We start from the raw sequence: 56,383 nt of genomic DNA, 5'->3' as shown, positions 1-56,383 counted from the left end.
GACTGACAAGACGCCCTGGTGGCTGTTGCTGCTGCGAATGCTGGCGGTGGCGGCGGCGATCATCGGCTTTGCCGGTCCCGTCCTGAATCCGCAGGTCGAACAAGAGGGCGAGGGGCCGCTTCTGGTGCTGATCGACGGCACCTGGGCGGGCGCACGCGACTGGAACCGCAGCATGGCGCGGGTGGCCGAAACGCTGGACGAGGCGACGCGCGGCGCGCGGCCTGTGGCGGTGGTGAATGCCGCGAACCTGCCCGAAGACGGCGCGCTGGCGTTTCAGGCCGCCAACAGCTGGCAATCGCGCCTGCCGGGGATCCGGCCGCAGCCCTGGGCGCCCGATGCCGACGGGCTGGCGGCCTGGGCCGACGGGCTGGCGGGGCGGTTCGATACCCTGTGGCTGTCGGACGGGGTGGATCACCCCGGGCGGGCCAATACGCTGGATGCGCTGCGCGCGCGCGGGGCGGTGCGTGTCTATGAAAGCCCGCGCCCGGTCTATGCGCTGCGCCCGGTGCAGTTTCAGGATGGCCAGATCCAGGCCACCGTCCTGCGTGCCCGGGCCGGGCGCGCGGCGGCCGTGACCGTGGCGGCGATCGGCCCCGATCCCAACGGGATCGAGCGTGATCTGGCACGGGTCGAGGTCGAATTTGACGCCGCCGCGACCGAGGGCACGGTCGATATCGTCCTGCCGCCCGAGCTGCGCAACCGCATCACCCGCTTTGCCGTTGCCGGACAGAACAGCGCCGGTGCCGTGGCCCTGACCGATGACAGCCTGAAACGGCGCGAGGTCGCGCTGATCGCCGGTCGTGACGGGCGCGAGGGGCTGGAGCTGCTGTCGCCGCTGCACTACCTGCGTCAGGCGCTGGTGCCGACCGCCGATCTGATCGACGGCGATCTTCAGGCGGTGGTCCAGGCCAACCCCGATGTGATCGTGCTGGCCGATGTCGCCACGCTCAGCCAGACGGAATCCGACGCGCTGCAGGATTGGTTGGATGGCGGCGGGCTGCTGCTGCGCTTTGCCGGGCCACGGCTGGCGGCCAGCGATGTCAGCCGCGATGCCGAAGACCCGCTGATGCCGGTGCGGTTGCGTGCGGGCGGCCGCAATGTCGGCGGCGCGATGAGCTGGGGCGAGCCCAAGACCCTGCGCCCGTTCGACGAAACCTCGCCCTTTTTCGGGCTGGATATCCCCGCCGATGTGGCGGTGTCGGCCCAGGTGATGGCCCAGCCCGGCCCGGAACTGGCCGAACGGGTGATTGCCGCGCTCAGTGACGGCACGCCGCTGGTCACGCGCAAGCGCGCGGGTCAGGGGCAGGTGGTGCTGTTCCATGTGACCGCCAATGCCGAATGGTCCACCCTGCCGCTGTCGGGGCTGTTCGTGCAGATGCTGGAGCGGCTGGCGGTGTCGACCCGCCCCGCCGAGCCGGTGGCCGAGGATCTGACCGGCACCACATGGCAGGTCGAGGCGGTGCTGGACGGGTTCGGCGATTTGCAGGATGCGGGCACGCTGCCCGGCGTGGCGGGTGAAACGCTGGTGACCGGCGCGGTCGGCCCCGACCGGCGCCCGGGGCTTTACGCGGGCGAGGATCGGCGCATCGCGGTCAACGTGATCGGCGCCGAACAGGCGCTGGCGCCCGCGACCTGGCCCGCCGATGTCCCGGTCGAGGGGCTGGCGGTGGTCCGCGAAACGCCGCTGAAGGGGGCGCTGCTGGCCGCCGCGCTGATCCTGTTGGCGGTGGATATCCTGGCCTCGCTCTGGCTCACCGGGCGGTTGCGCGGGCAACGCGCCGCCGCGATGGCCCTCGCCGCCGCGATGCTGGTGCCGCCGCAAACGGGCCGCGCGCAATCGGACGACGCGCTGGCGATCCAGGCCACGTCCGAGGTCGTTCTGGCCCATGTCATTACCGGCGACGACCGGGTGGACCGCATTGCCCAGGCGGGGATGCGCGGGCTGTCGGAAAAGCTGTTCCAGCGCACATCCATCGAACCGGCAGAGCCGATCGCGGTGGATCTGGAAACCGCCGAGCTGTCGTTCTTTCCCTTCCTTTACTGGCCCGTCACACAGGATCAGCCGCTGCCGTCCGCCACCGCCTATGCGCGGCTCAACCGCTATCTGCGGTCGGGCGGCATGATCCTGTTCGACACGCGCGACGCTGACATTGCGCAGTTCGGGGGCAATTCGCCCAATGGCCGCCGCCTGCAACAGATCGCGGCGCCGCTGGATATCCCGCCGCTGGAGCCGATCCCCGAGGATCACGTGCTGACCCGCACCTTCTATCTGCTACAGGATTTCCCGGGCCGCCATCCCAGCCGCGATGTCTGGGTCGAGGCCGCGCCCGCCGATGCCGAACAGGCCGAGGGGATGCCGTTTCGCAACCTCAATGACGGGGTGACGCCGGTGGTGATCGGCGGCAACGATTGGGCCGCCGCCTGGGCCACCGATACCAGCGGGATGCAGATGTTCCCGGTCGGGCGGGGCTATGCCGGCGAGCGCCAGCGCGAGATCGCCTATCGCTTCGGCATCAACCTGATGATGCATGTGCTGACCGGCAACTACAAATCCGACCAGGTGCATGTGCCCGCCCTGCTGGAAAGGTTGGGGCAATGAGCAACGCGGTCGTCTTCGATCCGATCCTGTCGCTGGTGGTTCTGGCGGTGCTGGCGGGGCTGCTGCTGGCGGTGATCGGCTTTGCGCTGTGGCGCGGGCTGTCGGGTTGGTCGCTGCGGGCGCTGGCCGGGCTGGTGCTGCTGGCGGCGCTGGCCAACCCGTCGCTGCAACGCGAGGACCGTACGCCGCTCAGCGATATCGTGGTCGTGGTGGTTGATGACAGCGCCAGCCAGCGCCTGTCGGACCGCACGGATCAGACCGCCGCCGCGCTGGAACGGGTCGAGGCGCAGATCGCCGCGATGGACAATACCGATCTGCGCGTGGTGCGCGTCGGCGATGCCGAGGGCGACGGCGGCACCCTGTTGATGGGCGCGCTGACCGAGGCCCTGGCCGAGGTGCCAGAGGCCCGGCTGGCCGGTGTCATCCTGCTGAGCGACGGGCAATTGCACGATATCGGCCGCGCGCCCACGCCACCCGCGCCGGTGCATCTGCTGATGTCGGGGCGCGCGCGGGATTGGGACCGGCGGCTGGTGGTGAAAAACGCCCCCGCCTTTGCCATCCTGGGCGAGGAGCTGACCCTGACCCTGCGGATCGAGGATCAGGGCGCCGTGCCCGCCGATCAGCCGGGCAGCGCCGAACTGGCGATTTCCATTGATGGCGAGGAGCCCACTGTCGTCACCGTGCCCGTGGGCCGTGACATCGCGCTGCCGGTGAACCTGCCTCATGGCGGGATGAACGTGCTGCATTTTGCGCTGCCATTGGCCGAGGGCGAGCTGACCGACCGCAATAACGAGGCCGTGGTGCAGATCAACGGCGTGCGCGACCGGCTGCGGGTGCTGCTGGTATCGGGCGAGCCGCATCCGGGCGAACGGACATGGCGCAACCTGTTGAAATCCGACAGCTCCGTTGATCTGGTGCATTTCACGATCCTGAGGCCGCCCGAGAAACAGGATGGTGTGCCGGTAACCGAACTGTCGCTGATCGCCTTTCCGACGCGTGAGTTGTTCCTTGAGAAGATCGAGGAATTCGACCTGATCATCTTCGACCGCTACAAGCGGCGCGGGATCCTGCCGCTGACCTATCTGGACAATGTGCGCGACTATGTCGAACAGGGCGGCGCGGTGCTGATCGCGGCGGGGCCGGATTTCGCCACGGCCAACAGTCTCTATCGCTCGCCCCTGGCCGATATCCTGCCCGCCGAGCCCACAGCGCGGGTGATCGAGGATGGGTTCAAGCCCCAGGTCAGCGAGCTGGGCCACCGCCACCCGGTGACCGACGGGCTGGACCGGGCCAGCGACGCGGGCGCGGATTGGGGCCGCTGGTTCCGGCTGATCGACATGACGGCCTCGCGCGGGCAGACGGTGATGACCGGCCCCGACGAGCGGCCGCTTCTGGTGCTGGACCGGGTGGGCGAGGGGCGCGTGGCGCTGCTGGGATCCGACCATGCCTGGCTCTGGAGCCGCGGTTTCGAAGGCGGCGGCCCGCAGCTGGAGCTGCTGCGGCGGCTGGCCCATTGGATGATGAAGGAACCCGAGCTGGAGGAGGAAGCCCTGACCGCCAGCGCCGAGGGTCAGGTTCTGACGGTGACGCGCCGGTCGCTGGAGGACACCCCGCGCGAGGTCGAGATCACCGGCCCCGATGGCACGGTCGTGACGGTCCCGCTGGAAGAGGTCTCGCCCGGGCGGTTCAGCGCGGTCTGGGGCGCGCCGGAGATCGGGCTGTATCGCCTGACCGATGGCGAGCTGGACGCGGTCGTGGCGCTGGGCCCCAGCGCCCCGCGCGAGTTCGAACGAACCATCGCCGACAGCGCCCTGTTGCAACCGGTGATCGACGCGGGCAATGGCGGCGTCCACCGGATCGAGGACACGTCCCCCGGCATCCGCCGCGTGCGCGCGGGCCGTGTGGCCAGCGGGCGCGGCTGGATCGGGATCACCCCGCGCGAGGCTTATGTGACCGCGGATGTGTCGATCATCCCGCTGGCACCGCCCTGGTTGTTCCTGCTGTTGGCGTCGACATTGCTGGTCGGGGCCTGGTTGCGGGAAGGTCGGCGATAAGAATCGCTTCTTACGGGAATTGCTGGCAATGCCTGGTTAATTCTGCGGCTTCGTCGAAAACTTGCCCGAAAGGATAGGTCTCAACCTGTACTTGTGGGCAGGTTGTTTGTGTTGCAACGAAAATTTAAACCTATGGATGTAACGAGTAGCGTTTTGACAAGTGTTCCGGCAGGGCCCCGTTGGCCAAGCAAACGGCGCGCCGATGTCGGGCTGATATCGCGCAGACAGGCAGTGTTCGCCTGATGCGCGGCACAGCGAAACAGGTATAGAGTGGGTAACGGTTTGAGCGTCCGGGATCAGTTCCCGGACGATTCCGTTTCCAGCTTCAACGTGAAAATCTCCTCGCCCCAGCCATCGACATTGCACCGCGCGCGGATCCGCAGTTCCTGCACGTCGGGCGGGATCTGTACCCCCGAAAGCGACCGGGTAAAGGGCTGTTCGTTTTCATGCGGATGCGCCAGTTCGCGCACGCCCAGGCTGTTCCCGTTGGGGGCGAGCACCTCCCACGCGTCGGCATAGTGATCCCACCCGGTATCCGGGTGGGCAAGGGTCACGAAAATGCTCCAGCCATTCGCGGTCTTGCGGGCTGCGGCATCGATGATACGGGGCGGGTCGGCCTGAATGGGGCCGCTGAATGCGCCGATCAAAAGGGTTGAAATAAAGGCTTTCTTAATCATGCCCCCAGCATCGCACAGGGGGCGGTGTCACGCACTCAAATTCTTGTGTGGTGTCAGCAGGGCGCGGCGGGAATTGGACGAGAATTCGCGCCGCCACAGTATGGCCAGCGTCGCAAGCGTCGAGACCAGAAGCGGCACCGCCCCCAGCAGCCAGGCCAGCCCCGCCAGCGCGAAATAAAGCGACCGCATGCCACGATTGAAGCTGCGCGAGGCGGTGTTCAGCAGGTTGGCGGCCTGGGCCGCGATCTCGGGCGCGCGGGGATCGGTGGCATCGTTGGGCACGGCGGCCATGATGACCGCGGAATAGCCGAACAGCCGGTGCGACCAGACGAATTTCAGGAACGCATTGGCCACGAACAGCAGGATGATGATCAGCTTCATCTCCCACACCACGGCGGGGGCGGTGTCCAGCGTCAGGTCCCGTGCCAGCCCCAGCAGCCGTTCGGTATTCCCCAAAAGCGCCAGCCCGCCGCCGATCGAGATCATCGAGGCCGAGGCGAAGAAGGTCGTGCCCTGCCGCAGCGTCGACAGGATGCTGGCATCGAAGATGCGCGGCGAACGTGTCACCAGCTCGACCATCCACATCCGGCGATATTGCTGCATCAGCACCGACACAGACGCCCGCCCGGTCGGCGCGCTGTCGATCATGAAGCCCATGCCCAGCCAGCCCGCGATCCAGAGGCCGATGGCGGCATAGTCGAGCGGGCCGAACAGGCCGATATGATCGCCGAGTGTCATAGGTCGACCCTAGCGCCGGTGGAATCTCCTTGCCAGTCGGAAAAATTGGTAATATTTTTTAACCAATGAAGCCAGTCCGGAGGGGCGCCCATGGACATGCCAACACCCGATGCGCGCATTCTGGCGCGCAAGGCCCAGATCGTGGCGCGGCTGCGCCAGGTTTTGCCGGACGATGCGGTGATCGACAACCCGTTCGAAACCCGCGCCTATGAATGCGATGCCCTGACCGCCTATCGCTGCCCGCCGCTTTGCGCGGTGTTGCCCGCCTCGACCGACGAGGTCGCGGCGGTGCTGAAGATCTGTCACGACGAGGGCGTGCCGGTGGTGCCGCGCGGATCGGGCACGTCGCTGGCGGGTGGGGCGCTGCCGACGGCGGATGCGGTCATTCTGGGCGTGGCGCGCATGGCCGATGTGCTGGAGGTCGATTACGACAACCGGTTCATCCGGGTGCAGACGGGCCGCACGAACCTAAGCGTCTCCGGCGCGGTCGAGGAAGACGGGTTCTTCTATGCGCCCGATCCGTCCTCGCAACTGGCCTGTGCCATTGCGGGCAATATCGCGATGAATTCCGGCGGGGCGCATTGCCTGAAATACGGGGTGACCACCAACAACCTGCTGGGGGGCACGATGGTGATGATGGATGGCACGGTCGTCGAGATCGGCGGCGCGCATCTGGATGCCGGTGGCTATGACCTGTTGGGGCTGATCTGCGGGTCCGAGGGGCAGCTGGGCGTGGTGACCGAGGCCACGCTGCGCATCCTGCCCAAGCCCGAAGGCGCGCGGCCGGTGCTGATCGGCTTCGACGATGTGGTGGTGGCCGGGCAATGCGTGTCGGATATCATCAAGGCGGGCGTGTTGCCCGTGGCCATCGAATTCATGGACCGCCCCTGCATCCGCGCGACCGAGGCGTTTGCCGGTGCGGGCTATCCCGATTGCGAAGCGCTGCTGATTGTCGAGGTCGAAGGCTCGGACGCCGAGATCGACGAGCAGCTGGGCACGATCCTGCAGATTGCGCGGCGGCACGATCCGGTGGAGCTGCGCCAGAGCGGCTCGGCCGAGGAAAGCGCGCGGATCTGGCTGGGGCGGAAATCGGCTTTTGGCGCGATGGGGCAGATCAACGATTACATGTGCCTGGATGGTACGATCCCGGTTTCGGCGCTGCCGCTGGTGTTGCAGCGGATCGGCGAGATGTCGAAAGACTATGGGTTGGATGTGGGCAACGTGTTTCATGCGGGCGACGGCAACATGCATCCGCTGATCCTGTTCGATGCCAACAAGTCGGGCGATCTTGAGCTGTGCGAACGGTTCGGCGCCGATATCCTGAAGCTGTGTGTCGAGGTGGGCGGTTGCCTGACCGGTGAACACGGGGTGGGCGTGGAAAAGCGCGATCTGATGGCGGTGCAATATGCGCCCGAGGATCTGGAGATCCAGATGGCGGTGAAGGATGTGTTCGACCCGCGCTGGCTGCTGAACCCGGCCAAGGTCTTTCCGCTGGCGTCGTCGGAAAAGCGGCGCGCGGCCTGAAGGGGGCTGTCTGCCCCCCTCTGGCCCGTGCCGGGCCATTCACCCCCGAGAGTATTGGATGGAACAATGAAGACACCCCAGACAGAGGCGGAGCTGGCCGAGGCGGTGGCGGGCGCGGATGGCCCGTTGCGGATCATCGGCGGCGGGACGCGGCCCATCGGGGCGCCGGTGGCGGGCACGGTGTTGAGCACGGGCGGATTGAGCGGCATCACGCTTTACGAGCCGGGCGCGCTGACACTGGTGGCACAGGCGGGCACGCCGGTGGCCGAGATCGAGGCCGCGCTGGAGACCGAGGGGCAGAGGTTGGCCTTTGAGCCGATGGATCACCGCGGATTGCTGGGCACCGATGGCGTGCCGACCATTGGCGGGGTGGTTGCGGGCAATGTGTCGGGGCCGCGCCGGATCGCCGTGGGGGCGGCGCGGGATTTTTGCCTGGGGGTGCGGTTTGTCGATGGCGCGGGCCGGGTTTTGAAGAATGGCGGCCGGGTGATGAAGAACGTGACCGGCTATGACCTGGTGAAGCTGATGGCGGGGTCCTGGGGCACGCTGGGCGTGCTGAGCGAGGTGTCGCTGAAGGTGCTGCCGCGCCCGGAGGCCGTGGCCTGTCTGACATTGGCGGGATTGGATGAGGCGGCGGCGGTCGCGGCGATGAGTCAAGCGCTGCGTTCGCCGTTCGAGGTATCGGGCGCGGCCCATGCGCCGCAGGGCCCCGAGGGGCATCCGGTCACCATGCTGCGGGTCGAGGGGTTCGCGGGTTCGGTCCGCTATCGCGTGGCGCAGTTGCGGGATCTGCTGGCCTATACCGGGGCCGAGATTACGGTCGAGGACGACCCGGACAGGGTCGCGGCGGCCTGGGGCTGGGTGCGCGATGTGGCCCCGATGCAGGGCGGTGGCGGCGATGTCTGGCGGTTCTCGGTCAAGCCATCGGATGCGCCGGGTCTGGTCGCGGGGCTGCGCGCCGCGCATGGGGATCTGAAGGTTCTGTATGACTGGGGCGGCGGGCTGGTCTGGGTTGCGGGCCCGGCGGGTGCCGATTTGCGGCCCGAGGGGCTGCAGGGGCATGCGACGCTGATCCGCGCCGATGACGCGACCCGCCAGAGCATCGCGCCGTTCCAGCCTGAACCGCCCGCGCTGGCGACGCTGAGCGCGGGGCTGCGGCACACATTCGATCCGCGCAATATTCTCAATCCGGGGCTGATGGGCTGATGCAGACGAATTTCACCGAAGACCAGTTGCGCGACCCCGGCACGGCCCGGGCGAACGAGATCCTGCGCGCCTGTGTGCATTGCGGGTTCTGCACCGCGACCTGTCCGACCTATCAGGTGTTGGGGGATGAGTTGGACAGCCCGCGCGGGCGGATTTACCTGATCAAGGATATGCTGGAAAGCGGGCGCCCGGCGGATGAGAAGACGGTCAAGCATATTGACCGCTGCCTGTCCTGTCTGGCCTGCATGAGCACCTGTCCCTCGGGCGTGCATTACATGCATCTGGTCGATCACGCGCGCGAACATATCGAACAGACCTATAAGCGCCCTTTCAGCGACCGGGCGTTGCGCTGGTTGCTGGCGCGCATCCTGCCGCATCCGACGCGGTTCCGGCTGGCGCTGCTGGGGGCGAAGATCGGGCGGCCTTTCGCGTTCCTGATGCCCGATGCGCGGCTGCGCGCGATGCTGGACATGGCGCCCAAGACCATTCCGCCGGTCAGCCGCAATGACGACCCGCAGGTGTTTGCGGCGACAGGTCCGCGCAAGATGCGGGTGGCGCTGATGACGGGCTGTGCGCAGCGGGCGCTGAACACCGATATCAACGATGCCACGATCCGGCTGCTGCGGCGGCTGGGGTGCGAGGTGGTGATTGCGCGCGGGCAGGGGTGCTGTGGCGCGTTGACCCATCACATGGGCAAGACCGGCGAAAGCCATGCAACGGCGGCCCGCAACATCCGCGCCTGGACGGCGGAACTGGCGGGCGACGGGCTGGATGCGGTGGTGATCAACACCAGCGGCTGCGGCACCACGGTCAAGGATTACGGCCACATGTTCCGCAATGACCCGCTGGCGGCCGAGGCCGCGGCGGTCAGCGCGATTGCGATGGATGTGTCCGAGGTTCTGATGAAGCTGGACATGCCCGAAGGGGCAGACAAGGGGCTGCGCGTGGCCTATCACGCGGCATGTTCGCTGCAGCACGGCCAGCAGATCAAGAGCTTTCCTAAGGAGCTGCTGAAACGCGCGGGGTTCGAAGTGGTCGAACCCGCCGACAGCCATCTGTGTTGCGGCAGCGCGGGGACCTATAACCTGATGCAGCCCGAGATCTCGGGGCAGCTCAAGGCGCGCAAGGTCCGCACGCTGGAGGCCAAGTCGCCCGATGTGATCGCGGCGGGGAATATCGGCTGCATGATGCAGATCGGCTCTGGCACCGGCATCCCGGTTGTGCATACGGTAGAGCTGCTGGACTGGGCCACCGGCGGGCCACGGCCGCGGGCGTTGGACGAAACGCAGCCATAATCCTGCCGCAACCGGCTGCTAGGCCGGGGTCGAGTGATGGAGGGTAGGTTGCGTAAGCTATTGTTGGGTCTGATCCTGGGGGGCATGTGTCTGGGTGCCGCCACACAGGCGCAGGATGCCGAAACCCCGCTGCGGGCCTTGGTGACCGGTGACGATGGCAAGGGGTGGGAGGCCGTGGGCCGTCTGAACCTGGGCCAGACCGGGTTTTGCACCGGCGCGCTGATCGCCCCGAACCTGGTGCTGACCGCCGCCCATTGCGTTTACGACAAGCAAAGCGGCGCGCAGATCGCGCCCGAGACGATGCGGTTCCTGGCCGGCTGGCGCAATGGCCGGGCCGTGGCCTATCGCGGTGTGCGGCGCGGGGTGGTGCACCCCGATTACCAGTTCCGCGATGGCGACAAGATGAACCGCGTGGCCAATGACGTGGCCCTGCTGGAGCTGGACCGGCCGATCCGGCTGCCCGGCGTGCAGCCCTATGCCACCGCATCGAACCCGCGCAAGGGCGACCGGGTGGGCGTCGTGTCCTATGCCCATGACCGGTCCGAGGCGCCGTCGATCCAGGAAGTGTGCCGGGTGATGGCGCGCCGGGCGCAGGTGCTGGTGCTGTCCTGCGATGTGGATTTCGGCTCGTCCGGGGCGCCGGTCTTTGCGTTTCAGGATGGCACGCCGCAGATCGTTTCGGTCGTGTCCTCGATGGCCGAGGCCGATGACCAGAAGATCTCGCTGGCGGCCAGTGTCGACCGCACGCTGGGCACGTTGCAGGACCGGCTGAACAGCGGCGAGGGGGTGTTCACCACCCAGCGCCGCGTATCGTCGGGCTTTGGCCAGGGCGGCGCGCGCAATGGCGGCACCGCCAAGTTCGTGCGGCCCTGAGTGCGATGATCCGATCCCTGTGCCTTGCCCTGGCCGTGATGGTGGCCCCGGCGGCCCGCGCCGATACGGCGCTGGACCGTCTGACGCTGCGCTCGGAACGTCTGGGGTGGGAGGCCGTGGGCCGTCTGGATGTGGGCAGCGTGGGGTTCTGTACCGGCGTGCTGGTGGCGCCCGATCTGGTGCTGACCGCCGCGCATTGCCTTTATAACAACAGCACCGGCGCGCGCCGCGATCCGACGCAGATGATGTTCCGCGCCGCGCTGCGCGACGGGCAGGCGGTGGCCCAGGTCAGGGTGCGCCGGGCGGTGGTGCTGCCCGGCTATGACCCGCTGGATGTCGATCAATTGACCCAGTTGCAGAACGATGCCGCGCTGTTGCAGCTGACGCAGTCGATCCCGGCGGGACATGCCGCGCCCTTCACCGTGGGCCGGGCCGTCGATGCGGGTGACCGGGTCAGCGTTGTGTCCTATGCCCGGGGCCGGTCCGAGGCGCCATCCTGGCAGCGTGAATGCCGGGTGTCGGGGCGCGGGCAGGGGGCGATTGCCTTTACCTGCGATGTCAGTTTCGGTTCGTCCGGGGCGCCGGTGTTCGAAACCTCGAAAGGCCGCCCGCGGATCGTGTCCATCGTGTCGCGGGGCGCGCGCAGCAGCCGGGGCATCGTGGCCTATGGCATGGAAATCGCCGGACCGCTGCGCAAATTGAAGGCCGCGATGATCGCGGGCGACGGCGTGTTTCCCAAGGAAACCGTGACCTCGCGCCGCGTGACAGTGCAACAGGGCGCGCCGAAATCGGCGGGCGGGGCGCGGTTCGTCCGGCCCTGAGGGGGCTTGAAACGCCCGGTGTGACTTCCCAGATTTGTGATGTTCCGGTGCCTGTTCAGGGCCGGAAAACAGCAACGACCGGGCGCGTCCGATGGCGGAGCGTCCGCAGACAACATCGCTCGATGGAGGATGATGATGAGAAGTTTCGATCTTGCACCGCTTTACCGTGCCACTGTCGGTTTCGACCGGGTGGCCGATCTGATGGACCGGGTTCTGTCCAGCGACGTGACCCAGCCCAGCTATCCCCCGTATAACATCGAAAAGACCTCGGATGACAGCTATCGGATCTCGATCGCCGTGGCCGGCTTTGCCGCGGACGAGCTGTCGGTCGACGTGAAGGAAAACGCGCTGATCGTCGCGGCCCGCAAACCGGCCGAGGATGACGCGCGCACCTATCTGCACCGGGGCATCGCCACCCGCGCGTTCGAGCGCCGGTTCCACCTGGCCGATCACGTGCGCGTCACCGGCGCGACCCATGCCGATGGGATGCTGCATATCGACCTGGTGCGCGAAGTGCCCGAGGCGCTGAAGCCGCGCCGGATCGAGATCGCGCGTGGCGACGAGGTCGAGGGCAAGGTCCTGGAGGCCTGATCGCTTCGGCACGTGCTGCCAAATTGCGGCGCGGAGCCTGACGGCCCCGCGCCATTTCTTTTCGTGATGCCTCTTCCGGGTGACCCGGAAGAGGGGCGCAGGCGGCCCCGTCAGGGCCTTTGGACGGTCAGGCTTTCGGCCAGGCGCATCAGGGTCAGCGCCTCGGCCCGGTAGCCGAAGGGATCGGTGCCGCGGGTTTCGCCCGCCAGTGCAATCGCATCGGCATAGGTCCAGCCGCCTGCCAGTTTCTCCCCCCGCAGCAGTCGCCCGAACCCGGCGATGGCCGCCGCAAACCGCGCGTCGTCGCTGGCGTCGGTGGGGTGCGCCGGGATCGGGGTTTCGATCAGTTGGCTTTCGGCCGCGCCGGGCTGTTTGTAGCGCAGGCGCAGGAAGCCCAGTTCGTTTTCGAACGCGGCGGGCGTGTCGCTGGCGGTGCCATAGCGCAGCGCGTCGGTCAGTTCGGCGGGCGATCCGGTGGGCGTGACCTCGTAAATCGCGGTGACGCTGTGACCGGTGCCGATCTCGCCCGCGTCGACGCGGTCATTGTTGAAATCCTCGCGCCGCAGCGCACGGGTTTCATAGCCCAGCAGCCGGTATTCCGAGACCGTGGCGGGGTTGAATTCGACCTGGATCTTGACGTCATCGGCAATCGGGAACAGCGCGCCCGACAGTTGATCGACCAGAACCTTGCGTGCTTCGGCCAGGGTGTCGATATAGGCCGCCATGCCGTTGCCGTTCTGCGCCAGCGCCTGCATCGTGGCGTCGTCCAGATTGCCGCGCCCGAAGCCCAGTACCGACAGGTAGGTGCCGCTGTCACGCTTGTCGGCGATGAAATCCGTCAGCGCATCGGGGTCCGACAGGCCCACATTGAAATCGCCATCGGTCGCCAGCAGGACGCGGCTGACCTCGTCCTCCTCAGCCATCGCGGCGGCGGTGGCATAGGCCTGTTGCAGCCCGGCCTGCCCGGCGGTCGACCCGCCCGCATCCAGCCGGTCGAGAGCGGCCAGGATCGTGTCGCGTTCGCTGGCCGACGTGGGCGCCAGCACCTGCCCGGCGCTGCCGGCATAGGTCACCATTGCCACCTGATCTTCCGGGCGCAGTTCCGACAGCATCAGCCGCAGCGACTGTTTCAACAGCGGCAGCTTGTTGGGCGCGTTCATCGACCCTGACGTGTCGATCAGGAACACCAGGTTCAGCGGCGGGCGATCCGTTGTCGCGGGCAGGCGCCCCTGCAGCGCGATATGCACCAGTTGGGTGTCCGCGTTCCAGGGCGTCTCAAACGTGCTGACCGTGGGGCGGAAGGGCGCGCCATCCGCATCCGGCGCCGGATAGTCATAGGGGAAATAGTTCACCATCTCCTCGATCCGCACGGCGTCTTTGGGCGGCAGCGCGCCGGTCATCAGCGATTGCCGCACGATGCCATAGGAGGCCGTGTCGACATCGATCGAGAAGGTGGAAACCGGCTCATCGGCCGTGATCTTCAGCGGGTTCGGTTCGGCCTGGGGGAAGGCTTCGGTGTCCATGGTATCGGGGCGGAGCACCGGATCGGCGGGCAGGATGCGCGGCGGCGCCTCGCGCGTGGCGGCGCGGGATTTGGCCAGGCTTTGCGCCGCGCCGCCCACGAAGGCCTCGGGCGCGGGGGCCGCGAGGGTGGGAGCGGCATCAAGCGCTATCTCGGGCTCCACCACGGGCTCAATCAGCATCTCATCGCGCTCGGCCGCATCGTCCACGCGCGCCTCGGGCTGTGTGGTAATCTGGGGTGGCTGGGTCAGGTTGCCGGTGGGCAGAACGATCAGCAGCGCGGCACCGGCGGTCACCAGACCGGTGGTCAGGGCCAGCCCGGTGCGGGTGGTCAGTTTGTCGAACATTGCGGACACTCCTTTCAGAACCGTGTTGGTCTGACGTGTGTCGGCGGGGCGTTCTTGGTGGCTGTCGAAATTATCCAGCGCCGCGCGCAGATGGGCGGCTTTCTTGCCCGGGTCGGCGGGCGGGGTCGCCTGCAATGCCTTGGCCAGGCGGTTCAGATCGTCGTCGCTCATGCTTGGCTCTCCTGTTGGTGGAGCGCGCGCAGGCGCTTTTTCACTTCGGACATGCGCCAGGCCACTGTGCCTTCGGACAGGTCCAGCACTTGGGCGGCGTCCTTTTGGCTCAGCCCCTCGCCCAATGTCAGCGCCACGGTATCGCGCAGGTCGTCGGGCAGGGCGCGCATGACCTGGGCCAGCCAGTCCAGCGCGGCGGCGTCCTCGGCATTGGCGGCCTGGCGGTTGAGTTCCCAATCCGCCCAGCCCGCGGCGGCCCGCGCGTGGGTGGCGGCGCGGCGGCGGCGGTCATGGGCGGCGTTGACCGCCACGCGATAAAGCCATGTGGTGAACCGTGCCTCGGCCCGGTAGCCGCCCAGCTTGTGGGGCAGGGCCAGGCAGATGTCCTGGGTCAGATCCTCGGCCTCGGCCCGGTGACCGGTCAGGCGCATGGCAAAGGCGAACAGCCGGTCGTAGTGCCGGTCGAGCAGGCTGGCAAAGGCCTGTCGGTCGCCCCGTGCCGCCGCGAGGGCCAGGGATTCATCAGCGGTATTCATGCGCATAGTGTTTGGTTGGACGCGGCGCGCGGGTCAATCCTTGGCGCGTGGCTGAAAATTTCTGCAACTTTTCGCAGTGCTGTAGACACTGACATCATTTGTATATACACAGTATATTTCATTGCTGGCGTATCTATATGCGTTTCAGCGTCCAATACGGAGAAGACCATGGCGAAGAAAAGCAAAATCAAAGACCTGAAAAAAGAAGTCAAAGTCCGCAAGGCGAAAGTCGCCAAGCAAGAGGCGAAGCTGAAAGCCGCCAAGAAGGCGCTGAAGAAGGCCGCGTAAGCCGCTTTTGGCACTGAAAAGGGGCTGGTCGAAACCAGCCCCTTTCTTTTCCGCCGATCGGCGAATGATCAGTCGACCTGGCCGATCGAGAAGAACATCGTTTCGCCCGAATGATCGTCGACCCCGTCATTGTCGGTGCTGACCCAGGCGGTGCCATCGGCGGCAATCGCCAGACCTTCGACCTTGTCCAGAACATAGCCGCCGGTCGCGGTCAGATCGGGGATCAGGTCGCGGACCTCTTCCTTGCGGACCACGGGCAACTCGCCGCCCAGCGGGGCGGGGGTCATCTCGGCCAGCGGGATGCGATAGATCTTTTTCGTCACCGCGCGGTGGTCGTGCTGATTGTCGCGTTCGACCACATAGGCGTGATCGCCGTGAATGGTGATCTCCGACAGGCCGACCCAGCCGGTTTGCGGTTCCGCCTTTTCATAGCGCACCGCGCCCCAGTCGCCGGTTTCGATGTCACAGGCGACCAGCTTCACGGTGTTCGTCGGATCGTCCGCCCATTCGCGCTGTACCGCCATCCACAGGGTGTTGCCGTGCTTGGCGATCCCTTCGAACCCGAAGCGCTTTTCAACCGCCATCAGCTCCGGCGGCAGGCCGATTTCCCGGGTGATCGCGCCCTTGGCGTTCACATGATAAAGCGCATGCGGCACGACGCGGTCGGTGCGGCCTTCGGACGCGACCCAGAACCCGCCTTCGCCATCCAGCGTGATGCCTTCCAGGTCGAGCTTCTGCGCGGGTCGTCCGGCGCGGGTAATGCGGATCACATCGGTGATGCGGGCGGGCGTCTGGGTGGTGTCGATCTTGAAGATCGAGGGCTGGAAGCCGTAAAAGCTGTCATTCACGGCCCAGACGGTGCCGTCCTGATCCGCGACCATGCCCGAGATCGCGCCCCAGCCGGTCAACTCGTCCATGCCCGCGCTGGTCAGCATCGGGTAAGCGGCAGGTGCCTCCTGATACTCATAGATCATCACATGCGCCCGCGCGCCGCCGTCTTCGATCAGGTCGGATTCGTTGGCCGAGACCAGCAGGTTGCGGTCGGGGATGGTGACATAGCCTTCGGGGCCCACGCCCGAGGGCAGAAGTTGTTTCAGCACTGGATTGGTCGGGTCGGTCGCGTCATAGACGCCGACGATGCTGGCGCGTTCGGCGCCGACAAAGATCATCGGCGTGCCGCCGAACGTGGCCGCAGTCACCGATTCCGGCTCGACGCCCTTCGCGTCCGAGCGTTTGTCGGGATAGTGTCCGATCTGCACGATGGCATGTTCAAAGCTGGTGCCGCTGTCATAGACGACCGTGCCGTCCTTGGAGAAGATCGTCCACCCGCGCGAGCCGCCTTCGTAATCGCCCTCGTTCGCAGTGGCGAAATGGGTGTCGTCCAGCCATTTGACCGCATCGGGTTCGCGTTTGCGGCCCTGTTGGCTTTCGGTGAAGACCAGCGCGCCGCGTTCGTCGGTGGCGTCGATCCCGTCCAGATCGACGGTGCCAGCGGGGAAATGGTTCACGATGCTGCCGTCGCGGCCCACCACGACGATGTGGTTGTTTTCCTGCAAGGTGACGACGGTTTCGCCCAGGGCGTTGATGTCGACATATTCTGGCTCGGGGTCTTCGCCCGCAATCTCGGCCAGGCCGGTCAGGTCGACGACCGTCAGGCTGGCGCAATCCAGATTGCCACCCTTCACGTCCACCAACACCAGATTGCCGGCGGGCAGCTGCGGGATGACGCCGTCATTCAGGTCCTCGTCACGCTCGTTCTCGATCGCGACCGAGATAAAGCTGCCATCGGGCGCCTTGGCCACGCTGTCGGGCTGACCGCCCAGATCACAGGCCGCAAGCTCGGTCCCGTTGGCGGTATTGATCGCCTTCAGCACGCCCGACGGCGCGGTGAAGCTTTCGGATGTATTCACGCCGACAAAGGCGGTGGTGCCGATGACGGCCACGCTGGTCGGCTCGCCCCCCAGCGCGATATTGCCCTTGGGCGCTGGGTTGGCGGGGTCGGTGATGTCGATCATGCCCAGCACCTTCAGCGGGCTGTCGGTATAGACCAGCGTCATGCCATCGGCGGTGACATCAATGATCTCGGGGCTGGTTTCGCGCTTTGTGTCCGCGCCCTGGTCCATGTTCTTGACCACCGGGAAAGAGGCGATGCGGTTGAAGTTCATCTCGGCAGCGGCGGCACCTGCGGTCAGTGCAATGACCAAGGTGAGGCCCAGAAGGCGCGATGTCATGGAAGGTCCCCCAGTTCAGGATAATGTGCCTGAACCGATTGGCCAAAACCGGTGACGGTTGCGTAACGTGCGCATGTCGGTTTTGTAAAAAGCCACGCCGGGGCGGCTCACCGCAACGTGATGGCGGACCGGGGCACCCGGGACTTTGGTCGTCTGGCCCCTGCGCGGGCCATGCCCTAGGCTGAACCTGTTTCAAGGGAGAAGGCGATGACGGAAAATTCGGAAAAGGTCGTGGTGACCGACGCGGCGCTGGCCCTGCTGGCCGAGCTGCGCGCCGAACATGGCGATGTGGTGTTCAAGATCTCGGCCGGGTGCTGTGACGGGTCGGGGCCGATGTGCTTTCGCGCGGCGGATGCCTTTATCGGGGTAAACGACATCCAGTTGGGCGATGCCGATGGCGCGGGGATCTGGGCCGCGCCTTCGGTCGCGGGGCTGTGGGAGAATTCGCAGATGATCCTGGATGCGGGCCCCGGCAGCGGCGCGGGGTTCAGCCTGGACGCCGGACGGTCCACCCATTTCCTGACCCGGGCCCGGATCTTGTCAGCCGGGGGCTGAGGCGGGAGCAATTGTATCTGCCTCGACGGACGCGAGATGTCGCATTTGCCTTGGGTGGATATATTCCTCATAGTCTGGATGTTTGATTTCCGGATATCAGTTGAGCCGTGTCGAAGCGCAGCAAGAACCACCATTATGTGCCTAAAGTTCTGCAAAAGCAGTTCTGGGCGCATGATGAACATGTCTGGTATTCCGAAAAAGATGAAAGCGGGCAGTACTGCGCGCCTTATCTGAAGCACGTAGATAAAACATTCTTCATTAAAAATTATTACACGGTGCTCGATGGGGATGAGTTGTCAGATGTCGTCGAGAAAAAATTTTACGGTAGTATCGACAACTATCTTGGGGAAATTTTCCCTCAGATCATGGGAATTTTTGAAGCAGGCTCCGTGCCGGAGTTTGAGGGTGAGGCGCTCCCCTCTCTGATAAACGTCATTGTGGAGATGATAAAACGCACGCCTGAATTCACAAGAAGATACGAGGATCTCGCCATAGGTCGCGAAGTTGCCCTCGATGTGCTCAACCAAGATGAGAGCGACGAACGAAAGCAGGCAATGTTGGCTTTGCTTCAGAATGAATCGAAGCTGAAAGAGCTTGGGCGCACTGTTAGAGTAAGGGCGACAATCGATATTTCCGATCGTATGGCATCGATTCTTGATGGCTTTTCTTTACGTTGGGCGATAAGCGAAACAAATCACTCTTACCTTCTTTCCAGCCGTATAGGCTATCAAATCGGAAATGGCGGTCCCAACGGGCTTCAAAACCATAATGCTGAAATATGGATGCCTGTTTCTCCAAAGCATGCGTTGGTTCTGTTGAGGGATCCGGCGAACCGAATCCCGCCAAAGCATGTGGTCTCGCCCATGCAGATGCGAAAAATAAACGAGTACGCAGCGCGAAATAGCAATCAAATCGCCTCACACAGTCAGAGATTGATTGAATCGATCGTGCGGAAAAGGGCGGTGCTGCGCTAGCCCGCCTCAATTCCCGCGCATGATCCTTGCTCAGACACTCATGCAGATATATTTCATCTCCAGGTAATCCTCGATCCCGTGGCGGCTGCCCTCGCGGCCCAGGCCCGATTGCTTGACCCCGCCAAAGGGCGCGACCTCGGTCGAGATGATGCCGGTGTTCACGCCGACGATGCCGTATTCCAGCGCCTCGGCCACCTTATAGACGCGGCTCAGGTCGCGGGCATAGAAATAGGACGCCAGCCCGAAGATCGTGTCATTGGCCATGGCGATCACCTCGTCCTCGTCCTTGAACCGGAAAAGCGGCGCGCAGGGGCCAAAGGTTTCCTCGCTCGCGACCTGCATGTCCTGGGTGACGCCGGTCAGCACGGTGGGTTCGAAATACGTGCCCGACAGTTTCTTGCCGCCGGTGGCGATCTGTGCGCCCTTGGCGGTGGCGTCGTCCAGATGCTCCTGCACCTTGGCCACGGCGGCGTCGGTGATCAGCGGGCCCAGATCGGTGCCATCCTCCAGCCCGTCGCCGACCTTCAGCGCCTTGACCGCGGCGGCCAGCTTTTCGGCAAAGGCGTCATAGACACCGTCCTGCACATAGATCCGGTTGGCGCAGACACAGGTCTGGCCGTTGTTGCGGAACTTGCAGGCGATGGCGCCTTCGACCGCGGCATCCAGATCGGCATCGTCAAAGACAATGAAGGGCGCGTTGCCGCCCAGTTCCATGCTGCATTTCATCACCTGATCGGCGGCCTGCCGCAACAGGATCCGGCCCACATTGGTCGAGCCGGTAAAGCTCAGCTTGCGCACGGTCTCGTTCTCGCAGAACTCCTTGCCGATGTCCGAGGCCTTGGTCGAGGTCACGACCGAAAACAGCCCCGCCGGCAGGCCCGCGCGTTCGGCCAGCACCGCCAGTGCCAGCGCCGACAGCGGGGTCAGCTCGGCGGGCCGGGCGACAAAGCCGCAGCCGGCGGCCAGCGCGGGGCCGCATTTGCGGGTGATCATCGCGTTGGGGAAATTCCATGGTGTGATCGACGCGGCCACCCCAATGGGCTGACGGATCACGGTCAGGCGCTTGTCGGGCTGGTGGCCGGGGATGGTCTCGCCATAGATGCGCTTGGCCTCTTCGGCGAACCATTCGATGAAGGACGCGCCATAGGCGATCTCGCCCCGCGCCTCGGCCAGGGGCTTGCCCATCTCGGCGGTCAGGATCTGCGCCAGATCCTCCTGGTTGGCCATCATCAGATCGTACCAGCGGCGCAGGGTGTTCGCGCGCTCCTTGGCGGTGCGGGCGGCCCAGTCGCGGCGCACGGTGTCGGCGGCGGCAATGGCGCGGGCTGTTTCGGCCCGGCCCAGGTCGGGCAGGGTGGCGATCACATCGCCCCGCGCGGGGTTGATCACGTCGAAGGTCGCGCCGTCATCGGCCGCGATCCAGTCGCCGGCGACATAGGCCTTGTCGGCCAACAGGCTGGGGTCGGACAGGCGGGTGCGCAGGTCGGTGGCGGGCATGGGCGGGATCCTTCGGAATTGCTGTACCCCCGATGCAAACCACGCCTGCCCGGGCATGTCCAGTCACAGGATCAGCCAAACCGCGATTGCCAGCAGGGAAGGACATCGCCCGTCGCCGAACGCGCCAGATAGACCCCGCGCGCAATCGCCCGCGCCAGGCAACAGGCCGCCGCATGCCCCAGCGTCAGCGCCGCCGCCGGATCGGCCAGCGGCACGGTCGCGGTCGCGGCGGCAAAGACCAGATCGCCGTCATGCGGGGTGTGGGCGGGCACGATGGCGCGGGCCATGCCGTCATGCGCGGCGGTGGCCAGGCGCTGCGCCTGCGCCTGGCTCAGCGCGGCATTGGTGGCGACGATGGCGATGGTGGTGTTTTCGCCCGCCGCGCCCTTCACCGCCGGAATGACCCCGCCATCGCGCCGCGCCGATGGGCCCAGCCCGCCGAACTCATCGCCCAGCTCGAACGGCGCGGCCCAGAATTCCGGCCCGTCGCCCGCAATGACCGATCCCAGCGCATTCACCGCCACCAGCGCCCCCACAACCAGCCCGCCGGGCAACCGGACCGAGGCCGAGCCGAGCCCGCCTTTCAGCGTCGCCGTCGTCGCCCCGCAGCCCGCCCCCACGCTGCCCAGGTCGAACACCGGCCCCGCCGCCTCCAGCGCCGCGCGCCCCAACCCGGCATAGGGGTTGCGATCCCACCCCTTGTCGCCGCCATTCAGCAGATCGAACAGGATCGCCCCCGGCACGATCGGCACCCGCTGATCGCCCACCGCGAATCCGCGCCCCATCGCCCGCAGCCCATCCGTCACCCCCGAACAGGCATCCAGCCCAAAGGCCGAACCGCCCGACAGCACCAGCGCGTCGACCTGTTGCACCAGCTTGTCGGGCGCCAGCAGGTCGGTTTCCCGCGTGCCCGGCGCGCCGCCCATCACATGCACGGCAGCGGTCAAGGGCGCATCGGCGGTCAAAACCGTCACCCCGGATTTCAGCGCTTCGTCCTGCGCATTGCCCACCAGAATTCCCGGCACATCCGTGATCAGGTTTCGCTCGCCCGGCTGCATGTGTCCCATCCCTGCTTCTTCTTGGTCCAAATACTCAAAAACGGGCCGCAGGCCCGCCCGCCCTCAGATACAGCGCCCGCCATCGACCTCCAGCGCGACGCCGGTGATCATGGCGGCCTCGTCCGAGCACAGGAACAGCGCCGCATTGGCCAGATCCTCGGGCGTCGAAAACCGCCCCAGCGGGATCGTGGCCAGGAACTTGGCGCGTATCTCGGGCGTGTCCTCGCCCATGAAGCTTTTCAAAAGCGGCGTTTCCCCCGCCACCGGGTTCAGCGCATTGACCCGCACGCCATGCGGCGCCAGTTCAACGGCCATCGCGCGGGTTGCGGTGATCATCCAGCCCTTGGACGCGTTGTACCAGTTCAGGTTCGGGCGCGGGCTGACCCCGGCGGTCGAGGCGACGTTCAGGATCGCCCCGCTGCCGCGTTCCTTCATCCCCGGCACGAAATGCCGCGCGGTCAGATAGACCGATTTGGCGTTCACCGCCAGAACGCGGTCGAATTCGGCCTCGGTCACCTCTTCCATCGGCTGCGGCAGATGGGTGATCCCGGCGTTGTTGATCAGGATATCGGGCGTGCCGAAAAGCGTCGCGGCGGTCCGCGCCATCTCTGCCACGCTGTCATTGTCGGCCACATCCACGGCGCAGGCGGTGCCGCCGATTTCCGCCGCTATCGCCTGTGCGGCATCTGGGTTGATATCGGCCACCAGAACCTGCGCGCCCTCGGCCGCGAAGCGCCGCGCGATGCCCGCGCCAAAGCCCGACCCGGCGCCGGTGATGATGGCTGTCTTGCCCTTTAGTCGCATGATGCCCCCCTTGTCCTGCGGGTACCTTAGACCGCGCAGACAGGGCGGACCAGCGCCTTAGTCCTGCATGAAATAGATCATCGCAAGCTGCGCATCGGGCCCCTGCACATCCAGGACCGAGGCCAGGAACAGCTGCGACACGGTGCAGATGCTGCGATTGCTGGCGCGCGCCGGGTCCTGCCAGGCGCGATAAAGCGTGTCGCGGTTTTTCTGCGCGTTCAGGCGCAGGTCGAACCGGTCGAAGATCTTGTTCTCGACCCGCGTCACCTCGGCCCGGCTCAGCGCGCGGGGGCGGCTGTGGCTCAACCCGGTGACCGCGGCGGCATATTGCACATCGTAATAGGCCCTCAGCGCCGCCGGATCCAGCCGCGCCAGAACGCCGTCGGTCTTTTCGCTGGCGCGTTCAGGGTGCAGCGTGCCCTTGACCAGCTTGCCGCAATCGGTCTGCGACAGGGATCTCAGGATCGCGGCATCGGTGCGCAGCAGGGTGCGCATCTGGGTCGTGCTCAGATGGCTGAAGCCGCGGTTCATCAACAGATCGACCGGGTCTTCCAGCGGCTGCCCGACGGGGCCGCCATCGCGTACAAGACCCAGGTAATAGTCGGTGACAAAGCCCACGATGGCCTGATTGCCATAGATCCGCTTCAGGTTCGCCAGCACGATCTCATAGCGTTCGCCGGTGAACCCGTTCTTGCGGATATTGGCGCGCAGCACCGGGTCCAGCGGGATGCGCTGAATGCTCTGGATGATTTCCTCGCGCGATTCCTGCGCCCCGGCGATGGGGGCGGCGATCAGAAACAGCAGGGCAATCAGGATGGCGCGCACGGGTGCTTTCCCAGGGTCGATGAAGGGGGTCTTGCCCCCAATCACGCATAGTTTGCGGTGCTGCACCAGCGAAATCCCCCCGGTCGCGGGGTTTTGAACAGGCCCCGTGGCTTTCGCACCCTATCCGTGCAGGGCCGCGACCGTTTTCAGCCGCGAGAAGCCGTAAAGCGCCTCGAACCCCTTTTCGCGGCCATGGCCGGATTTGCCGACCCCGCCAAAGGGCAGCTCGACCCCGCCAGCGGCGCCGTAATTGTTGATAAAGACCTGACCGGCCTCCAACGCCCGGGCCAGCCGCATCTGCCGCGCGCCGTCGCGGGTCCAGACCCCGGTCACCAGCCCGTAATCGGTGCCGTTTGCAATGGCGATGGCCTCGGCCTCGTCCCGGAACGGGATGACCACCTGCATGGGGCCAAAGATCTCTTCCTGCGCCAGCCGGTCGTCGGGCGCGATTCCGGTCAGCAGGGTGGGCCGCACATAGCAGCCACCGGGCGGCAGGCCGTCGGCCAATTGCCCCTGCGCCGCGATCTGGCCGGGCGCGGCCAGCCCCAGATAGCTTTCGACGATTTCCTTCTGCCGGGCCGAGATCAGCGGCCCCAGATCCAGATCGTGCAGCGCGGGCCCGACATGCAGGGTTTCATACCGCGCCGCCATCATGTCGACCACGCGGTCATGGATGGGCTGTTCGACCAGAATGCGTGACGCCGCCGAACAGGTCTGCCCGGCATTCTGTATGCCTGCATTGACCAGAAACGGCAGGGCGGCGTCCAGATCGGCATCGGCAAAGACCAGCTGCGGGGATTTCCCGCCCAGTTCCAGCGTCACGGGCGCCACGTTCTGCGCCGCCGCGGCCTGTACCAGCCCGCCCGTGCCGACCGAGCCGGTGAAGGACAGGTGATCGACGCCCGGATGCGCCGACAGGGCCGCACCGGCCTCGGCCCCCAGCCCCGGCACCACGTTCAGCGCCCCGGCGGGCAGCCCGGCCTGCGCGGCCAGATCGGCGAAGGCCAGCGCGGTCAAGCACGCCTCCTCCGCCGGTTTCAAGACACAGGCGTTGCCCATCGCCAGCGCGGCGCCGACGGACCGGCCGATGATCTGCATCGGGTAGTTCCAAGGCACGATATGGCCCGTCACCCCATGCGGTTCGCGCAAGGTATAAACGGTGTATCCGGCCTGATAGGGGATGGTGTCGCCCATCACCTTGTCCGCCGCCCCGCCATAGAATTCGCAGTAGCGCGCCAGCGCGATCGCATCGTTGCGCGCCTGGGTCAGGGGTTTGCCGACATCCAATGCCTCGATCCGGGCCAGCGCGTCCGCATGTTCCAGAACCAGCTGTCCGATCCGGGTCAGGACGCGGCCCCGTTCGGTCGCGGTCATCGTGCCCCAATCGCCCGCCCGCGCATCCCGCGCGGCTTTGACTGCGGCGTCGATATCGGCGGCGTTGCCGCGCGCGATGCGGCACAGATCGGCCCCGGTCGACGGGTCGGTGACGGTCAGATAGGCGCCCGATTTCGGCACCCGCCAGACCCCGCCGGTAAAGACATGTTCGGGCTCAAACCACAGGTCTTTCATCGCCATCCTCCCTTTGCTGCCACTGTGGCGGGATTCGCGGCGCGGCGTCCAGAAGCCCGCGCGTATAGGGGTGCTCGGGCTGCGCCAGAACCCGGTCGGTCGGCCCCTGTTCCACGATCCGGCCCGCCCGCATCACCAGCACCCGGTCGGTGATCGCGCGCACCACGTTCAGATCGTGGCTGATGAACAGATATGACAGCCCCAGCCGCCCGCGCAGATCGGCCAGCAGATCCAGGATCTGCGCCCGCACCCGCACATCCAGCGCCGACACGGCCTCGTCCAGCACGATCAGTTCGGGCCGGGTGATCAGCGCGCGGGCGATGGCGATGCGCTGGCGCTGGCCGCCGGAAAATTCATGGATGTATTTGCCCGCATCATCGGGGGACAGATCGACGGCGCGCAGCGCCTCGGCCACCCGCGCATCGGCATCGGCGGGCCGCACGGTCAGGTGAAAGGGTTCGGCCACCAGCCGCGCGACCCTGTGGCGGGGATTGAAGCTGGCATAGGGGTCCTGGAACACCACCTGCATCTTGCGGCGCATGTCGGGCGGCATGGGCTGGCCCGCCTCGACCGCCTGACCGTCCAGCAGGATCTCGCCCCCCTGAAGCGCCTCCAGCCCCAGAATGGCGCGGGTCAGGGTGGATTTGCCGCAGCCGCTTTCGCCGACCAGCCCCAGGCTTTCGCCCCGGTGCAGTTGAAAGCTGACCCCATCGACGGCCCGCACCGGTTCGGCCCGACCCCAAAGGCCCCGCCGCGCACCGGGATAGGTGCGGACAGCCCCGCGCACCGCCAGCATCGGGGCTGGGTGGGGGGTGCTGCCGCCCTCGGGCTGATGGTCCGAGGCGTCGAAAAGCGCTTGGGTATAAGGGTGCTGGCGGGTGCGGAATACCTGTTCGGTCGGCCCCTGTTCGACGATCTCGCCCCGGCGCATCACCGCCAGATCGTCGGCCATATCCGCCACTACCGCCAGATCGTGGGTGATCAGCAGCAGCGCCATGCCCTCATCCGCGACCAGCCCTTTCAGCAGGTCCAGGATCTGCGACTGGGTCGTCACATCCAGCGCGGTGGTCGGCTCATCGGCAATCAACAGGCGCGGACGCAGGGCGATGGCCATGGCGATACAGACCCGCTGGCGCTGCCCGCCCGACAGCTGGTGCGGATAGCGGTCCAGCGGGAAACGCTCGGCGGGCAGGCCCACGCGGTCAAGCTTTTGCCGGGCGATGCGCCGTGCCTCGGCCCTTGTGGCGCGGCCATGAACCAACAGGGTCTCGGCCACCTGATCGCCGATGGTCTGCACCGGGTTCAGGGCGGTCATCGGTTCCTGAAAGATCATCCCGATCTCGTTTCCGCGCAGGGCGCATAAGCTGCGCTCGTCCAGCGCCAGCAGGTCGGTGTCGTCCAGCAGCGCGCGCCCGCTGACCTGCGCGCCCTGTGGCAAAAGCCCCATCAGTGCCAGCGCCGTCATCGACTTGCCCGAGCCGCTTTCGCCCACCAGCCCAAAGATCCGCCCCGGCGCCATGTCGAAGCTGACATCGCGCAGGATCGGGCGCCCGGCCAGCGAAAGGGAAAGATCGCGCACCCCGATCATGTGCGCACCCGCCGGAGGCGCGGGTCCAGCAGGTCGCGCAGCCCATCCCCCATCAGGTTCAGCCCCAGCACCATGAACACGATGGCCAGCCCCGGCAGCACCGCCAGGCGCGGCGCGGTATAGATCATCGTCTGCGCATCTGCCAGCATCCGGCCCCAACTGGGCGTGGGCGGCTGCGCGCCAAGACCCACGTAACTCAGCCCGGCCTCGGCCAGGATGCCCAGCGAAAACTGGATCGTCCCCTGCACGATCAGCAGGTTGGCGATATTGGGCAGGATATGTTCGACGCTGATCCGCGCGGCGCGTTTCCCGGCAACGCGCGCGGCCAGGATGTAATCCAGCGTCCACAGGCTCAGCGCGCCGCCACGGGCCACGCGGGCAAAGACGGGGATGTTGAAGATCCCGATGGCGATGATCGCATTCACCGCCGATGGCCCGAAAACGGCGGTGATCAGGATCGCGATCACAAGGCTGGGAAAGGCGAAGATCAGATCATTGCCGCGCATCACCAGATCGTCGATCCAATGCCCCCGGTTGGCCGCCGCCGTCAGGCCCAGCGGCACCCCCAGCGCCAGCCCGATCCCCACCGCGACCAGCGCGACCGCGATGGATGTCCGCGCGCCCACCATCAGCATCGACAAGATATCGCGCCCGAAATGGTCGGTGCCCAGCGGATAGGTCGCCGATGGCGGCTGCAGCTTGGCCGCAATGTTCAGCGCGGTGACGTCATGCGGCACCCAGACGAAGGACAGCACCGCCGCCGCGATGAAAACCGCCGTCAGGATCGCGCCCAGGATCAGTTGCACCGGCACCCTCATCGCCGGTGCCTCAGCCGGGGATCGACCAGCGCATAGGCGATATCGACCAGAAAGGTCACGGTGATCACGGCAAAGACCAGCAGCATCACCACGCTTTCCACCACGATCAGGTCACGCTGGGTGATGCCCTGAAAGATCAGCCGCCCCAGCCCGGGCAGGAAGAACACGTTTTCGATGATGATCGCGCCCGCCAGAAGGAAGGAAAATTGCAGCCCGATGATCGTCAGCACCGGGATCAGCGCATTGCGCAGCGCATGGCGGCGCAGGGCCTGACCCTGGCTCAGCCCCTTGGCGCGGGCCGAGCGGATGTAATCCTGGCCCAAGGTCTCGATCAGGGCCGAACGCAGGACGCGCGCCAGGATCGACGCCTGCGGCAGGGCCAGCGCCACGGCGGGCAGGATCAGCGCCTTGAGCGCGGGGCCGGCGCCGGCCTCCCACCCCGGGAAGCCACCGGCGGAAAACCAGCGCAGGTTCACCGCAAAGACCAGCACCAGCAGCATGGCGAACCAGAAATTCGGCACCGCGATACCCAGCTGCGTGGCACCCATGATGCCGTAATCCGTGGCCCGCCCGCGCCGGGCGGCGGCCAGCAGCCCCACGGGGAAGGCGATGGCGGTCGACAAAGCCAGCGCCAGCGCCGCCAGCGGCAGCGACACCCAAAGCCGCTGCAGGATCAGCTCGGACACAGGCACGCGATAGGTATAGGATTGCCCGAAATCGCCGCGCAGCAGGCCGCCGGTCCAGTCCAGATACCGCGCCACGGGCGACCCCGTCAGGCCCAGATCCGCGCGCAGGGCGGCCACCGCCTCGGGCGTGGCGTTCAGCCCCAGCATGAACGCCGCCGGATCGCCCGGCACCAGCTCGATCACCGCAAAGATCACCAGGCTGGCCACGATCAGGCTCAGCGTCAGCGACAAAAGCCGGGTCAGGACAAAATGCAACATATGCCGCAGGTTAGAGCGGGGATTGCAACCGCACCAGTGGCAAAATTCCCCGCCGCAACGGGCTTGCATTGCCGCGCGCCATCGGGAAAGCTGGCGGTCGAGCACGTGGCGATGGCGTCGCCACGGGGGATGTCCCCGCTTGGCGGCGCGCGCCGCCTGTCGTCCTGAACGCCGGGACCTTTTCAGGGGTCCGGCGCGGCCCCGGTGCATGAGGGTCAAGAAGATGACGGAACGTCCGGATTTCTTTCGGTTTCACAATGGCGAGAAGGCGGTGCTGCCCTTCGCGGCCGAGGAATACATGACGCGGCTGATGGGGCTGCGCACGGCGATGGATGCGGTGGGGGCCGATGCGGTCGTGCTGACCTCGATGCACAATATCGCGTATTACTCGGGGTTTCTCTATTGCGCGTTCGGGCGGCCCTATGGGCTGGTCGTGACCGCGTCCGAGGCGGTGGTGATCAGCGCGGGCATCGACGCGGGCCAGCCCTGGCGGCGGTGTGCGACCGATGCCATCACCTATACCGACTGGCGGCGGGACAATTTCTGGCGCGCGGTGGCCCATGTGACGGGGCAGGGCCGCCGGGTGGGGTTCGAGGGGGACCATCTGACCCTGGCGCAATCGGAAAAGCTGGACGCGTTTCTGGCCCCGTCCCTGCGCGTCGACATCGCGCCTGCCACGATGCAGCAACGGATGCGCAAGTCGCCTGCCGAAATCGCGTTGATCCGGGCGGGTGCGGCGGTGGCCGATATCGGCGGCTATGCGATCCGTGATGCGGTGAAGCCGGGCGTGCGGGAAATCGACGTGGCCATGGCCGGCCGCGACGCGATGGAGGCTGCGATTGCCGCGCAATTCCCCGACGCCGAATACCGCGACACCTGGGTCTGGTTTCAATCCGGGCTGAACACCGATGGCGCGCACAATCCGGTGACGGGCCGGGTGCTGGAACGCGGCGATATTTTAAGCCTGAACACCTTTCCGATGATCCACGGCTACTACACCGCGCTGGAACGCACGATGTTCGTGCAGGAGGTCGACGCGGCCTCGATGTCCTATTGGCAGGCGAATGTGGCGGCGCATGAATACGGTATGTCGTTGATGAAACCGGGCGTCAGCTGCGCCGAGATCACGCAGCAGATCAACACCTTCTTCGCGGACCGGGACCTGCTGCAATATCGCAGCTTCGGCTATGGCCATTCCTTTGGCGTGCTCAGCCATTACTATGGGCGCGAGGCGGGGCTGGAGCTGCGCGAGGATATCGACACGGTGCTGGAGCCGGGGATGGTCATCAGCATGGAGCCGATGATCACCATCCCCAATGGCCAGCCCGGCGCCGGGGGATACCGCGAGCACGATATCTTGATCATCACCGAGGACGGGGCCGAAAACATCACCGGCTATCCCTATGGGCCGGAAACCAATGTGATCGGCTAGCGGGGCCTATGCCCCGCGCGCGCCCAGCCGGGCCATTTCTTGCAGCCATTTGTCGACGGCGCCGGGCTTTGGTTCGCTGGCGCCGCCGAAATAGGTGATGCGGGCGGGTTTCAGGCCGACGAAGCCCAGGATCTGGCCGCGCAGCTGGCGCAGGATCGCATCGCCATAGCGCAGCCGCAGGAACCAGCGCGGCGTGTCCGAGGTCATGACGACCCGCGCGCTGCGCCCGGTCAGCATGGGCGTGGGCATGCCCATGCGGATTGCGCGGGTGTTGAAGGCGTGACCGGGCAGAAAGCTCCGGTCGATCAGCCCTTTCAGCTTCGCGGGCAGGCCGCCCCACCACATGGGCGTCGTCAGGACGAAATGCGCGCACCAGTCCAGATCGGCTTGAAACTGTTTCAGCGGGGCTTCCAGCGGCTTGATCTGCCGATAGCTGCCAAATTCGAAATCCATGTCGAAATTCAGATCGTGCAGATGGGTGATCCGCACCTCATGGCCCGCATCGCGCGCGGCCTGCGCATAGGTTTCGGCAAGACTGCGCGACAGCGAGGTGGCGGCGGGGTGTCCGTTCAGGATGAGAATACGTTTTGGCATGTGAGTCGCTCCGAATAAAATGACCATGGTCAATTTGCATCTAAAATGACCGCGGTCAATAATTATTTGACCGTGGTCAGATTATGTGGAAATCTGCACAGATGAACCGACCGATCCAGCAACGCACCCTGAAAACCCGCGCCCGGCTGCTTGAGGCCGCGACCGAAGTCATTTCCGAGGCCGGGTACGAGGCGCTGCGGGTCGAGCAGGTGGTGCAGCGCGCGGGCGTGGCCAAGGGCACGTTCTTTGCCCATTTCCGCGACAAAGACGCGCTGATGGATCAGCTGATCGGCGCGCGGATGGATGGCTTTCTGGATCAGATCGACCGCCTGCCGCCGCCGCAATCGGTGGACGAGATCGTCGCGGCGCTGATGCCGCTGATGTCCTTCATGACCTGCGAAAGGTATGTCTTCGACCTGATCCTGCGCTATTCCGGCGCGGCGGCGCGGGCGGATATCGGCCCGATTGCGATGACGTTTGAACGCCATGGGCAAAGCATGGCGCGCTGGCTGTCGGGCGGGCCGTTCCGCAGCGATGTCTCTCCCGCCTTGCTGGCCGAAGGGGTGCAGGCCTTTGCCATTCAGGCGATGGCGTTGAGTTTCTGCGCGCTGCATGCGGACGCGCCGTTTCAGGCGCGTCTGGCCGAATACCTTCGGGCCTGGCTTTTGCCGGTCAGCGGTGGTGCAGGATCCGGCCGATGAAATTCAGCAAAAGCTGTGCCGCCAGGATCGCGGTGGTGCCGGTGCGGTCGTAATCGGGCGCGACCTCGACCAGGTCGATGCCCACTACGTTACCGCGTTCAGCCAGACCCGCCAGCAGCTCCAGCCCTTCGTAATAAAGGAAACCGCCATGGCTGGGCGTGCCGGTGCCCGGCGCGATGGACGGATCGAACCCGTCGATGTCGATGGTGACGTAATAGTCGCGCCCGGCGGGGATCCGGTCGAGCGTGCCCTCGATGCCCAGCTTGCGGATCTGGCGGACCGACAGGATGTCCGACCCCATCTGGCGCGCGGCGTCATAGCCTTCTTTCGAGGTCGAAGACACGTTGCGGATGCCAAGCTGGCTGAGGCCCGTCACGTGGTCCTGTTCGGCGGCGCGGCGCATCGGGTTGCCGTGGCCGTAGCGGACCCCGTGGCGTTCGTCGACGAAATCCAGATGCGCGTCCAGCTGGACCACATGGATGGGTCCATGATCGTCAAAGGCGCGGATGCAGGGGATGTTGATCGAATGATCGCCGCCCAGCACCACCGGCAACGCGCCCGCGGCGCGGATGGTGCGCACGGCCTGTTCGATGCGGGCATGGCTGGCGGTGGTGTCGGTGTGGACGATATCGGCATCCCCCACATCCACGATGCGGGCGCCGTCCAGATAGGTGACGTCATCCTCGTGGTCATAGGCGCCGGCATGGCCGAAGGCGAAGAGCGTCGATGCCTCGCGGATGGCGCGCGGTCCGAACCGGGCGCCCGACCGCCACTGCGTGCCGAAATCGAACGGGGCGCCCAGCACGGCGACATCGGCGTCGATGGCCGACCAGTCGGGCTGATAGGGGTATTTGCCGAAGGTCGCGATGCCGACAAAGGGCAGGTTCAGCCGTCCGGCGTCGTATCCGTGGGTCATGGTCGTTCCTGTTGGGGGCGCCGCGCCGGGGCGCGGCGGGATTTCAGGCCTCCGGCGGAGGTATTTGGGCCAAGATGAAAGGTCAGTCGGTCCAGCTGACCCCGGTCAGGTCGTTGGCCTGGGTCGGGCCGTTTTCCCACAGGCCCTGGATCTTGGCATTGGCGACGCCGGTCTTGGCCAGTTGGAACAGATAGCCGTTCACGTAATCCTCGGCGATCATGGTCTGGGCCTGTTTCAGCAGCGCGCTGCGTTCGGCTGGGTCGGTTGTGACGTTGAGCTGATCCATCAGCGTCACGAATTCCGGCTTGCCATATTGGAAGTAGTAATCTGGCCGGGCATAGATGTTGATGTCGGCCGGTTCGGTGTGGCTGACGATGGTCAGGTCGAAATCCTTGCCCTTGAAGACCTGTTCCAGCCATTGCGCCCATTCCAGGTTGGTGATCTCAGTCTCGATTCCAACGGCGCGCAGCTGGGCGGCGATGATCTCGCCCCCGCGGCGGGCATAGACGGGGGGCGGCAGGGCCAGGCGCAGTTTCAGGTCGCTGACGCCCGCCTCCGTCAACAATTCCTCGGCCCGTGCCGGGTCATAGGCCGAGATCCCGGTCAGATCGACATAGTCGGGATTGTGCGGTGCGAAATGGGTGCCGATGGGCGTGCCATAGCCGAACATCGCGCCGTCGATGATGTCCTGGCGGTTGATCGCATGGGCGATGGCTTCGCGCACGGCCACATTATCGAGCGGCGGCTGGGCGTTGTTCATGGCCAGGATCGTTTCGCCCTCGGTCGAGCCGACGATGACGGTGAAGCGCGGGTCGGCCTCGAACTGGCTGAGGGTTTCGGGCGCGGGGAAAACGGGGAATGCATCCACGTCGCCCGCCATCATCGCGGCAAAGGCGGCGTTGGGATCGGCGATGAACTTGAACGTCGCGTTGGCCAGCGCCGGGGCCGTGCCCCAGTAATCGGGGTTGCGCGCGATTTCGACGCGGTCGCCCTGAACCCAACGGGTGAAGGTGAAGGGGCCGGTGCCCACCGGGTTGGTCGCGGCGGTGTCGATGCTTTCAGGCGCCACGATCACCGCGTCGCCCCAAGCCATCTTGAACGGGAACGCCCCGTCGGGCGCAGTGAGCGTGACGGTGACGGTTTGGGGATCGGTTACGGTCACATCCGCGATCCCGGAGAACAGCGCCTTTTGCGCGTTTGTGCTGTCCTCGGCCCGGGCGCGGTCGAGGGTGAATTTCACATCCTCGGCATCCATCGCGGTGCCATCGTGAAAGGTCACGCCGGGCCGCAGGTGGAAGGTATAGCTCAGCCCATCGGTGCCGATATCCCAGCGTTCGGCCAGGCCGGGGATGATCGATCCATCGGGGGCAAAGCGCGTCAGGCCTTCGAAGATGTTGGCATAGACGACCTCGTCAATCGCGGCGGCGGCCCCGCCGGTGGGGTCCAGGTTCGGCGGCTCCAGCCCCATGCCGATGGTGATCGTGTCCTGCGCGGCAAGCGCGGGGGCGGCGCAAAGCGCAAGGGCGGCGGTAAGACAGAGGCGGCGCATGGGGGCTCCTTTCGGGATCCGGTTCGGGTCTCATGAAACTGTGCCTTGCGCGGGCTGGCAAGCAGAGTTTGCAGGCCGCGGCCGTTCCGGGGGTGACAGGGCGGGCAGAACAGGCTCAAGTGGCGGAAATTGTTCCGAAAGAGGGAAGCGGTATGACGGAAGAGGTCAATCTGGGTGCGTTGTTCGGCGCCGATGCGGTCGAAAGCTTCATGGGGTTGCCGGTTTGCCGCGACCTGAGCCAGGTGGCCGCGTCGGCGGCGCTGATCGGGGCGCCCTGTGCCACGCCCTATGGCGCGGTGGGGCCGTATTGCCGGAACGCGCCCACGGCGCTGCGGCAGGCGGCGGCGATGCTGGCGGCCAATCTGGACCGGCACAATTTCGACATCGGCGGGCCGCTGTTCCCCGAGGGCACGCAGACGGCCGTGGATTGCGGTGATATCGGCTGGAGCGAGACCGACTTTGCCGCCAACCGGGCCGCCATCGCGGGCGCCGTCACGCTGTTGATGCAACAGGGCGCGGTGCCGGTGGTGCTGGGCGGGGACGATTCCATTCCGATCCCGATGCTGCAGGCGCTGGGCACGACCGGCGCGCGCTATACCGTGGTGCAGGTCGATGCCCATATCGACTGGCGGCAATCGCATATGGACGAGGCGCTGGGCCTGTCGTCGACCATGCGGCGCGCGTCTGAGATGCCGCATATCGAGCGGATCATCCAGGTCGGCGCGCGCGGCATCGGCTCGGCCGCCAGCAGCGACTATCAGGATGCGCTGGACTGGGGCGCGCGGTTCTTCACCGCCCGGGATGTCCACCGCGACGGGATCGCCCCGGTGCTGGACCAGATCGCGCCGGGGGCGCAGGTGGTGGTGTGCCTGGATGTCGACGCGCTGGACCCGTCGATCGTGCCGGGGGTGATCGGGCGGGCGCCCGGCGGGCTGAGCTATGATCAGGTGCTGGACCTGATCCGGGGCGTGGCCGGTCGCGGGCGGATCGCGGCGATGGATGTGGTCGAATACCTGCCCGAGGCCGATATCGGCGGGCTGGGCGCGGTGACCGTGTCGCGTCTGATCGCGGCGGTTCTGGGGCTGCTGGCGCGGCAGCAGGCGGGGCTGCCCATCGCGCAATAATGTTGCGCCATGGCGATGCGTGCTGGCATTTCCGCAAATCGCCGCTATAACGCCCCAACCGGAATCACGGAGGAACCGATGAGCGCCACAAGCCGGATCAAGGCCCCGACACCGTCGGACATCATGGCCCGCAAGGGCGGCACGCCGCTGGTCAGCCTGACGGCCTATACCACGCCGATCGCACAGCTGGTCGATCCGCATTGCGACTTCGTTCTGGTGGGCGATAGCGTTGGCATGGTGCTGCACGGGCTGCCCTCGACCCTGGGGGTCACGATGGACATGATGTGCCTGCATGGCGCGGCGGTGGCGCGCGGGCTGGAACGCGCGATGATGGTCGTGGACATGCCCTTCGGCAGCTACGAGGAAAGCCCCGAACAGGCGTTCCGCAACGCCGCGCGGCTGATGCGCGAAACCGGCGCGGCGGCGGTCAAGCTCGAAGGCGGGCTTGCGATGGCGCCGACGATTCAGCACCTGACCAGCCGGTCGATCCCGGTGATGGCGCATGTGGGCCTGACTCCCCAGGCGATCAACACGCTGGGCGGCTACAAGGTGCAGGGGCGCGGCGACGACCGGGCCAAGGTGATGGCCGATGCGCAAGCCGTGTCAGATGCCGGGGCGTTCTCGGTCGTGCTGGAAAAGGTGCCCGCCAGCCTGGCCGACGAGATCACCGCCGCCATCCCCATACCCACCATCGGCATCGGGGCATCCGCCGGCTGCGACGGTCAGATCCTGGTGGTCGATGACATGCTGGGCCTCTTTACCGCGTTCAAACCGAAATTCGCCAAACGCTATGCCACACTGGGCGAGGATGCCGACAAAGCCATCGCGGCCTATGCCGACGAGGTCCGCGCGCGCAGCTTCCCGGCCGCCGAACATGTCTTTGGCGATGCCGCCCCGGAACCCAAATCGTGACCGCGCCGATCATCCGCAGCCTGCCCGAGCTGCGCGCCACCGTCGCGGGCTGGAAGAAGGCCGGTGAAACCGTGGGCGTCGTCCCCACAATGGGCGCCTTGCATCAGGGCCACCTGAGCCTGGTGCGCGCGGCCAAGGCGGGCACGGACCGGGTGATCGTCACGATCTTCGTGAACCCCAAACAGTTCAACAATCCCGAAGATCTGGAAAACTACCCCCGCACCGAACAGGATGACGCCCGCAAGCTGGCGCCCTTCGCGGTCGATGCGATCTATGTCCCCGATGGCGATCAGATCTATCCCGAAGGGTTTGCCACCAATGTCTCGGTCACCGGCGTCACCGACGCGATGGAGGGGCAGCACCGCCCCGGCCATTTCGATGGCGTGGCGACGGTCGTGACCAAGCTGTTCCTGCAAACCCAGGCCGACCGCGCCTATTTCGGGAACAAGGATTACCAGCAGCTTCTGCTGGTCCAGCAACTGGCCCGCGATCTGGACATCCCGATCGAGATTATCGGTTGTCCGACGATCCGCGAGGAGGACGGCCTCGCCCTCAGCTCGCGCAACCTGTTGCTGTCGGACCGCGCCCGCATCATCGCGCCCGCGCTGAACCGCGCGATGACCCAGGCCGCGGATCAGATCGTGAACGGCGGCGATGTCGCGGCCACACTGGCTGCCGCCGCCGAAAGGGTGGTCGCGGCGGGGTTCATCGATGTGGAATATATCGAACTGCGCGCGGCCGCGTCACTCGCGCCGCTGACCCAACTGACCGAACCGGCGCGGCTGCTGGCGGCGGCCAATCTGGCGGGCGTGCGGCTGATCGACAATATCGCGGTCGCTCCCGGCACCTGATCCCTTTCATCTTGGTCCAAATACCTCCGCCGGAGGCATGAAAGAAAACCGCCCCTGAAAGGGGCGGCTTCCAGCTCTCGAAACCGTCAGGCGGCTCAGGCCAGAACGAATTCGTCCACCGGCAGGCGGGTCAGTTCGAACGCGTCGATCTCCAGCATCAGATCGCCCGTCACGCCCAGCGACACCGCGTCAAAGGTCATGTCGCCCGCCAGATCATAGCTCACCCGGTCGTCGATCACCGCCAGCTCGACCATGTCGACCTCGACCCCGTCATCGAACAGCGTCAGCGCCACCGTGCCCGTGCCGGTGACATTCACGAATTCGAAGCTCAGATCCAGCGCGTCCTTGCTGCTGGTCTCGGTCTCCATCGACGTGAAGGTCACGGTTTCCGCATCGTCGATCCGGCGCGAGCCGAGGGGATCGTTTGCGTCGTCCAGATAGGATTTGACCGACAGACCGTCGCCGGTGGTGCGCAGCTGTTCCTGGCCGCGCGTGCCGTCCTCGGCGCTGATCACGATCCCGGCGGCGGTGGGGTCCAGCACCGATGTCGTCTTGCGCGGCAGATCCGAGGTCGCCAGCAATTCGCCATTCTCAAGGTAATCGACAAAGGCGTTGTAGGGGTCGTAATCGCCGAAATCCAGCCGCGCCAGCACGTTCTCGGCGGGCTCGACCGGGACATCGTCCAGATCCAGGCGCTTCAGCTCGATCGCGTCGATCTCCAGCATCAGCCCGTCGGTGACCCCCAGGCTGACCATGTCAAAGCTCAGCCCCGGATCCAGATCATGCGCCACCGCGCCGTCGACCACGTCCAGCAGGGCTTCGTCCACCAGAACCTCGTTGCTGAAGAAACGCAGCACGACCTGGCCGTCGCCGCTGACATTCAACAGATCGAACGCCACGCCGATGCCATCGCCCGCCGCGCTGGTGTCGTCCAGCGCGAAGCTGATGGTCTCGTTCTCGTCCAGCAGGTGCGAGGCGACGGGATCGTTGCGGTCCTCGCGGAAGGATTTGACCGACAGCCCGTCGCCGGTGGTGCGCAGCTGTTCCTGGCCGTTGGTGCCGTCCTCGGCGTCGATGGTGATGCCCGAACCCGTGGCCACAAGCGGATCGGCCGATTTGCGGGGCAGGTCGGTAACGGCCAGCACCACGCCATCCTCGGAATAGGTCGCGATGGCGGCATAGGGCGACAGGTCGTCGAAATCCAGCCGCGCCAGGATGAAATCGTCGCCCGATGCGGGCTCGGACAGGTCCAGCCCGATCAGCAGCGGATCGTGATCCGAGGCGGCATAGAAATCGGCGTTGAAGAAGGACGGATCGCTGAAGGCCGAGCTGTAGTTCAGCAGGTCCGGCTCGTCGGCATTGATATGCCATTCCGCGACGCCGGTGATATTGTCCAGCAGGCTTTCGCTGGCCAGACCGTAATCCAGCGTGCCGCGCTGGCCGTCGAAGACATAGCTATAGGCATCGTCGCCGATAAAGCTGGCCGCCAGGTTGGTATAGCCCAGCCCGGTGATGGTCTCGACCGGATCCTCGCGCGCATAGGCGTTGAAATCGCCCAGCATCACGACATTGTCGCCGGTCGCCGCCCCGGTGGGATTGCTGGTCAGCCATTCGGCCAGTTCCGCCGCCGCATCGGCGCGGACCTGGTTCCAGAACCCCTGGCCGTCGCCCTGGTCATAGTTCGGATCGGCCAGCAGCGCGTCGATCAGCTCTTGCGGCGCGCCGGCGGCCTGGGCGTCCAGCACCACGTCCTCGAGATTGCTGTCGCCCTTGGATTTCAGGTGGTTCGACACCACCGTCACCTCGTTGCCATCGGCATCGACAAAGGTCGCGGCGGTGGCGGGGCGGTTGCGCTGGAAATCCCCTACCTGGTCGTCGGACGAGGCATAGGCGTTCAGCTGATCGGCAATGGCAAAGGTGTCCGCGGCCGAGGCTTCCTGGAATTCCAGCGTTGCCGCGCCGGTCAGCGTGACCGAGCCGGGCTTATAGATGATGCCGGTGGTGATCGCGTCGGTGCCGACGAAATCGCTGCCGGGATCGACCACGGCATAGGTGCCCGCGCCCAGTTCCGCGTTCAGCGCATCGACCAGCGCCGCGATCGCGCTGCCATCGCCGAAACCGTTGTTCTCCAGCTCTTGCAGGCCGACGATATCGGCGTCTAGTTCGACCAGAGCGGCGACGATCTTCTGCGTCTGGCGCACCAGATCCTCGGCCGTCGTGGCGCCGCGCGGGTCCAGATCGCCATTGGGGCCGGTCAGCGAGCCATCGTCCAGCGTGGTGAAATAGTTCAGCACGTTGAAGCTGGCCACCTTCAGCGTGCCACCCACATCGGGAGCGCTGTCGGGGCGGGCATCGGCATTGGTCCCGGCCACGGTTTGCAGCGGCCCGTCGGCCTGAATGCGATAATCGCCGAAGCGTTCATCCATGATCCCGGTGATCGAGGTCATCTCGGCCCCCAGCCGCAGGGTCGGGCCATCGGCGGTGATCGGATCGCCCGCCTGCAACGGCGTGCCGTCGCCGCTGTCGATCAGGGTATAGGTGTCGGGGTTCTGCGCCGACGATCCATCGTCGATGATAATCTGGTTGGCCGCGTTCGCCGCCGCCATGGCGGTGATGTCGTCGGCATCATCCTGCGGGTCCAGAACCTGGGTCGGCTGGGTCAGGTTGCCTTCGGCGACGGTGACCTGACCGAACCGGTCGAGGTTGAAGTTGGTGATCACGGTCAGCGGATCGGCGCTGTCGGACACCAGCTCGACGCGCATCCCCTCGTAGGCCTCGTAATCGGCCGTCGCGCCGATGGTGATCTTGGTCGCGGTGGGCAGGGTGACGCCGGTATCCAGAACCTGAAGCTCGGACACATTGGTCAGCTCGGTCAGGTCGCTGAATTCGTCCACGGTCGCGGTCAGGCGGATCTTGTCGCCGATCCCCACGGTCGCATCCTGCGCAAAGACGAAGATGCCTTCGGACGTGGCCGCGTCGCCATCGCTGTCGGCATCCTCTTCCTGCAGAAAGAAGCCTGTGACGCCGCTGGCCGATGTGATCAGCCCGGTCACGACCGCCTCGACCGTAACCTCCTGGCCGTCCAGGAGCGAGGCATCACCGCTGCCCTGAATGTCCGAGATCAGCGTGATCGAGAAATCGTTATCGGTGATCGACACGCTCAGGTCGCTGATTTCGGTGCCGTCATAATCGGGATCGTCGCTGGCGACGGTGAAGCTCAGCGCGCCGAAATGCGGCGTCGCCTCGTCATCGTCGTCATCCACGGCGATCACGGCGATCTGGACCGGGTCGGTGCCGGTCAGTTCGACTTCGACGCTTGGGGCGTAAAGCTCGCCATTCAGACTGACCAGGCTTTCGCCATCGGGTGCCGAAACGGTCACGGTCACGGGGGCCGCGGGGGTGGTGGTCAGTTCCAGCGTGAAGCTGTCGAAGGCATCGCTGCCCTCGGCCACGTCCAGCCCATCGCCGGAGCGTGCGACAACCGACGGGATGATCGTGCCGCCCGAGGTGCCGACGATCTGGAAATTGTCGACGGCGAAATCCTCGTCCCCGCTGTCGACCGACACGGTCAGGGTCAGGTCCATCGTTGACCCGGTGCCGTCGATATCTGCCATGAAACTGGCCAGCGCGTCGCCAAGCTGTGCGCCATCGGCGGTGCCGTCCAGATCGGTGTCCTGGAAGAAGAACCCGTTGAAATCGTCGCCATTCACCAGATCGGCGCCTTCGAACGCCAGGATGCGCTGGGCCGGGCCGCCGTCGATGCTGACATCCAGATAGATGTGATCGCCCACGTCGATATCGCCGGGATCGTCGAAAAACTCGCCGAAATCGCCCGAGAATTTCAGATCGCTCAGCCCGCTGATATCCAGCCCCGCCCAGGTCATGGTGACGGGCAGGGCGGCGCCTTCGCCGTCCATGTCCATGCCGGTCAGGAAGCTGCCATCGGTGCCGGTATAGGCCTTGACGCCGCTGGGCACGCTGTCACCGCCGAAATCGCCGCCGCCCGCGCCATCGCTGATCCCGAAGAAATCGAAGCCCGCATCCGAAAAGAACGCGGTGCTGGTGGTGAAGCCCGATGCGTCATCGAATGTCTCGTCCAGCACGGTCACCTCGGTCGGTACGGCGGTGCCGCTGACCGTCAGATCGTCGAGCGAGATATCCTCGTCCCCCGCGTCCAGATTCTCAAACGTCACGCGCAGATCCAGCAGCGCGCCCGCCCCCGCGATATCGGCCACGAATTGCGCAAAGCTGTCGGTCAGGGCAGCGCCATCGGCGATCCCGTCGAAATCGGTGTCCAGTCCCGGCTCGGTATTGGTCGCGCCCTGGCTCGCGAATTGCAGAACCTTGACATAGCCGCCACCGTCGATCTGCGCTTCGACATAGACCAGCGCGTCGGCGTCCCAGTCCTGATTGGTGCCGTCATCGTCTTCGGCAAACAGGCCCGAGATCGTCAGGTCGGAATATCCGCTGATGTCGATGCCGTCGATCGACAGGGTCAGGGTGGTGGCAAAGGGCGCCTCGCCATCGGTGTCCATCACCGCGAACCAGCCGGTTCCCTCGGCCCCGGTCACCGAATAGAACGTGCCGATGTCGCCGCCATCGGTGCGGATAAAGAAATCGCCCGCCCCGTCTGTGAACTCGGCCGCGGATGTGGTGTAGCGCGTGCCATTGCCATCGGTTTCGAAATCTTCGCGATAGATCACTGTCATTTTCTTACCCCCTGAGCGACATCAAATATCCGGAATCACTTCGCGGACATCTCTGACTGTGATTTGTAATGGCTTCGCGACAAAACCGTTTCTGCCGGACGGGGCGGTTTCACAGGTTTGTTTCCAAAGTCGAAACAACTGTTGACGTTAGGGGAACGCCCTCTGGCAGGGTCGCAACAGTTTCCGCCCATTTCGGCCCGTGCCTTGTTCCGGTGTGCCGCACGCTCTACATCCCCGGTTATGAAACGCTGGATCCCCTTTGTGAAATCCGCGCCCACGGTCGCGGTCGTGCGGCTGTCGGGTGTGATCGCCGCCGGAAACCGCCCGGGCATGCTGAACGACGTGACGCTGGCGCCGGTGCTGGAAAAGGCGTTCAAGCGCGGCAAGCCGGACGCGGTGGCGCTGTTGATCAATTCGCCGGGCGGGTCGCCCGCGCAATCGTCGCTGATCGCCCATCGCATCCGACGCCTGTCGGCCGAGACCGATGTGCCCGTCTATGCCTTTGTCGAGGACGTGGCCGCGTCGGGCGGATATTACCTGGCCGTTGCCGCCGATACGATCTGGCTGGACCATCATTCCATCGCGGGGTCGATCGGCGTGATCTCGTCGGGGTTCGGGTTTCAGGACCTGATCGCGCGCTATGGCGTCGAACGCCGGGTACATACGGCGGGGCGGTCGAAAAGCTTTCTTGACCCGTTCCAGGCCGAGAAATCCGACGATGTCGCCCGTCTGAAACAGCTTCAGGAACAGATCCACGCCACCTTCATCGGTTTCGTGACCGAACGCCGGGGCGCGCGGCTTTCCGACAATCCCGACCTGTTCACCGGCGAGGTCTGGATCGGGCAGGGCGCGGTCGATGCCGGTCTGGCCGATGGCGTGGCGCATCTGGAGCCGAAGATGAAAGAGATCTTTGGCGACAAGGTCGGCTTCAACCGATACACGCTGCGCCGGTCGCTGTTCCAGCGCTTCGGCGCGCAGATGCTGCACGGCGCGGGCGACCTGATCGAAGAACGCGCCCTTTGCGCGCGCTACGGGCTCTGACCGTGATCGTCAAGATTGTCAGCCTGTTCCTGGTGGGCATGGCCGTTCTGGCCATGTTCGGAAAACTGCGCCTGCCGGCGATCGGCAAGGGGCGGATGGGTCTTGCAAAGGCCGGGAAATGCCCGCATTGCGGGCGCCACAAGATCGGAAAGGGGCCGTGCCCCTGTCGCAAGGGGTGACATCGGGCTGATGGGTTTGGATCTGTTGTATGCGGGGCTGGGGTTGATCATCCTGCTGTTGGCGGGGGATTCTCTGGTCAAGGGGGCGGTGAACCTGTCGCTGCGGGTGGGCATCCCGGCGCTGATCGTCAGCCTGACCATCGTGGCCTTCGGCACCTCGGCGCCCGAACTGCTGATCGCCATTCAGGCCGCGCTGGACAATGCGCCGGGCATCGCGCTGGGCAATGTGGTGGGATCGAACACCGCCAATGTGCTACTGGTGCTGGGCATCCCGGCGCTGCTGGCCACGCTGCATACCAGCGAATGCGACACGCGGCGGACCTTTGTCTTCATGCTGCTGGCATCGATCCTGTTCATCGCGCTGTGTTTCCTGGGCCCGTTCGACTGGGTGCATGGTCTGGTCCTGCTGGCGGGGCTGTCGCTGGTGCTGGGCGATGCGTTCCTGGCCGCCCGCGCGCATCGGAACGAGGCCATGAACGGCGCGGCCGAACCCGACGACACCGACGCGGGAGAGATCGAAGGCGCCGATCCGTCGCTGCCCTGGTGGAAGATCTCGGTCTTTCTGGCGCTGGGGCTGATCGGCCTGCCGCTGGGCGCCAGCCTGCTGGTGGACAGCTCGATCAACATCGCCCGCGCCATCGGCGTCAGCGAGACAGTGATCGGCCTGACGCTGGTGGCGGTCGGCACGTCGCTGCCGGAACTGGCCACGACCGTGATGGCCGCGCTGCGCCGTCAGGCCGATGTGGCGCTGGGCAACGTGATCGGGTCGAACATCTTCAACCTGCTGGCAATCATCGGTGTGGCCAGCTTCGTGGCGCCGATCCCGGTCCCGCAAGAGATGCTGGATTTCGATCTGTGGATCATGCTGGGCGCGTCGATGCTGTTGCTGCCGTTCGTGTTTCTGCACTGGCCGATCAACCGGGCGTGGGGGATTGTCTTCACCGCGCTCTATGCGGTCTATATTGTCAGTGTCCTGATCTGACGGAGCGAGTGCATGGCTGACAAAAAAGCACTGGTCACGGGCGGTGCCAAGCGGCTGGGGCGGGCGATGTGCCTGTCGCTGGCGCGGGCGGGGTTCGACGTGGCGGTGCATTATGCCGGGTCGGCCGACGATGCCGCCGCGCTGGTGGACGAGATCCGCGCGATGGGGCAGGGCGCCGTTGCGCTGCGCGCCGACCTGCTGGTCGAGGACGAGACACAGGCCCTGCTGCCCGCCGCCGCCAAGGCGCTGGGCGGGCCGCTGACGCTGCTCGTCAACAACGCCTCGATCTTCGAGCATGACACGATCCGCACCGGCACCCGCGACAGCTGGGACCGGCATATCGAATCCAACCTGCGCGCGCCCTTCGTGCTGACCCAGGCCTTTGCGCACCAGGTGCCGCAAGCGGCGACCGATGCGGCGGGCGAGCCGTTGGCGCAGGGGCTGGTGGTCAACATGATCGACCAGCGGGTGCGCAAGCTGACGCCGGAATTCGCCAGCTATACCATCGCCAAGACGGCGCTTTGGGCGCTGACCCAGACCGCCGCGCAGGGGCTGGCGCCCGATGTGCGGGTGAACGCCATTGCCCCCGGTCCGACCCTGCGCGCGACCCGGCAAAGCGTCGATCATTTCGCCCGCCAGCGCGCCGCGACCATCCTGGGCCGGGGCGCGAACGAGGACGACATAACCGCAGCGCTGCACTATCTGATCGCGGCGCCCGCGGTCACCGGACAGATGATCTGTGTCGATGGCGGACAGCACCTTGCGTGGCAGACACCGGACGTTCTGGGCGTGGAATAAGGCCCGCTCGGGGCCTGTGCGCCGCGGGTTTTCCACCGGTCACAGGACAATTACAAAAGCGTTACAGTTTCTTGAGTGTTTTCAATGATTTGTAAGGTGAAAAAAAGAAGTGCAATAAAATCAATGCCTTGCAATACTGCTCAAAAAACAGGCAAACTCGTGAATTGGCCCGAAAAGAAAGGAAAAATCGGATTCAGCGATAGTTACCACCAGAGTTATCCACAGAAACGGTGGATTTGTTTGCTCTTGCCCCTGCCGGATCTGCGTTGCAGCGACAGGGGGAATCACGGCGGCGAAAGATGACACGGAAATCTGACAGCGAAGCGCCCGTGCGGACGGGGGCGGCGTGTATCCAATCCTATCTCAAACAGCTCGATGCCTCGCCCGGGGTATACCGGATGCTGGATGCCCAGGCGCGGGTGCTTTACGTGGGCAAGGCGCGGAACCTGAAGGCGCGGGTTTCCAGCTATGCCCGGCCCACGGGGCACAGCGCGCGCATCGCCCGGATGATCCGCGAAACCGCCAGCATGATGTTCCTGACCACGCAGACCGAGACCGAGGCGCTGCTGCTGGAACAGAACCTGATCAAGCAGCTCAAGCCGCGCTACAACGTGCTGTTGCGCGACGACAAGAGCTTTCCGAATATCCTGGTGGCCAAGGATCACGACTTTCCGCAGATCAAGAAGCATCGCGGCGCGAAAAAGGAAAAGGGCAGCTATTATGGCCCTTTTGCCAGCGCGGGCGCGGTGAACCGGACGCTGAACCAATTGCAGAAGGTCTTTCTGCTGCGCAACTGCACCGATGCGACGTTCGAAAGCCGCACCCGGCCCTGTCTGCTCTATCAGATCAAGCGGTGCAGCGCGCCCTGCGTGGGCTATGTCGACAAGGCCGATTACCGCGCGCTGGTGGCCGATGCCGAACGGTTCCTGCAAGGGCGCAGCACCCGCGTGCAAGAGGAACTGGCCGAACAGATGCAGGCCGCGTCCGAGGCGATGGAGTTCGAACGCGCCGCCGCCCTGCGCGACCGTATTCGCGCACTGACGCAGGTGCAGCAATCTCAGGGCATTAACCCGCGCGGCGTGGCCGAGGCGGATGTGATCGCCCTGCATATGGAGGGCGGGCAGGCCTGCGTTCAGGTGTTCTTCATCCGCGCGCATCAGAACTGGGGCAACCGCGATTACTATCCGCGCATCGCCGGGGAAACCGCCCCGGCCGAGGTGCTGCAAGCCTTTCTGGGGCAGTTCTATGACAACAAGGAGCCGCCGCGCCTGTTGCTGCTGTCCGACCAGATCGAGGACCCGGATCTGATGGCCGAGGCGCTGTCGGAAAAGGCGGGTCGCAAGGTCGAGATCGCCGTGCCGCAACGGGGCGAGAAGCTGGAGCTGGTCTCTGGCGCGCTGCGCAATGCCCGCGAAAGCCTGGCCCGGCGGATGTCGGAAAGCGCGACCCAGGCCAAGCTGCTGGGCGGTCTGGCCGAGGCGTTCGGGCTGGACACCCCGCCCGCCCGGATCGAAGTTTACGACAACAGCCACATTCAGGGCACCAACGCGGTCGGCGCGATGATCGTCGCGGGCGCCGAGGGGTTCGTGAAAAGCCAGTACCGCAAGTTCAACATCAAAGGCACAGACCTGACCCCCGGCGACGATTTCGGCATGATGAAAGAGGTCCTGACCCGCCGCTTCCAGCGCCTGCTGAAGGAAGACCCGGATCGCCAGGGCGAGGCCTGGCCCGACCTGCTGCTGATCGACGGCGGCGCGGGACAGGTCAGCGCGGTGGACGAGATCCTGCGCGAGCTGGGCGTGCAGGACATCACCATGGTGGGTGTGGCCAAGGGCGTGGACCGCGATGCCGGGAAAGAGGAATTCCACCGCGCCGGCCAGCGCGCCTTTGCCCTGCGCCACAACGACCCTGTGCTCTATTTCGTTCAGCGCCTGCGGGACGAGGCGCACCGTTTTGCCATCGGCGCCCACCGCCAGAAACGCGCCAAGGCCATCGGCGCCACCCCGCTGGACGAGGTGCCGGGCGTCGGCGCCACCCGCAAACGTGCCCTGCTGGCCCATTTCGGCAGCGCCAAGGCCGTCAGCCGCGCGGGGCTTGCGGACCTGAAAGCCGTGGACGGGATCTCGGACAGTCTGGCCGAAACCATCTATGGGTATTTCCACGAGAAGGGTTAAACCAGCCTGGTCCGGTCGCTGTCAGGGTCCAGAACATGGGTGTGCCGTGCCGCGACAACCCGTCTGAAGCCCAGGTTTTCCCAAAACGCGGGTGCCAGTTCCGTCGCCGCATTCACATTTACACGGCAATGGCCGGTGCCGGTGGAGTCGAGCAGAGCATAGGCCAGTGCGCGCGCAACGCCGTACCGACGGAACCCGGGCCGGACATAGAACCGCCGCATGCGCAGGGCGTCGGCCTCGTAGGGGTCGATCGTGATGCCGCCAATCCCCGCCAGTTGGCCCGAAACGCGCGCATGCAGAAGCCTTTCGCCGGGGCCATTGAACCGCTTGGTGCCGTCGTTCCATTCCCGCACCAGCCGCTCGATGAATCTGTAGCCTTCGCTGGCGGCGTCCCGCTGCAGATCCTCAAGATCTGTCGGCAAGGTTGCCGTCGATTGTTCGATCTTGATCGTAGGTGACATGGGGGTTCGGCTGATCCGATAAGCGTGCGGGATGCATACTCATTTTCGATCTGAACACATTTTCGATTTGCGTGGCAAGCGGGCTGCCGAGGCGGCGTTTGCGCCGCGCATTGTGCGGGGGCTTCCCCCCGTTTTCAAACCTCTGTAGGGTCCGCGACATGATCTGGACTGTGCCCAACATGTTGACCATCCTGCGCCTGTTGGCGGCGCCGGGGGTGGTGTTTGCCTTTGTCTTCCTGGCGCGCCCCTGGGCCGATTTCGTGGCGCTATTGCTGTTCGTCAGCGCCTCGGTCACCGATTGGCTGGACGGCTATCTGGCGCGCAAGTGGAACCAGACCAGCCGGTTTGGCGCGATGCTGGACCCGATTGCCGACAAGGCGATGGTGGTCATCGCGCTGCTGGCGGTCACCGGGCTGTTCGGGATGAGCGCCTGGGTCATGCTGCCCGCCACCGTCATCCTGTTCCGCGAGGTTTTCATCTCGGGCCTGCGCGAGTTCCTGCGCGAACAGGCGGGGCTGCTGGCGGTCACGAAGCTGGCCAAGTGGAAGACCACCGTTCAGATGGTCGCCATCGCGGTGCTGCTGGCGCAGGGCATATTCGAGCACTATGTCGGCATGCACAGCTATGGCATGGATGCGGCGATGGTGGATGACGTTCTGGCCGGGCGGCAACCCGACGAGATGGGGCTGGCGTGGAAATATAACGGCCTGCTGGCGACCATGTATGGCGGCATCGCGCTGCTGTGGCTGGCGGCCGTTCTGACCTTTGTCACCGGCTGGGATTATTTCGCCAAATCGCTGCCCTATCTGCGGGGGAAACCATGATTGATGTCCTCTATTTCGCCTGGGTCCGCGAGCGGATCGGCCTGCCGAAAGAGCGGGTGGAGACCGCAGCCGCGACCGTCGCCGATCTGGTGGCCGAGCTGAGCGCGCGCGAGGAGCGTTATGCCGCGGCCTTTGCCGATCTGTCGGCGCTGAAGGTCGCGCTGGATCAGGAACTGTCGGATTTCGACGCGCCGCTGGCTGGCGTGCGCGAGGTGGCGTTCTTCCCGCCCATGACCGGCGGATGAGCGTCCGCGTCGATCCCGCGCCCTTTGACGCCGGGGCCGAGCTGAACCGGTTTGCCGCCGCGCAAACCGGGGCGGGGGCCGTCGTCAGCTTCACCGGCGTGGTGCGCGACGTGGCCGGCGGCCTGCTGGAGATGCAGATCGAACATTACCCCGGCATGACCGAAAAGGCGATCGCGGCGATGGTCGACACGGCGCTGGACCGCTTTGGCCTGACCGGCGCGCTGGTCATCCACCGCCATGGGGTGCTGGGGCCGGACGACCCGATCATGATGGTCGCCACCGCCGCCCCGCATCGCAAGGATGCCTTTGCTGCGGCGGAATTCCTGATGGACTACCTCAAATCCCGCGCGCCGTTCTGGAAGAAGGAAGTCACCGGCGACGGGACCGGCTGGGTCGCGTCGAAGGACGAGGACGAAGAGGCGCTGGATCGCTGGGGTGGGGCGTAGCGGCGTAACTGTTTGGTGTCAGGTCAGTCGAAATCGGCTCATCGGTTTCTTTGCGAGACAAAGCGGACGTAGGCGTTTCGTTTAGTCGAATGATCGTTTTGGTCGTTCACGCACAAATTTCCAAACAGAAAACAGAATGCAACACACACCAGCCAAAACATATGGAGCCACCGACTTTAAGTCTGTCACGAGGCAGCAAGCATTGTAGTCATTGAGGAATTCCTCGTTCTATTCCTCATAACCGCCTTAGGTGAACGTATAGCCCTTGGCGATTTGAACAATCAGCCAGCTTGCAAGCAAAAGTACAATACCCAGAGCGAGAGAGAACCACTTCATATTTCAATTATATTGCTGCTCGGCAGCGTTGTGCAACTTGGGCTCCAAACCGCCCTTGCGATTATCCCGCGCCCTGGCTTTGCCGTTCGATATAGGCGCGCAGTTCGTCGGCCTCGTGCCTGGCGGCACGCAGGCCGTCCATGGCGGCGCCCAGTTCGGCCTGGGTCTGGGTCAGCTGGTTGGCCAGTTCGGCCTCGCGGTGCTGGATATAGGTGATCGCCTGGTCGCGGGTTTCCTCGGCCTCGTGCAGGGCCTGGGCCATCTGGTCCAGCTCGTTCATGTCCGATGCGGTGACGCGCCCCACGCGGTGGATCAGCCACGAGGCGAACCAGCCCAGCATGAAGGCCACGAACAGAACCAGGGCGGTTACCAGTATGAATTCAATTCTGTTCATCGGCGCTCTCGGATGTGTCTGTGGTGTCTTCGGTGGCGGGCGTTTCCGGTTCGATCAGCTTGAATTCGATCCGGCGGTTCGCCTCGCGCCCGTCTTCGGTCTGGTTGTCGGCGATGGGCACGGTTTCGCCATAGCCCTGCGCGGTGATGTGGGTGGTCAGGATGCGCCGCGCCATCAGCGCCTGCAGCACCGCATCGGCCCGTTGCTGGCTGAGTTGCAGGTTCATCTCTTCGCGCCCCTGGCTGTCGGTGTGGCCGCCGATCTCGAATTCGGCTTCGGGGCATTCTTTCAGGATATCGGCCAGCTTGTCGACCACCTGAAGCGAGGCGCCGTCGATGGTCGACGATCCGGGCTCGAACTTGATCTGCGCGCCGCTCAGTGCCGCGTTCAGCTGGTCGATGCATTGCTGCGGGCTGGGCAGCCCCGCCACCGGGTCGAGCGCGGCGTCATAGCGTACGTCGATCTCGAAATTCTGCGCATCGCCCAGCTTGTCGGCCACAAGGCGCGAGATCCGCGCACGGGCCTGCGGGTCGCCGGTCACGCCCTTGACGCTGACGAATTCCGGCTGGACCACCACGATCCCCTGATTGAGGTCCGAAAGCGCCTCGAGCCCGGTCAGCACCCTGAGCGGCCAGCCCGCAGGCAGTTCGCTGTCCAGCCGCATCGCGGCATAGACATTGCCCAGACCGAAGCGCGAGCGCGCATAGCTTTCCGCCGCCTGACGGACCAGCGCATTGGTGGTGCGCCCGCGCAGCTGCACCTGGCCCTCGGGGCTTTTGGTGGCGACGAATTCCGGCGGCCCGTCCGATGTATCGGTGCCGGTCCCGTCGACCTTGACCGGTTCGGGCAGCACCGCGTGCAGCGAAAACACATCGGGCAGGTCGCTTTCCAGCTCGCCCGAGACGCGGTCGAACAGGTCCTGTTCGGCGCTGTCCAGCGCCACCAGCGTCACATCGGCATCCGAAAAGGTCAGCGCGCCGCCGCCCAGCCGGCCAAGCGCGGCAATCCCGGTTTCGACCGCTGCCGCCCAGTCGGGCGTCGGCACGCCCAGGCCGATGGTGCAGTCGCCCGCGTCCCCGTCTTCCAGCCCGATGGCGCGGGCGGCATCCAGGATCCGCTTGCGCGCGCCTTCGGTATCGGCCGAACAGGCATCGAACCGCGCGCCGCCCTCGTCCAGCAGGACGCGCAGGGTAAAGGGGGTGATGACCGGGCGCGGGGCCGAGATATCCAGCACGATATCGATGCCCTTGGGCTGGTTGCGTGTCAGCTCGGTTTCGAATTTCGCCCGTTGCGCCGGGCTTTCGGAAATCGCCGTGACCGCCACCCGGTCGGCCGAGACCGAGATCTTGGAACGCGGCAGCAGCTCCAGCGCGCGGATGCCATAGTTCAGCGCCGCGTTCCAGCCTTTCGGCGCGGGGTGGTCGGCGGTCTCCAGCATGTCCGAGATCTGGCCGCCGCTGATCGCCTCCTGCACGGCGGTGCCGATCCGGACGCGGGCGTCTTCGGACGGGATCAGGCCGATCATCGACACCCCATCGTCATTGCGCAGCAGCTCCAGCGAATAGCTGGGCAGGGTCAGCGGCGTGCTGGGGGCAACGTCCATCGCATCGATCACGCGGGCGGAATCGACGATGGTCCCAGCCACGGTCAGGGCGCGGAAACGGGCGGCCTCGGTCGGGGCGGTGCCGGTCAGGCGCAGCTGCAGCCCGTCGGCGGACACATCGGTAAAGCTGATCCCGTCCAGCACCAGCGCGCGGTGCACTTCGACGGCGGCGCGGTTTTCGATCACGTTGACCGCGACATAGGCCCCGGCAAGCGACAGGACTCCGGCGGCCAGCACCGCGGCCGGGGCGATCAGGTTGGCGGACAGACGCATCGACAGGCTACTCCGGTTTCACTGTATCGCTGGTTCTAGAACGGCCCCCGCGCGGGCGCAATCACAGCACGATGATTGCGGCAAGAAACAGCACAAGGATCAGCCCCGCATCGCGGTTCGACCGGAAGAGCTGCAAGCACGTCGCGGGGTTATAGGTTTTCAGTCGCGTCAGCTGCCACGTCAGGTGCCAGCCAAAGGCCCAGACACCGGCAACGCCAAGCAGCACCTTCAGGATACTGTCCTGCGAGATCAGCGCCACCACCACCCCGGCAGTCAGCAGGATCACGGTGGTCATCATGAACAGCCGCAGCCATTCCTTGGTGTCGTCGCCGAACAGCAGCGCGGTGGATTTCACCCCGATCAGCGCGTCGTCCTCGGTGTCCTGATGGGCATAGATCGTGTCATAGAAGATCGTCCAGGCGATCCCACCCAGATAGAGCAGCACCGCCGGCAGGGCGAGCGACCCGGTATGCGCCGTCCAGCCCAGCAGCGCGCCCCAGTTGAACGCCAGCCCCAGGAACACCTGCGGCCAATAGGTGAAGCGCTTGGCAAAGGGATAGATCACCACCAGCCCCAGCGACGCGACGCCCAGAAAAACGGTTGTCCAGTTGAAGGTTATCAGGATCAGGAACGCGATCCCGGCCTGCATCGCCATCCAGACTGTCGCCTGTTGCACCGTGACCTGTCCCGACGGGATCGGGCGGGATTTGGTGCGCTCGACCTTCGCATCGTATTCATGGTCGGTGATGTCGTTCCAGGTGCAGCCCGCCCCGCGCATCAGCCAAGCGCCCAAGGCGCAGCCGATCAGGATCCAGAGATCGGCTGCCCGAAATCCGGTCGACGCGGCGGCCAGCAGCGTGCCCCACCAGCACGGGATCAGCAGCAGCCAGGTGCCGATCGGCCGGTCTGCGCGGGAAAGCCGCAGATAGGGGCGCGTCCAGTCCGGCGCCAGCCGGTCCACCCAGTTGCCGGAAACGGCGTCGGATACCTGGCCTGTGGCCTCTGGCGTTTCGGTTGTCTCAGACATAGTGTCGGCCCCATGAAAAACGGAAAATCGGCAAAGGTCAGGCTCTATGTAGAGCACCCGCCGGGGCAGGGGCAAACCATTCCTCTGACCCGCGAGCAGGCGCATTACCTTTTCGGGGTGATGCGGCTGGGTGCGGGCGATCACATTCTGGTGTTCGACGGCGCCCATGGCGAGTGGCTGGCCCAGGTGGTCGAGGCCGGAAAGCGCGGCGGCATCCTGTCCTGTGTCGAACAGACCAGGGGTCAGATGAACCCGCCCGACCTGTGGCTGCTCTTTGCCCCGATCAAGAAGGCGCGCACCGATTTCATCGTCGAAAAGGCGGCCGAGATGGGCGCCGCGCGCATCTGTCCGGTACAGACCGAGTTCACCAATGCCGAGCGCATCCGGCAGGACCGGTTGCAGGCCCACGCGGTCGAGGCCGCCGAGCAATGCGGCGGCACCTTCGTGCCCCAGGTTGACGACCTGCAACGGCTGGACCGGATGTTGGCCGACTGGCCCGTGGACCGGCAACTGATGTTCTGTGACGAGGCGCTGGCCGGTGCCGCCGAAACCCTGGGCGCGGCGGGCGGCGGCAAATGGGCGATTCTGATCGGCCCCGAGGGCGGCTTTTCCGACCCCGAACGCGCCCGCCTGACCGCACTGCCCTTCGCCCACGCCGTCAGCCTGGGCCCCCGCATCCTGCGCGCCGACACCGCCGCCGTAGCCGCAATGACAGTCTGGCAACAGGCGCTGGGGGATTGGGGGTGAAACGCGTGCCGCCGCGCCTTTACGCCATACTTGCGCGAGAGGCCGACTATGGCGTGGTGTTCCGGCGTGGCCCGTCCCGGCAGGTTGCTGTGATCGGATGGAATACCAACGATGACAGTTTCGAATTGGGGCAGTGGCTGAAGGGCCGGATATATGAACGCCGCAGCGATCTGTCGCCTGATGGCCGTCATCTGATCTATTTTGCAATCGATGGCATGTGGCACAAGCGTGATGGATCGTGGACGGCAGTCAGCCGCGCTCCGTATTTGACTGCGCTCATATACTATGGTTGGGGGAACTGCTGGGGCGGCGGGGGCGTGTTCGATCGAAACACAAGTTTCTGGCTTGATGGCCACCCCCTTGATGGGGCGCAAAAGTTTACCGATTGCGGTCTACACAGGCAGGATGATCTGCCATGCGATCTTGGGGATGAATATTGTCTGGATTGGAAGAAACTGATCCGCGATGGATGGTCTCCCGCCGAGTATCGGAAAGAGATTGGGCGACCTCATCGCGTTTTCACCAAGCAAGTGCGTTTGGGGTGGCATATCGAAAAATACTGCTTTTCCGAAGGCGAGGACGGGCCGAACAACGCGGTTTACTGGGAACGACATCGACTGATCGGCCCGGGGGTCGAGATCGACGGCGCGGATTGGGAATGGGCCGATGTCGATGGGCGGGATGTGGTCTATGCCGCTCGGGGCGCTCTGTGGCGGATGTGTGTTGGCGAATACTCGGCCGATACCCCACGCCTGCTGAAGGATTTCACCGATATGCAATTCGAAGCGCGCACCGCACCCTATCAGGGCGTGCCTGCCGGGAAGCGCGGCCAATGATCCGCCCCGAAATCACCGCCGCCCTGCTGCGCTGGCGCGAGGCGTTGATCGGGTTGGCGGTGTTCCTGCTGTCGGCCTATGGCGCGGCGACGGCGTTCGGGTTGGTGAAATGGCTGTCGTGGCTGGGTGTGGCCATCGGTGCTGCCCTGATGTGGGAGGGCGCGCGGCGTGCGCGCTTTCCGGCGGGCGCGGGCGGGCCGGGAATGGTGGAGCTGGACGAGCGTCAGATCACCTATTTCGGGCCCATGGGTGGCGCGGCGGTGTCGGTCGATGACTTGTCCCGGGTCGAGATCCGCACCACCGATGCCGGGCCACTGAACAGCGATCTGTTCTGGATCTTTACCCAGACCGACGGCCTGGCCTTGCGCATTCCCGGCGACGCGCAGGGGGTCGAGGTGCTGTTCGACGCGCTGGCGATGCTGCCCGGCGTCGACTATCACGCGGCGACACAGGCGGCGGGTACGACCCATCCTCAGCATTTCGTGATCTGGCAAAAACACAGACTCCCGTCGCATTGACATCCCCCGCCGTTTCGCCCCACATCGGTCGGGCACGCACAGCAAGATCGGAGCACCCCCATGTCCATTCCCCAGTCCGGCGGCGACCCGATCGAAGATATCGCGCAGCTAGCGGCCTATCTGGAAAGCGGCTGCAAGCCCAAGGCAGACTGGCGCATCGGGACCGAGCACGAGAAGTTCGGCTATTGCAAGGACACGCTGAAGCCGCTGCCCTATGACGGGCCGCGCTCGATCCGTGCGGTGCTGGAGGGGCTGCGCGACGGTCATGGCTGGGCGCCGATCCTGGAGGGCGGCCATCTGATCGGGCTGGAAAAGGACGGCGCGAATGTCAGCCTGGAACCGGGCGGCGCGCTGGAACTGTCGGGCGCCCCGCTGGAAACCATCCACGAGACCTGTGACGAGGTGAACGCCCATCTGCGCGACGTGAAGGACATTGCCGACAAGATCGGCGTGGGCTTCATCGGGCTGGGGGCGGCGCCGATCTGGTCGCATGAGCAGATGCCGCTGATGCCCAAGGGGCGCTACAAGCTGATGGATGCCTATATGGAAAAGGTCGGCACCATGGGCACGTCGATGATGCGGCGGACCTGCACGGTGCAGGTGAACCTGGATTTCGGGTCCGAGGCCGACATGGTGCAGAAACTGCGCGTGGCGCTGGCGTTGCAGCCGGTGGCGACCGCGCTGTTTGCGAATTCGCCCTTCTTCGAGGGCAAGGTGAACAACCACAAAAGCTGGCGGTCCTATATCTGGCGGCACCTGGATGCCGACCGGACGGGCATGTTGCCCTTCGTGTTCGAAGATGGGTTCGGGTTCGAGGCCTGGGTGGACTATGCGCTCGATGTGCCGATGTATTTCGTCTATCGGGACGGGAAATATATCGACGCCCTGGGCCAGAGCTTTCGCGATTTCCTGAAGGGCGAGCTGCCAGCGCTGCCGGGGGAAACCCCGCTGATCAGCGACTGGGCCGATCACCTGACCACCATCTTCCCCGAGGCGCGGCTGAAGAAATTCATCGAGATGCGCGGCGCCGACGGCGGCCCCTGGCGGCGGCTTTGTGCGCTGCCCGCGTTCTGGGTCGGGCTGACCTATGACCAGACGGCGCTGGATGCGGCCTGGGATCTGGTCAAGGACTGGGATTCTGAGACCCGCGAGGGGCTGCGCGTGGCGGCATCGGTCGACGGGTTGCAGGCGCGGGTGGGCGATGTGTCGATGCACGAGGTCGCGCGTCAGGCCGTTGCGATCTCGCAGGCTGGCCTGAAGGCACGGGCGCGCCCCGGCGCGGGCGGGCTGATCCCCGACGAGACCCATTTCCTGAATGCGCTGCAGGAAAGCGTCGATAGCGGCAAGGTCCCGGCGGATGAGCTGTTGGAACATTACAACGGCGATTGGGATGGCGATCTGACGCGTATCTACGCGGCCTACAGTTACTGAGGATTGGCGCGGCCGCTGTGTCGTTCGGGGTCGGCGTAAAGCCATCCGAAAAGCGCGCCCCAAAGCGGCGCGGCAATCACACCGCAGACCATGATGATCCCAAAGGGCACTTGTGCGTCAACGATGGGGTCCGACAGGTATCGGACGCCCCAGTAGAGCGCCAATAGCAGGGGCGTGCCGATCACGTGCCCGCCCATGGCCAGACCCGGGATGTCATCGCGCGCGCCGCAGCGTTTCAGGTGACGCCACAGGATCGGCGCGCCGATCACCAGCCACGGAACGAAGCCCAGCACCGCCGCGACAATCGTCGTGGCCGACACGATCCAGGCCATGGGATGCGGGACCAGCAGCAGCGGGAGAGAGACCAGCACGGGCAACAGCGGCGCGACGAACAGCGACATCCAGAAGTCGGGCACGTCGATCGGGTGTTGCTGTGTCATGCTGGTCTCCTTCGCAGTCAGGTGTCAGGCCGTAGGTTGGGCCGGTTCAGCAGGGGCGGGGATGCGCGGGTTCTGCGCCCGGACCACCATGTCGCGCAGCGCGCCGATCGCGCTGGCAAAGCCGATGCCAAGCGCCACCAGCGCGACACCCAGGGTGCCGAAGCTGGCCACCACCGGCGGCAGGTCGGACAGGCCGATCAGCGCGGCGATCAACGCCAGCCCGCCCGCGCCGATGACGACAAACCCGCTGACGATGGCCAGCGCGCCCGCCCGCGCGGTGCGCCCGGTTTGCGGGCAGTCGCCCATCACCGCACCAATGCGCAGGATCATCACGGACAAGGTGGCAAGCGCCGCCAGGCTGATCACGAAATACAGGGCATAAGGTACAAACATCAGATCATCCTTTCTGTTGGATCTGTTGGGTTTCTTTCGCAAATCGTGGGTAGAGATGGGCCAGAACGGCCATCCACAGCGGCCCGAAGAACAGGCCGAAACTCAGCAGCATATCCAGGTCGCGCGCGCGATAGGCGCCGGTCCATTGGATGATGGGCCAGGCGGGCACGATCATCAGCACCGCCAGAAACCCCGCCAGTGCGAACAGCACCCGGCTGCGCTGTCCCGCGCGCAGCAGCACATAAGCCAGCGGCGCGCCGAAGATCAGATAGAATACGCCCCCCAACAGGATGGCAAAGACCGGGATCAGCAGCACCCAGAAGAAGCACAGCGCGATCAGCAA

At 65.6% G+C, this 56,383-nt stretch carries 51 protein-coding genes (2 of these 51 cut by a window edge); 27 read left to right on the top strand and 24 right to left on the bottom strand.

The annotated features are described in order from the left end of the window. Both CLM60_RS06830 and CLM60_RS06825 read left to right on the top strand, forming a co-directional pair. Nucleotides 1–2,599, top strand: partial view of a DUF4159 domain-containing protein gene (locus CLM60_RS06830; protein ID WP_095588415.1) — the 3' portion only. Its footprint begins 164 nt before the window's first position; 2,599 of the gene's 2,763 nt are visible here — the last part of the coding sequence; its start codon lies beyond the left edge, outside the window; it ends in the stop codon at nt 2,597–2,599. Then, nucleotides 2,596–4,653 carry a hypothetical protein gene (locus CLM60_RS06825; protein WP_095588414.1) on the top strand — a complete coding sequence of 686 codons (2,058 nt, stop codon included), beginning with the start codon at nt 2,596–2,598 and terminating at the stop codon, nt 4,651–4,653. Before CLM60_RS06830 ends, CLM60_RS06825 begins: the two co-directional genes overlap by 4 nt. A 296-nt stretch (nt 4,654–4,949) precedes the next feature. On the opposite strand, the gene CLM60_RS06820 is transcribed toward CLM60_RS06825, so the two are convergent. Both CLM60_RS06820 and CLM60_RS06815 read right to left on the bottom strand, forming a co-directional pair. Next, a complete protein-coding gene (locus CLM60_RS06820; protein ID WP_342745110.1) occupies nt 4,950–5,207 on the bottom strand; it encodes a hypothetical protein in 258 nt (85 codons plus the stop codon). Nucleotides 5,208–5,357: 150 nt separating this feature from the next. Continuing rightward, on the bottom strand, nt 5,358–6,068 hold the full coding sequence (locus CLM60_RS06815; protein WP_095588412.1) for a DUF599 domain-containing protein: 711 nt from the start codon (nt 6,066–6,068) through the stop codon (nt 5,358–5,360). A 90-nt stretch (nt 6,069–6,158) separates the two neighbouring features. Between CLM60_RS06815 and CLM60_RS06810 the strand changes: the two genes are divergently transcribed. From CLM60_RS06810 to CLM60_RS06785, 6 genes are all read left to right on the top strand, one after another. Beyond that, nucleotides 6,159–7,592 carry an FAD-linked oxidase C-terminal domain-containing protein gene (locus tag CLM60_RS06810; protein WP_095588411.1) on the top strand — a complete coding sequence of 478 codons (1,434 nt, stop codon included), beginning with the start codon at nt 6,159–6,161 and terminating at the stop codon, nt 7,590–7,592. A 66-nt stretch (nt 7,593–7,658) separates the two neighbouring features. Continuing rightward, nucleotides 7,659–8,798, top strand: coding sequence for an FAD-binding protein (locus CLM60_RS06805; protein WP_095588410.1), 1,140 nt, complete (start codon nt 7,659–7,661; stop codon nt 8,796–8,798). Further along, nucleotides 8,798–10,093 carry a glycolate oxidase subunit GlcF gene (gene glcF, locus CLM60_RS06800; protein WP_095588409.1) on the top strand — a complete coding sequence of 432 codons (1,296 nt, stop codon included), beginning with the start codon at nt 8,798–8,800 and terminating at the stop codon, nt 10,091–10,093. Before CLM60_RS06805 ends, glcF begins: the two co-directional genes overlap by 1 nt. 84 nt (nt 10,094–10,177) lie before the next feature. Then, nucleotides 10,178–10,966, top strand: a complete 789-nt coding sequence (locus tag CLM60_RS06795; protein ID WP_425427216.1) for a trypsin-like serine peptidase — start codon at nt 10,178–10,180, stop codon at nt 10,964–10,966. A gap of 5 nt (nt 10,967–10,971) precedes the next feature. Further along, the gene (locus tag CLM60_RS06790) at nt 10,972–11,787 is read left to right on the top strand and encodes a trypsin-like serine peptidase (RefSeq protein ID WP_095588407.1); all 816 of its coding nucleotides are present in this window, start codon (nt 10,972–10,974) and stop codon (nt 11,785–11,787) included. Between the two features lie 135 nt (nt 11,788–11,922). Continuing rightward, a complete protein-coding gene (locus CLM60_RS06785; protein WP_095588676.1) occupies nt 11,923–12,378 on the top strand; it encodes an Hsp20 family protein in 456 nt (151 codons plus the stop codon). A gap of 110 nt (nt 12,379–12,488) precedes the next feature. On the opposite strand, the gene CLM60_RS06780 is transcribed toward CLM60_RS06785, so the two are convergent. From CLM60_RS06780 to CLM60_RS06770, 3 genes are all read right to left on the bottom strand, one after another. Further along, nucleotides 12,489–14,417, bottom strand: a complete 1,929-nt coding sequence (locus CLM60_RS06780) for a vWA domain-containing protein (protein ID WP_095588406.1) — start codon at nt 14,415–14,417, stop codon at nt 12,489–12,491. Beyond that, nucleotides 14,414–14,953: an RNA polymerase sigma factor gene (locus CLM60_RS06775; protein ID WP_095588675.1), complete on the bottom strand. Its 540-nt coding sequence runs from the start codon at nt 14,951–14,953 to the stop codon at nt 14,414–14,416. The genes CLM60_RS06780 and CLM60_RS06775 overlap by 4 nt, the downstream gene beginning before the upstream one ends. Nucleotides 14,954–15,309: 356 nt before the next feature. After that, the gene (locus CLM60_RS06770; RefSeq protein ID WP_095588405.1) at nt 15,310–17,472 is read right to left on the bottom strand and encodes an esterase-like activity of phytase family protein; all 2,163 of its coding nucleotides are present in this window, start codon (nt 17,470–17,472) and stop codon (nt 15,310–15,312) included. A 207-nt stretch (nt 17,473–17,679) separates the two neighbouring features. Here CLM60_RS06770 and CLM60_RS06765 point away from each other — a divergent pair, with 207 nt between their 5' ends. Continuing rightward, complete coding sequence (locus tag CLM60_RS06765) at nt 17,680–18,027, top strand: DUF779 domain-containing protein (protein ID WP_095588404.1); 348 nt, start codon at nt 17,680–17,682, stop codon at nt 18,025–18,027. Between the two features lie 107 nt (nt 18,028–18,134). Next, complete coding sequence (locus tag CLM60_RS06760) at nt 18,135–19,001, top strand: DUF4238 domain-containing protein (RefSeq protein ID WP_095588403.1); 867 nt, start codon at nt 18,135–18,137, stop codon at nt 18,999–19,001. A gap of 30 nt (nt 19,002–19,031) precedes the next feature. On the opposite strand, the gene CLM60_RS06755 is transcribed toward CLM60_RS06760, so the two are convergent. The 8 genes from CLM60_RS06755 to CLM60_RS06720 all read right to left on the bottom strand — a co-directional run bounded on the left by CLM60_RS06755 (nt 19,032) and on the right by CLM60_RS06720 (nt 28,104). After that, nucleotides 19,032–20,498, bottom strand: a complete 1,467-nt coding sequence (locus tag CLM60_RS06755; protein ID WP_095588402.1) for an NAD-dependent succinate-semialdehyde dehydrogenase — start codon at nt 20,496–20,498, stop codon at nt 19,032–19,034. A 71-nt stretch (nt 20,499–20,569) separates the two neighbouring features. Next, nucleotides 20,570–21,556: a P1 family peptidase gene (locus tag CLM60_RS06750; protein WP_095588401.1), complete on the bottom strand. Its 987-nt coding sequence runs from the start codon at nt 21,554–21,556 to the stop codon at nt 20,570–20,572. A 63-nt stretch (nt 21,557–21,619) separates the two neighbouring features. Beyond that, nucleotides 21,620–22,360, bottom strand: a complete 741-nt coding sequence (locus CLM60_RS06745) for an SDR family oxidoreductase (protein WP_095588400.1) — start codon at nt 22,358–22,360, stop codon at nt 21,620–21,622. Nucleotides 22,361–22,417: 57 nt separating this feature from the next. After that, complete coding sequence (locus CLM60_RS06740) at nt 22,418–23,185, bottom strand: hypothetical protein (protein WP_095588399.1); 768 nt, start codon at nt 23,183–23,185, stop codon at nt 22,418–22,420. Between the two features lie 120 nt (nt 23,186–23,305). Next, entirely contained in the window at nt 23,306–24,754 is a 1,449-nt protein-coding gene (locus tag CLM60_RS06735) for an aldehyde dehydrogenase family protein (RefSeq protein WP_095588674.1), read from the bottom strand. Then, nucleotides 24,735–26,342, bottom strand: coding sequence for an ABC transporter ATP-binding protein (locus CLM60_RS06730; protein WP_095588398.1), 1,608 nt, complete (start codon nt 26,340–26,342; stop codon nt 24,735–24,737). The genes CLM60_RS06735 and CLM60_RS06730 overlap by 20 nt, the downstream gene beginning before the upstream one ends. Then, entirely contained in the window at nt 26,339–27,160 is an 822-nt protein-coding gene (locus CLM60_RS06725; protein ID WP_425427213.1) for an ABC transporter permease, read from the bottom strand. Before CLM60_RS06725 ends, CLM60_RS06730 begins: the two co-directional genes overlap by 4 nt. After that, a complete protein-coding gene (locus CLM60_RS06720; RefSeq protein ID WP_095588396.1) occupies nt 27,157–28,104 on the bottom strand; it encodes an ABC transporter permease in 948 nt (315 codons plus the stop codon). The genes CLM60_RS06725 and CLM60_RS06720 overlap by 4 nt, the downstream gene beginning before the upstream one ends. Nucleotides 28,105–28,327: 223 nt before the next feature. On the opposite strand from CLM60_RS06720, the gene CLM60_RS06715 reads away from it, so the two are divergent. Then, nucleotides 28,328–29,536 carry an aminopeptidase P family protein gene (locus CLM60_RS06715; RefSeq protein WP_176473816.1) on the top strand — a complete coding sequence of 403 codons (1,209 nt, stop codon included), beginning with the start codon at nt 28,328–28,330 and terminating at the stop codon, nt 29,534–29,536. A 6-nt stretch (nt 29,537–29,542) separates the two neighbouring features. Here CLM60_RS06715 and CLM60_RS06710 read toward each other — a convergent pair whose 3' ends face one another. Next, the gene (locus CLM60_RS06710) at nt 29,543–30,130 is read right to left on the bottom strand and encodes an NAD(P)H-dependent oxidoreductase (protein WP_095588394.1); all 588 of its coding nucleotides are present in this window, start codon (nt 30,128–30,130) and stop codon (nt 29,543–29,545) included. Nucleotides 30,131–30,231: 101 nt separating this feature from the next. Between CLM60_RS06710 and CLM60_RS06705 the strand changes: the two genes are divergently transcribed. Further along, nucleotides 30,232–30,831 carry a TetR/AcrR family transcriptional regulator gene (locus CLM60_RS06705; protein ID WP_095588393.1) on the top strand — a complete coding sequence of 200 codons (600 nt, stop codon included), beginning with the start codon at nt 30,232–30,234 and terminating at the stop codon, nt 30,829–30,831. Here the strand turns inward: CLM60_RS06705 and speB are convergent. After that, entirely contained in the window at nt 30,803–31,747 is a 945-nt protein-coding gene (gene speB, locus CLM60_RS06700; protein ID WP_095588392.1) for an agmatinase, read from the bottom strand. The genes CLM60_RS06705 and speB overlap by 29 nt on opposite strands. Nucleotides 31,748–31,829: 82 nt before the next feature. Then, nucleotides 31,830–33,296 carry an ABC transporter substrate-binding protein gene (locus tag CLM60_RS06695; protein ID WP_095588391.1) on the bottom strand — a complete coding sequence of 489 codons (1,467 nt, stop codon included), beginning with the start codon at nt 33,294–33,296 and terminating at the stop codon, nt 31,830–31,832. Between the two features lie 152 nt (nt 33,297–33,448). On the opposite strand from CLM60_RS06695, the gene CLM60_RS06690 reads away from it, so the two are divergent. The 3 genes from CLM60_RS06690 (at nt 33,449) to panC (ending at nt 36,183) form a co-directional block, all read left to right on the top strand. Continuing rightward, nucleotides 33,449–34,420 (top strand): arginase family protein, encoded by a 972-nt coding sequence (locus CLM60_RS06690; protein WP_095588390.1) that lies wholly within the window; start codon nt 33,449–33,451, stop codon nt 34,418–34,420. A 78-nt stretch (nt 34,421–34,498) separates the two neighbouring features. Beyond that, the gene (gene panB / locus CLM60_RS06685) at nt 34,499–35,332 is read left to right on the top strand and encodes a 3-methyl-2-oxobutanoate hydroxymethyltransferase (RefSeq protein ID WP_095588389.1); all 834 of its coding nucleotides are present in this window, start codon (nt 34,499–34,501) and stop codon (nt 35,330–35,332) included. Then, entirely contained in the window at nt 35,329–36,183 is an 855-nt protein-coding gene (gene panC / locus CLM60_RS06680; RefSeq protein ID WP_095588388.1) for a pantoate--beta-alanine ligase, read from the top strand. Before panB ends, panC begins: the two co-directional genes overlap by 4 nt. Nucleotides 36,184–36,278: 95 nt before the next feature. Here the strand turns inward: panC and CLM60_RS06675 are convergent, their stop codons facing one another. After that, nucleotides 36,279–40,892, bottom strand: coding sequence for an ExeM/NucH family extracellular endonuclease (locus CLM60_RS06675; protein ID WP_141246474.1), 4,614 nt, complete (start codon nt 40,890–40,892; stop codon nt 36,279–36,281). Between the two features lie 240 nt (nt 40,893–41,132). Here CLM60_RS06675 and CLM60_RS06670 point away from each other — a divergent pair, with 240 nt between their 5' ends. The 5 genes from CLM60_RS06670 to uvrC all read left to right on the top strand — a co-directional run bounded on the left by CLM60_RS06670 (nt 41,133) and on the right by uvrC (nt 46,066). Continuing rightward, complete coding sequence (locus tag CLM60_RS06670) at nt 41,133–41,933, top strand: S49 family peptidase (protein WP_095588386.1); 801 nt, start codon at nt 41,133–41,135, stop codon at nt 41,931–41,933. 2 nt (nt 41,934–41,935) lie between these two features. Next, a complete protein-coding gene (locus CLM60_RS20860) occupies nt 41,936–42,112 on the top strand; it encodes a hypothetical protein (protein WP_176473815.1) in 177 nt (58 codons plus the stop codon). Nucleotides 42,113–42,122: 10 nt separating this feature from the next. Then, nucleotides 42,123–43,094, top strand: coding sequence for a calcium/sodium antiporter (locus tag CLM60_RS06665; RefSeq protein WP_095588385.1), 972 nt, complete (start codon nt 42,123–42,125; stop codon nt 43,092–43,094). 12 nt (nt 43,095–43,106) lie between these two features. Beyond that, nucleotides 43,107–43,892 carry an SDR family oxidoreductase gene (locus CLM60_RS06660; RefSeq protein ID WP_095588384.1) on the top strand — a complete coding sequence of 262 codons (786 nt, stop codon included), beginning with the start codon at nt 43,107–43,109 and terminating at the stop codon, nt 43,890–43,892. Between the two features lie 299 nt (nt 43,893–44,191). After that, nucleotides 44,192–46,066 (top strand): excinuclease ABC subunit UvrC, encoded by a 1,875-nt coding sequence (gene uvrC / locus CLM60_RS06655; protein ID WP_095588383.1) that lies wholly within the window; start codon nt 44,192–44,194, stop codon nt 46,064–46,066. Here uvrC and CLM60_RS06650 read toward each other — a convergent pair. Further along, on the bottom strand, nt 46,063–46,527 hold the full coding sequence (locus tag CLM60_RS06650; RefSeq protein ID WP_095588382.1) for a GNAT family N-acetyltransferase: 465 nt from the start codon (nt 46,525–46,527) through the stop codon (nt 46,063–46,065). The genes uvrC and CLM60_RS06650 overlap by 4 nt on opposite strands. 158 nt (nt 46,528–46,685) lie before the next feature. Between CLM60_RS06650 and pgsA the strand changes: the two genes are divergently transcribed. The 3 genes from pgsA to CLM60_RS06635 are packed head-to-tail and all read left to right on the top strand — an operon-like array spanning nt 46,686 to nt 48,042. Further along, nucleotides 46,686–47,351 carry a CDP-diacylglycerol--glycerol-3-phosphate 3-phosphatidyltransferase gene (gene pgsA / locus CLM60_RS06645; protein ID WP_095588381.1) on the top strand — a complete coding sequence of 222 codons (666 nt, stop codon included), beginning with the start codon at nt 46,686–46,688 and terminating at the stop codon, nt 47,349–47,351. Further along, on the top strand, nt 47,351–47,596 hold the full coding sequence (gene moaD / locus CLM60_RS06640) for a molybdopterin converting factor subunit 1 (RefSeq protein WP_095588673.1): 246 nt from the start codon (nt 47,351–47,353) through the stop codon (nt 47,594–47,596). The genes pgsA and moaD overlap by 1 nt, the downstream gene beginning before the upstream one ends. Further along, nucleotides 47,593–48,042 carry a molybdenum cofactor biosynthesis protein MoaE gene (locus CLM60_RS06635; RefSeq protein WP_095588380.1) on the top strand — a complete coding sequence of 150 codons (450 nt, stop codon included), beginning with the start codon at nt 47,593–47,595 and terminating at the stop codon, nt 48,040–48,042. The genes moaD and CLM60_RS06635 overlap by 4 nt, the downstream gene beginning before the upstream one ends. A 397-nt stretch (nt 48,043–48,439) precedes the next feature. On the opposite strand, the gene CLM60_RS06630 is transcribed toward CLM60_RS06635, so the two are convergent. From CLM60_RS06630 to ubiA, 3 genes are all read right to left on the bottom strand, one after another. Continuing rightward, on the bottom strand, nt 48,440–48,772 hold the full coding sequence (locus CLM60_RS06630; protein ID WP_095588379.1) for a hypothetical protein: 333 nt from the start codon (nt 48,770–48,772) through the stop codon (nt 48,440–48,442). After that, complete coding sequence (locus CLM60_RS06625; RefSeq protein WP_095588378.1) at nt 48,759–50,648, bottom strand: OmpA family protein; 1,890 nt, start codon at nt 50,646–50,648, stop codon at nt 48,759–48,761. The genes CLM60_RS06630 and CLM60_RS06625 overlap by 14 nt, the downstream gene beginning before the upstream one ends. 61 nt (nt 50,649–50,709) lie before the next feature. Beyond that, nucleotides 50,710–51,675: a 4-hydroxybenzoate octaprenyltransferase gene (gene ubiA, locus CLM60_RS06620; protein WP_095588377.1), complete on the bottom strand. Its 966-nt coding sequence runs from the start codon at nt 51,673–51,675 to the stop codon at nt 50,710–50,712. Nucleotides 51,676–51,687: 12 nt separating this feature from the next. On the opposite strand from ubiA, the gene CLM60_RS06615 reads away from it, so the two are divergent. Genes CLM60_RS06615 through CLM60_RS06600 form a run of 4 tightly spaced genes read left to right on the top strand, consistent with a single transcriptional unit; the run spans nt 51,688 to nt 55,207 of the window. Next, nucleotides 51,688–52,422: a 16S rRNA (uracil(1498)-N(3))-methyltransferase gene (locus CLM60_RS06615; RefSeq protein ID WP_095588376.1), complete on the top strand. Its 735-nt coding sequence runs from the start codon at nt 51,688–51,690 to the stop codon at nt 52,420–52,422. Then, entirely contained in the window at nt 52,419–53,258 is an 840-nt protein-coding gene (locus CLM60_RS06610) for a hypothetical protein (protein ID WP_141246473.1), read from the top strand. Before CLM60_RS06615 ends, CLM60_RS06610 begins: the two co-directional genes overlap by 4 nt. Further along, the gene (locus CLM60_RS06605; protein WP_095588374.1) at nt 53,255–53,776 is read left to right on the top strand and encodes a hypothetical protein; all 522 of its coding nucleotides are present in this window, start codon (nt 53,255–53,257) and stop codon (nt 53,774–53,776) included. The genes CLM60_RS06610 and CLM60_RS06605 overlap by 4 nt, the downstream gene beginning before the upstream one ends. A 60-nt stretch (nt 53,777–53,836) precedes the next feature. Continuing rightward, nucleotides 53,837–55,207 carry a glutamate--cysteine ligase gene (locus CLM60_RS06600; protein ID WP_095588373.1) on the top strand — a complete coding sequence of 457 codons (1,371 nt, stop codon included), beginning with the start codon at nt 53,837–53,839 and terminating at the stop codon, nt 55,205–55,207. Here CLM60_RS06600 and CLM60_RS06595 read toward each other — a convergent pair. The 3 genes in view from CLM60_RS06595 to CLM60_RS06585 are tightly spaced (at most 24 nt apart) and all read right to left on the bottom strand, a layout consistent with a single transcriptional unit that may run on beyond the window. Further along, on the bottom strand, nt 55,201–55,647 hold the full coding sequence (locus CLM60_RS06595) for a hypothetical protein (protein ID WP_095588372.1): 447 nt from the start codon (nt 55,645–55,647) through the stop codon (nt 55,201–55,203). The two genes, CLM60_RS06600 and CLM60_RS06595, sit on opposite strands and share 7 nt — an antisense overlap. Nucleotides 55,648–55,671: 24 nt before the next feature. Further along, the gene (locus CLM60_RS06590; protein ID WP_095588371.1) at nt 55,672–56,040 is read right to left on the bottom strand and encodes a hypothetical protein; all 369 of its coding nucleotides are present in this window, start codon (nt 56,038–56,040) and stop codon (nt 55,672–55,674) included. A gap of 4 nt (nt 56,041–56,044) precedes the next feature. After that, on the bottom strand, nt 56,045–56,383 hold the 3' portion of the coding sequence (locus CLM60_RS06585; protein WP_095588370.1) for a hypothetical protein. The gene runs 78 nt beyond the window's last position; 339 of the gene's 417 nt are visible here — the last part of the coding sequence; the start codon falls outside the window, past its right edge; it ends in the stop codon at nt 56,045–56,047.

It is taken from the genome of Actibacterium ureilyticum, from assembly GCF_002285435.1.
Classification (GTDB): Bacteria; Pseudomonadota; Alphaproteobacteria; order Rhodobacterales; family Rhodobacteraceae; genus Actibacterium_C; species Actibacterium_C ureilyticum.
This window is presented reverse-complemented; position numbering and strand designations above follow the sequence as displayed.

Coding starts and splice junctions, on each gene's coding strand:
- CLM60_RS06825 (WP_095588414.1), top strand. CDS start 2,596: ATGAGCAACGCGGTCGTCTTCGATCCGATCCTGTCGCTGGTGGTTCTG.
- CLM60_RS06815 (WP_095588412.1), bottom strand. CDS start 6,068: ATGACACTCGGCGATCATATCGGCCTGTTCGGCCCGCTCGACTATGCC.
- CLM60_RS06810 (WP_095588411.1), top strand. CDS start 6,159: ATGGACATGCCAACACCCGATGCGCGCATTCTGGCGCGCAAGGCCCAG.
- CLM60_RS06805 (WP_095588410.1), top strand. CDS start 7,659: ATGAAGACACCCCAGACAGAGGCGGAGCTGGCCGAGGCGGTGGCGGGC.
- glcF (WP_095588409.1), top strand. CDS start 8,798: ATGCAGACGAATTTCACCGAAGACCAGTTGCGCGACCCCGGCACGGCC.
- CLM60_RS06795 (WP_425427216.1), top strand. CDS start 10,178: ATGTGTCTGGGTGCCGCCACACAGGCGCAGGATGCCGAAACCCCGCTG.
- CLM60_RS06790 (WP_095588407.1), top strand. CDS start 10,972: ATGATCCGATCCCTGTGCCTTGCCCTGGCCGTGATGGTGGCCCCGGCG.
- CLM60_RS06785 (WP_095588676.1), top strand. CDS start 11,923: ATGAGAAGTTTCGATCTTGCACCGCTTTACCGTGCCACTGTCGGTTTC.
- CLM60_RS06780 (WP_095588406.1), bottom strand. CDS start 14,417: ATGAGCGACGACGATCTGAACCGCCTGGCCAAGGCATTGCAGGCGACC.
- CLM60_RS06775 (WP_095588675.1), bottom strand. CDS start 14,953: ATGAATACCGCTGATGAATCCCTGGCCCTCGCGGCGGCACGGGGCGAC.
- CLM60_RS06770 (WP_095588405.1), bottom strand. CDS start 17,472: ATGACATCGCGCCTTCTGGGCCTCACCTTGGTCATTGCACTGACCGCA.
- CLM60_RS06765 (WP_095588404.1), top strand. CDS start 17,680: ATGACGGAAAATTCGGAAAAGGTCGTGGTGACCGACGCGGCGCTGGCC.
- CLM60_RS06755 (WP_095588402.1), bottom strand. CDS start 20,498: ATGCCCGCCACCGACCTGCGCACCCGCCTGTCCGACCCCAGCCTGTTG.
- CLM60_RS06750 (WP_095588401.1), bottom strand. CDS start 21,556: ATGCAGCCGGGCGAGCGAAACCTGATCACGGATGTGCCGGGAATTCTG.
- CLM60_RS06745 (WP_095588400.1), bottom strand. CDS start 22,360: ATGCGACTAAAGGGCAAGACAGCCATCATCACCGGCGCCGGGTCGGGC.
- CLM60_RS06735 (WP_095588674.1), bottom strand. CDS start 24,754: ATGAAAGACCTGTGGTTTGAGCCCGAACATGTCTTTACCGGCGGGGTC.
- CLM60_RS06730 (WP_095588398.1), bottom strand. CDS start 26,342: ATGATCGGGGTGCGCGATCTTTCCCTTTCGCTGGCCGGGCGCCCGATC.
- CLM60_RS06725 (WP_425427213.1), bottom strand. CDS start 27,160: ATGAGGGTGCCGGTGCAACTGATCCTGGGCGCGATCCTGACGGCGGTT.
- CLM60_RS06720 (WP_095588396.1), bottom strand. CDS start 28,104: ATGTTGCATTTTGTCCTGACCCGGCTTTTGTCGCTGACGCTGAGCCTG.
- CLM60_RS06715 (WP_176473816.1), top strand. CDS start 28,328: ATGACGGAACGTCCGGATTTCTTTCGGTTTCACAATGGCGAGAAGGCG.
- CLM60_RS06710 (WP_095588394.1), bottom strand. CDS start 30,130: ATGCCAAAACGTATTCTCATCCTGAACGGACACCCCGCCGCCACCTCG.
- CLM60_RS06705 (WP_095588393.1), top strand. CDS start 30,232: ATGAACCGACCGATCCAGCAACGCACCCTGAAAACCCGCGCCCGGCTG.
- speB (WP_095588392.1), bottom strand. CDS start 31,747: ATGACCCACGGATACGACGCCGGACGGCTGAACCTGCCCTTTGTCGGC.
- CLM60_RS06695 (WP_095588391.1), bottom strand. CDS start 33,296: ATGCGCCGCCTCTGTCTTACCGCCGCCCTTGCGCTTTGCGCCGCCCCC.
- CLM60_RS06690 (WP_095588390.1), top strand. CDS start 33,449: ATGACGGAAGAGGTCAATCTGGGTGCGTTGTTCGGCGCCGATGCGGTC.
- panB (WP_095588389.1), top strand. CDS start 34,499: ATGAGCGCCACAAGCCGGATCAAGGCCCCGACACCGTCGGACATCATG.
- CLM60_RS06675 (WP_141246474.1), bottom strand. CDS start 40,892: ATGACAGTGATCTATCGCGAAGATTTCGAAACCGATGGCAATGGCACG.
- CLM60_RS06670 (WP_095588386.1), top strand. CDS start 41,133: ATGAAACGCTGGATCCCCTTTGTGAAATCCGCGCCCACGGTCGCGGTC.
- CLM60_RS06665 (WP_095588385.1), top strand. CDS start 42,123: ATGGGTTTGGATCTGTTGTATGCGGGGCTGGGGTTGATCATCCTGCTG.
- CLM60_RS06660 (WP_095588384.1), top strand. CDS start 43,107: ATGGCTGACAAAAAAGCACTGGTCACGGGCGGTGCCAAGCGGCTGGGG.
- uvrC (WP_095588383.1), top strand. CDS start 44,192: ATGACACGGAAATCTGACAGCGAAGCGCCCGTGCGGACGGGGGCGGCG.
- CLM60_RS06650 (WP_095588382.1), bottom strand. CDS start 46,527: ATGTCACCTACGATCAAGATCGAACAATCGACGGCAACCTTGCCGACA.
- pgsA (WP_095588381.1), top strand. CDS start 46,686: ATGATCTGGACTGTGCCCAACATGTTGACCATCCTGCGCCTGTTGGCG.
- CLM60_RS06635 (WP_095588380.1), top strand. CDS start 47,593: ATGAGCGTCCGCGTCGATCCCGCGCCCTTTGACGCCGGGGCCGAGCTG.
- CLM60_RS06630 (WP_095588379.1), bottom strand. CDS start 48,772: ATGAACAGAATTGAATTCATACTGGTAACCGCCCTGGTTCTGTTCGTG.
- CLM60_RS06625 (WP_095588378.1), bottom strand. CDS start 50,648: ATGCGTCTGTCCGCCAACCTGATCGCCCCGGCCGCGGTGCTGGCCGCC.
- ubiA (WP_095588377.1), bottom strand. CDS start 51,675: ATGTCTGAGACAACCGAAACGCCAGAGGCCACAGGCCAGGTATCCGAC.
- CLM60_RS06615 (WP_095588376.1), top strand. CDS start 51,688: ATGAAAAACGGAAAATCGGCAAAGGTCAGGCTCTATGTAGAGCACCCG.
- CLM60_RS06605 (WP_095588374.1), top strand. CDS start 53,255: ATGATCCGCCCCGAAATCACCGCCGCCCTGCTGCGCTGGCGCGAGGCG.
- CLM60_RS06600 (WP_095588373.1), top strand. CDS start 53,837: ATGTCCATTCCCCAGTCCGGCGGCGACCCGATCGAAGATATCGCGCAG.
- CLM60_RS06595 (WP_095588372.1), bottom strand. CDS start 55,647: ATGACACAGCAACACCCGATCGACGTGCCCGACTTCTGGATGTCGCTG.
- CLM60_RS06590 (WP_095588371.1), bottom strand. CDS start 56,040: ATGTTTGTACCTTATGCCCTGTATTTCGTGATCAGCCTGGCGGCGCTT.